Source organism: Sphingobium sp. TomTYG46, assembly GCF_055396345.1.
Window position 1 is genome coordinate 773,044 of the sequence record NZ_AP027324.1, and the last position, 57,416, is coordinate 830,459.

49 protein-coding genes and 1 tRNA gene (2 of these 50 only partly in view) are annotated in these 57,416 nt (G+C 60.6%); 24 read left to right on the forward strand and 26 right to left on the reverse strand.

Features of this window, described 5'->3' with window-relative positions; genetic code table 11:
- The 5 genes from ACZ5YV_RS04035 to ACZ5YV_RS04055 all read right to left on the reverse strand — a co-directional run.
- Positions 1-1,178: the 5' portion of an alpha-D-glucose phosphate-specific phosphoglucomutase gene (locus tag ACZ5YV_RS04035; RefSeq protein ID WP_464788686.1), read on the reverse strand. The gene continues 451 nt to the left of window position 1, outside the view; only the first 1,178 of its 1,629 coding nucleotides appear in the window; the start codon lies at positions 1,176-1,178; the stop codon falls past the left edge of the window.
- A gap of 134 nt (positions 1,179-1,312) precedes the next feature.
- Positions 1,313-1,882 carry an aminoacyl-tRNA hydrolase gene (pth, locus tag ACZ5YV_RS04040; protein WP_464788687.1) on the reverse strand — a complete coding sequence of 190 codons (570 nt, stop codon included), beginning with the start codon at positions 1,880-1,882 and terminating at the stop codon, positions 1,313-1,315.
- 146 nt (positions 1,883-2,028) lie between these two features.
- Positions 2,029-2,643, reverse strand: coding sequence for a 50S ribosomal protein L25/general stress protein Ctc (locus ACZ5YV_RS04045; RefSeq protein WP_464788688.1), 615 nt, complete (start codon positions 2,641-2,643; stop codon positions 2,029-2,031).
- A gap of 111 nt (positions 2,644-2,754) precedes the next feature.
- Complete coding sequence (locus ACZ5YV_RS04050; RefSeq protein WP_464789139.1) at positions 2,755-3,594, reverse strand: TraB/GumN family protein; 840 nt, start codon at positions 3,592-3,594, stop codon at positions 2,755-2,757.
- Between the two features lie 35 nt (positions 3,595-3,629).
- Entirely contained in the window at positions 3,630-4,544 is a 915-nt protein-coding gene (locus tag ACZ5YV_RS04055) for a TraB/GumN family protein (RefSeq protein WP_464789140.1), read from the reverse strand.
- Between the two features lie 163 nt (positions 4,545-4,707).
- Between ACZ5YV_RS04055 and ACZ5YV_RS04060 the strand changes: the two genes are divergently transcribed.
- From ACZ5YV_RS04060 to ppdK, 3 genes are all read left to right on the forward strand, one after another.
- Positions 4,708-5,580 (forward strand): glycine--tRNA ligase subunit alpha, encoded by an 873-nt coding sequence (locus ACZ5YV_RS04060; RefSeq protein ID WP_464788689.1) that lies wholly within the window; start codon positions 4,708-4,710, stop codon positions 5,578-5,580.
- A gap of 115 nt (positions 5,581-5,695) precedes the next feature.
- Positions 5,696-8,029, forward strand: a complete 2,334-nt coding sequence (gene glyS / locus ACZ5YV_RS04065; RefSeq protein ID WP_464788690.1) for a glycine--tRNA ligase subunit beta — start codon at positions 5,696-5,698, stop codon at positions 8,027-8,029.
- A gap of 148 nt (positions 8,030-8,177) precedes the next feature.
- Positions 8,178-10,877 (forward strand): pyruvate, phosphate dikinase, encoded by a 2,700-nt coding sequence (ppdK, locus tag ACZ5YV_RS04070; RefSeq protein WP_464788691.1) that lies wholly within the window; start codon positions 8,178-8,180, stop codon positions 10,875-10,877.
- A 45-nt stretch (positions 10,878-10,922) separates the two neighbouring features.
- Here ppdK and ACZ5YV_RS04075 read toward each other — a convergent pair whose 3' ends face one another.
- Complete coding sequence (locus ACZ5YV_RS04075) at positions 10,923-11,369, reverse strand: hypothetical protein (RefSeq protein ID WP_464788692.1); 447 nt, start codon at positions 11,367-11,369, stop codon at positions 10,923-10,925.
- Between the two features lie 141 nt (positions 11,370-11,510).
- On the opposite strand from ACZ5YV_RS04075, the gene ACZ5YV_RS04080 reads away from it, so the two are divergent.
- Positions 11,511-11,587: transfer RNA gene (locus ACZ5YV_RS04080), tRNA-Arg, on the forward strand.
- Between the two features lie 138 nt (positions 11,588-11,725).
- Here ACZ5YV_RS04080 and ACZ5YV_RS04085 read toward each other — a convergent pair.
- The 6 genes from ACZ5YV_RS04085 to ACZ5YV_RS04110 all read right to left on the reverse strand — a co-directional run bounded on the left by ACZ5YV_RS04085 (position 11,726) and on the right by ACZ5YV_RS04110 (position 17,564).
- Complete coding sequence (locus ACZ5YV_RS04085; protein ID WP_464788693.1) at positions 11,726-13,180, reverse strand: cobyric acid synthase; 1,455 nt, start codon at positions 13,178-13,180, stop codon at positions 11,726-11,728.
- Positions 13,181-13,241: 61 nt separating this feature from the next.
- Positions 13,242-13,463, reverse strand: a complete 222-nt coding sequence (locus ACZ5YV_RS04090; RefSeq protein ID WP_449472509.1) for a hypothetical protein — start codon at positions 13,461-13,463, stop codon at positions 13,242-13,244.
- A 25-nt stretch (positions 13,464-13,488) separates the two neighbouring features.
- Positions 13,489-14,748 carry an N-succinylarginine dihydrolase gene (locus ACZ5YV_RS04095; RefSeq protein WP_464788694.1) on the reverse strand — a complete coding sequence of 420 codons (1,260 nt, stop codon included), beginning with the start codon at positions 14,746-14,748 and terminating at the stop codon, positions 13,489-13,491.
- On the reverse strand, positions 14,745-15,761 hold the full coding sequence (locus ACZ5YV_RS04100; RefSeq protein WP_464788695.1) for an arginine N-succinyltransferase: 1,017 nt from the start codon (positions 15,759-15,761) through the stop codon (positions 14,745-14,747). Before ACZ5YV_RS04100 ends, ACZ5YV_RS04095 begins: the two co-directional genes overlap by 4 nt.
- Positions 15,758-16,981, reverse strand: a complete 1,224-nt coding sequence (locus tag ACZ5YV_RS04105; RefSeq protein WP_464788696.1) for a hydrolase — start codon at positions 16,979-16,981, stop codon at positions 15,758-15,760. The genes ACZ5YV_RS04100 and ACZ5YV_RS04105 overlap by 4 nt, the downstream gene beginning before the upstream one ends.
- A 97-nt stretch (positions 16,982-17,078) precedes the next feature.
- Entirely contained in the window at positions 17,079-17,564 is a 486-nt protein-coding gene (locus tag ACZ5YV_RS04110; RefSeq protein ID WP_464788697.1) for an RNA pyrophosphohydrolase, read from the reverse strand.
- A gap of 180 nt (positions 17,565-17,744) precedes the next feature.
- On the opposite strand from ACZ5YV_RS04110, the gene ACZ5YV_RS04115 reads away from it, so the two are divergent.
- Both ACZ5YV_RS04115 and ACZ5YV_RS04120 read left to right on the forward strand, forming a co-directional pair.
- Positions 17,745-19,121, forward strand: a complete 1,377-nt coding sequence (locus tag ACZ5YV_RS04115; RefSeq protein ID WP_464788698.1) for a cryptochrome/photolyase family protein — start codon at positions 17,745-17,747, stop codon at positions 19,119-19,121.
- Between the two features lie 36 nt (positions 19,122-19,157).
- The gene (locus ACZ5YV_RS04120) at positions 19,158-20,423 is read left to right on the forward strand and encodes a class I SAM-dependent methyltransferase (protein WP_464788699.1); all 1,266 of its coding nucleotides are present in this window, start codon (positions 19,158-19,160) and stop codon (positions 20,421-20,423) included.
- A 2-nt stretch (positions 20,424-20,425) separates the two neighbouring features.
- Here ACZ5YV_RS04120 and ACZ5YV_RS04125 read toward each other — a convergent pair whose 3' ends face one another.
- Positions 20,426-21,136 (reverse strand): SDR family NAD(P)-dependent oxidoreductase, encoded by a 711-nt coding sequence (locus tag ACZ5YV_RS04125; RefSeq protein ID WP_464788700.1) that lies wholly within the window; start codon positions 21,134-21,136, stop codon positions 20,426-20,428.
- Positions 21,137-21,232: 96 nt separating this feature from the next.
- A complete protein-coding gene (gene purF / locus ACZ5YV_RS04130; protein ID WP_464788701.1) occupies positions 21,233-22,711 on the reverse strand; it encodes an amidophosphoribosyltransferase in 1,479 nt (492 codons plus the stop codon).
- Positions 22,712-22,892: 181 nt separating this feature from the next.
- On the opposite strand from purF, the gene ccmC reads away from it, so the two are divergent.
- The 7 genes from ccmC (at position 22,893) to ACZ5YV_RS04165 (ending at position 29,806) form a co-directional block, all read left to right on the forward strand.
- Complete coding sequence (gene ccmC / locus ACZ5YV_RS04135) at positions 22,893-23,615, forward strand: heme ABC transporter permease CcmC (protein ID WP_464788702.1); 723 nt, start codon at positions 22,893-22,895, stop codon at positions 23,613-23,615.
- Positions 23,616-23,747: 132 nt separating this feature from the next.
- A complete protein-coding gene (ccmE, locus tag ACZ5YV_RS04140) occupies positions 23,748-24,194 on the forward strand; it encodes a cytochrome c maturation protein CcmE (protein ID WP_464788703.1) in 447 nt (148 codons plus the stop codon).
- 46 nt (positions 24,195-24,240) lie between these two features.
- Positions 24,241-26,172, forward strand: a complete 1,932-nt coding sequence (locus ACZ5YV_RS04145; RefSeq protein WP_464788704.1) for a heme lyase CcmF/NrfE family subunit — start codon at positions 24,241-24,243, stop codon at positions 26,170-26,172.
- Positions 26,169-26,696 carry a DsbE family thiol:disulfide interchange protein gene (locus tag ACZ5YV_RS04150; RefSeq protein ID WP_464788705.1) on the forward strand — a complete coding sequence of 176 codons (528 nt, stop codon included), beginning with the start codon at positions 26,169-26,171 and terminating at the stop codon, positions 26,694-26,696. The genes ACZ5YV_RS04145 and ACZ5YV_RS04150 overlap by 4 nt, the downstream gene beginning before the upstream one ends.
- On the forward strand, positions 26,693-27,103 hold the full coding sequence (locus tag ACZ5YV_RS04155; protein WP_464788706.1) for a cytochrome c-type biogenesis protein: 411 nt from the start codon (positions 26,693-26,695) through the stop codon (positions 27,101-27,103). Before ACZ5YV_RS04150 ends, ACZ5YV_RS04155 begins: the two co-directional genes overlap by 4 nt.
- Positions 27,100-27,744 (forward strand): tetratricopeptide repeat protein, encoded by a 645-nt coding sequence (locus ACZ5YV_RS04160; RefSeq protein WP_464788707.1) that lies wholly within the window; start codon positions 27,100-27,102, stop codon positions 27,742-27,744. The genes ACZ5YV_RS04155 and ACZ5YV_RS04160 overlap by 4 nt, the downstream gene beginning before the upstream one ends.
- Before the next feature lie 133 nt (positions 27,745-27,877).
- A complete protein-coding gene (locus ACZ5YV_RS04165; protein WP_464788708.1) occupies positions 27,878-29,806 on the forward strand; it encodes a potassium transporter Kup in 1,929 nt (642 codons plus the stop codon).
- Between the two features lie 60 nt (positions 29,807-29,866).
- Here the strand turns inward: ACZ5YV_RS04165 and ACZ5YV_RS04170 are convergent, their stop codons facing one another.
- On the reverse strand, positions 29,867-30,331 hold the full coding sequence (locus tag ACZ5YV_RS04170) for an Hsp20 family protein (protein ID WP_196226014.1): 465 nt from the start codon (positions 30,329-30,331) through the stop codon (positions 29,867-29,869).
- A gap of 459 nt (positions 30,332-30,790) precedes the next feature.
- Here ACZ5YV_RS04170 and ACZ5YV_RS04175 point away from each other — a divergent pair, with 459 nt between their 5' ends.
- Positions 30,791-32,041, forward strand: coding sequence for a lipoprotein-releasing ABC transporter permease subunit (locus tag ACZ5YV_RS04175; RefSeq protein WP_464788709.1), 1,251 nt, complete (start codon positions 30,791-30,793; stop codon positions 32,039-32,041).
- Entirely contained in the window at positions 32,034-32,723 is a 690-nt protein-coding gene (locus ACZ5YV_RS04180; protein WP_464788710.1) for an ABC transporter ATP-binding protein, read from the forward strand. The genes ACZ5YV_RS04175 and ACZ5YV_RS04180 overlap by 8 nt, the downstream gene beginning before the upstream one ends.
- On the opposite strand, the gene ACZ5YV_RS04185 is transcribed toward ACZ5YV_RS04180, so the two are convergent.
- The gene (locus ACZ5YV_RS04185; RefSeq protein WP_464788711.1) at positions 32,709-34,517 is read right to left on the reverse strand and encodes a diguanylate cyclase; all 1,809 of its coding nucleotides are present in this window, start codon (positions 34,515-34,517) and stop codon (positions 32,709-32,711) included. The genes ACZ5YV_RS04180 and ACZ5YV_RS04185 overlap by 15 nt on opposite strands.
- A gap of 169 nt (positions 34,518-34,686) precedes the next feature.
- Between ACZ5YV_RS04185 and dnaE the strand changes: the two genes are divergently transcribed.
- The gene (dnaE, locus tag ACZ5YV_RS04190; protein WP_464788712.1) at positions 34,687-38,229 is read left to right on the forward strand and encodes a DNA polymerase III subunit alpha; all 3,543 of its coding nucleotides are present in this window, start codon (positions 34,687-34,689) and stop codon (positions 38,227-38,229) included.
- On the opposite strand, the gene ACZ5YV_RS04195 is transcribed toward dnaE, so the two are convergent.
- The 4 genes from ACZ5YV_RS04195 to ACZ5YV_RS04210 are packed head-to-tail and all read right to left on the reverse strand — an operon-like array spanning position 38,230 to position 42,364.
- A complete protein-coding gene (locus tag ACZ5YV_RS04195) occupies positions 38,230-39,297 on the reverse strand; it encodes a PA0069 family radical SAM protein (RefSeq protein WP_464788713.1) in 1,068 nt (355 codons plus the stop codon).
- A gap of 45 nt (positions 39,298-39,342) precedes the next feature.
- The gene (gene moaB / locus ACZ5YV_RS04200) at positions 39,343-39,870 is read right to left on the reverse strand and encodes a molybdenum cofactor biosynthesis protein B (protein WP_464788714.1); all 528 of its coding nucleotides are present in this window, start codon (positions 39,868-39,870) and stop codon (positions 39,343-39,345) included.
- The gene (locus tag ACZ5YV_RS04205; protein WP_464788715.1) at positions 39,870-41,657 is read right to left on the reverse strand and encodes a lytic transglycosylase domain-containing protein; all 1,788 of its coding nucleotides are present in this window, start codon (positions 41,655-41,657) and stop codon (positions 39,870-39,872) included. Before ACZ5YV_RS04205 ends, moaB begins: the two co-directional genes overlap by 1 nt.
- Positions 41,654-42,364: a uracil-DNA glycosylase family protein gene (locus tag ACZ5YV_RS04210; RefSeq protein WP_464788716.1), complete on the reverse strand. Its 711-nt coding sequence runs from the start codon at positions 42,362-42,364 to the stop codon at positions 41,654-41,656. Before ACZ5YV_RS04210 ends, ACZ5YV_RS04205 begins: the two co-directional genes overlap by 4 nt.
- Positions 42,365-42,502: 138 nt before the next feature.
- On the opposite strand from ACZ5YV_RS04210, the gene ACZ5YV_RS04215 reads away from it, so the two are divergent.
- The 8 genes from ACZ5YV_RS04215 (at position 42,503) to ACZ5YV_RS04250 (ending at position 52,101) form a co-directional block, all read left to right on the forward strand.
- Positions 42,503-44,155 (forward strand): electron transfer flavoprotein-ubiquinone oxidoreductase, encoded by a 1,653-nt coding sequence (locus ACZ5YV_RS04215; RefSeq protein ID WP_464788717.1) that lies wholly within the window; start codon positions 42,503-42,505, stop codon positions 44,153-44,155.
- 28 nt (positions 44,156-44,183) lie between these two features.
- Positions 44,184-45,803, forward strand: coding sequence for a tetratricopeptide repeat protein (locus ACZ5YV_RS04220; protein ID WP_464788718.1), 1,620 nt, complete (start codon positions 44,184-44,186; stop codon positions 45,801-45,803).
- 7 nt (positions 45,804-45,810) lie between these two features.
- Entirely contained in the window at positions 45,811-46,659 is an 849-nt protein-coding gene (locus tag ACZ5YV_RS04225; RefSeq protein ID WP_464789141.1) for a 4-(cytidine 5'-diphospho)-2-C-methyl-D-erythritol kinase, read from the forward strand.
- Positions 46,656-47,372 carry an N-formylglutamate amidohydrolase gene (locus ACZ5YV_RS04230; RefSeq protein WP_464788719.1) on the forward strand — a complete coding sequence of 239 codons (717 nt, stop codon included), beginning with the start codon at positions 46,656-46,658 and terminating at the stop codon, positions 47,370-47,372. Before ACZ5YV_RS04225 ends, ACZ5YV_RS04230 begins: the two co-directional genes overlap by 4 nt.
- Before the next feature lie 44 nt (positions 47,373-47,416).
- The gene (ilvD, locus tag ACZ5YV_RS04235) at positions 47,417-49,138 is read left to right on the forward strand and encodes a dihydroxy-acid dehydratase (protein WP_464788720.1); all 1,722 of its coding nucleotides are present in this window, start codon (positions 47,417-47,419) and stop codon (positions 49,136-49,138) included.
- A gap of 106 nt (positions 49,139-49,244) precedes the next feature.
- Positions 49,245-49,502, forward strand: coding sequence for a hypothetical protein (locus ACZ5YV_RS04240; protein WP_464788721.1), 258 nt, complete (start codon positions 49,245-49,247; stop codon positions 49,500-49,502).
- Positions 49,499-50,890, forward strand: a complete 1,392-nt coding sequence (locus tag ACZ5YV_RS04245; RefSeq protein ID WP_464788722.1) for an NAD(P)H-hydrate dehydratase — start codon at positions 49,499-49,501, stop codon at positions 50,888-50,890. The genes ACZ5YV_RS04240 and ACZ5YV_RS04245 overlap by 4 nt, the downstream gene beginning before the upstream one ends.
- Positions 50,887-52,101, forward strand: a complete 1,215-nt coding sequence (locus tag ACZ5YV_RS04250) for a class I SAM-dependent RNA methyltransferase (RefSeq protein WP_464788723.1) — start codon at positions 50,887-50,889, stop codon at positions 52,099-52,101. Before ACZ5YV_RS04245 ends, ACZ5YV_RS04250 begins: the two co-directional genes overlap by 4 nt.
- A gap of 67 nt (positions 52,102-52,168) precedes the next feature.
- Here the strand turns inward: ACZ5YV_RS04250 and ACZ5YV_RS04255 are convergent, their stop codons facing one another.
- The 6 genes from ACZ5YV_RS04255 to ACZ5YV_RS04280 all read right to left on the reverse strand — a co-directional run.
- On the reverse strand, positions 52,169-53,359 hold the full coding sequence (locus tag ACZ5YV_RS04255) for a type III PLP-dependent enzyme (protein ID WP_464788724.1): 1,191 nt from the start codon (positions 53,357-53,359) through the stop codon (positions 52,169-52,171).
- A gap of 148 nt (positions 53,360-53,507) precedes the next feature.
- Entirely contained in the window at positions 53,508-54,680 is a 1,173-nt protein-coding gene (locus ACZ5YV_RS04260) for a carboxynorspermidine decarboxylase (protein ID WP_464788725.1), read from the reverse strand.
- Between the two features lie 102 nt (positions 54,681-54,782).
- On the reverse strand, positions 54,783-55,988 hold the full coding sequence (locus tag ACZ5YV_RS04265) for a saccharopine dehydrogenase family protein (RefSeq protein WP_464788726.1): 1,206 nt from the start codon (positions 55,986-55,988) through the stop codon (positions 54,783-54,785).
- Between the two features lie 196 nt (positions 55,989-56,184).
- Positions 56,185-56,532: a GFA family protein gene (locus ACZ5YV_RS04270; RefSeq protein WP_464788727.1), complete on the reverse strand. Its 348-nt coding sequence runs from the start codon at positions 56,530-56,532 to the stop codon at positions 56,185-56,187.
- Between the two features lie 68 nt (positions 56,533-56,600).
- Positions 56,601-57,263 carry a hypothetical protein gene (locus ACZ5YV_RS04275; protein WP_464788728.1) on the reverse strand — a complete coding sequence of 221 codons (663 nt, stop codon included), beginning with the start codon at positions 57,261-57,263 and terminating at the stop codon, positions 56,601-56,603.
- A gap of 65 nt (positions 57,264-57,328) precedes the next feature.
- On the reverse strand, positions 57,329-57,416 hold the 3' portion of the coding sequence (locus ACZ5YV_RS04280; protein ID WP_464788729.1) for a cisplatin damage response ATP-dependent DNA ligase. It continues 1,496 nt past the right edge of the window; only the last 88 of its 1,584 coding nucleotides appear in the window; its start codon lies off the right edge, out of view; its stop codon occupies positions 57,329-57,331.

The window sequence follows — 57,416 nt, forward strand, 5'->3', positions numbered from 1 at the left end:
TGCCTGCGGGCCGCCAGGATGTTGAGCCACAGCAGTACGGCCCAAATGCCGTCCTTCTCACGGACGTGATCAGAGCCGGTTCCCGCGCTTTCCTCGCCGCAGATCGTCGCCATGCCCGCGTCGAGCAGGTTGCCGAAGAATTTCCATCCGGTCGGCGTCTCGTAAAGCGGAATGCCCAGCTTTTCCGCGACCCGATCCGCAGCGCCGCTGGTGGGCATCGACCGCGCGATGCCCTTGAGGCCCTTCGCATAGCCGGGCGCGAGATGCGCGTTGGCCGCCAGTACCGCGAGCGAGTCCGATGGCGTCACATAGCAATTGCGGCCGATGATCAGGTTGCGATCGCCATCGCCGTCCGACGCAGCGCCGAAATCGGGCGCGCTTTCGCCCATCATCCGGTCGTACAATTCCTTTGCGTGGACGAGGTTTGGGTCGGGATGATGATGACCAAAGTCGGGCAGGGGAATGCCGTTGCGCACGGTTCCCGATGGCGCCCCCAAACGCCGCTCGAAAATCTCTGTGGCATATGGGCCGGTGACCGCGCTCATCGCGTCGAAGGAGAGGGTGAAGCCTAGGGCGATCATCTCCCGGATGGCTGAAAAGTCGAACAATTGCTCCATCAGTTCGGCATAAGCGGCAACGGGATCGACCACCTCGACCGTCATTCCGTCAAGCTGGATCGTGCCGATGGTGTCGATGTCGATGTCGTCCGCACCGACGATGCGATAGCTGTCGATCTTGAGCGTGCGGGCGTGGATAGCGTTCGTCACTTTCTCCGGCGCGGGGCCTCCATTGCTCACATTATATTTGATACCGAAATCCTCGTCCGGGCCTCCGGGATTATGGCTGGCCGACAGAACCAGACCGCCGAACGCGCCTGACGATCGGATCAGATGCGATGCCGCAGGGGTCGACAATATGCCGCCTTGACCGACCAGCACCCGGCCAAATCCATTTGCCGCGGCCATCTTGAGCACGATCTGGATGACTTCGCGGTTGAGATACCGGCCGTCGCCGCCGACTACCAAGGTCTGTCCTACAAATCCGGTCAGGCTGTCGAACACCGACTGCACGAAGTTGGCGGCATAATGCGGCTGTTGAAAGACGCGCACCTTTTTGCGCAGGCCGGATGTGCCCGGCTTCTGGTCATCGAAAGGCTTAGTCGAGACGGTCAGTATCACCTGTATCCCTTTGGGAAGTGGAGCAGGCGTCTTCTATGGCCCGGCAATGCTGCACTGCGCAATCCATTCCCCTGATTTCACCGCACGGACAGGGCGGCGGAACGGACTTTCACCTATTAGCGCGTGCCTACGGATCAGTCCGCCAGTCGAAGCGCAACCTCATTCATGAAGCGCGCGTCGTCGCCCTTGGCCAGCCATTCGGCTTCCGCGCCGATCGCGCCAAGCATGTCGGCGAGCGCATCCATCTCACTCTTGTGATAATTGCCAAGCACATAGCCATGCACCCGGTCCTTGTGCCCCGGATGCCCAATTCCAATACGCACCCGCCGGAAGTCCGGGCCAATATGCGCATCCGTCGATCGCAGGCCATTATGGCCCGCGTTGCCGCCGCCGCGCTTCACCTTTACCTTCAGCGGTGCAAGGTCCAGTTCGTCATGAAAGACCGTCACGTCCTCCGGCGCCAGCTTGTAGAAACGCATCGCGTCCCCGACTGACCGGCCGCTTTCGTTCATGAAGGTGGCGGGCTTCAGAAGGATGATCTTCTCAGGTCCAATGCGGCCTTCCTGCACCCACCCCTGGAACTGCTTTTTGGGCGGGGAGAAGCGGTGCATGTCGGCGATGACGTCGGCCGCCATGAAGCCGACATTATGCCGGTGCATCGCATATTGGGTGCCCGGATTGCCCAGCCCGACCCAGATCTGCATCCCACGTCTCCAAACAAAGCGAACCCCCGTTCGCCTGAACCTGCCGAAGGACCTCTCTTCCTATTCCAAGAAAAGAGGCGGGCCTTGACAAGCTCAGCCCGAACGGGGGTGAGCAAACCGGTAATCGGTAAGCCTGGGTGAAAGGCTTATTCGCCTTCCGCCGGAGTTTCGTTGTCGCCCTCGGCGCTCTTCATGGCAGAAGGAGCAACGATGGTCGCGACGGTGAAGTCGGTCTCATCATGCGCAGCCTTCGCGCCCTTGGGCAGCTTCACCGAGCCGATGTGGATCGATTCGCCCACGTCGAGACCCGTCAGGTCAACAACGACGTCGTCGGGGATTTCGGCCGCATCGACGATCAGTTCGATCTCATGCGCGACGATGTTGAGCACGCCGCCCTTCTTCAGGCCGGGCGATGCATCTTCATTGTCGAAGCGAACCGGCACGTTGACGTGGACGGTGGCATGTTCCGAAACGCGCAGGAAGTCGGCGTGCAGCGGGCGATCGCTCACGGGATGGAAGGCGACGTCCTTGGGCAGGGTACGAACCTGCTTGCCGCCAACCTCGACCATGACGACCGAGTTGAAGAAGTGGCCGGTGCCGAGCAGCTTGTTGAGGAGCTTTTCCTCGACGTGGATCGACTGCGGTTCTTCATTGTTACCATAGATGACGGCGGGTACGCGGCCCTCACGGCGGAGAGCGCGGGAGGCTCCCTTGCCTGCCCGATCGCGTGCCTCTGCCGACAGCGTAAGCTGCTCGCTCATTGCGTGTCTCCAAAAGCTGATATGTCAAAACTTCCCGTAACGCCTCCAGGGATGACCATCACGGGAAGGCGGCCCTGTAGCAGAAAGGCGGGCAAAGGCAAGGGCGCGGCGCTATTGCACCCGCGTCACCTTGTAGCCGCGCGCCTGAAGCAAGCCGACAAGATTGTCCCGCCCGGTAAGATGCCCCGTGCCCACCGCGATGAAGGGGCGCCCCTTCAACTTCGTGATAGCCGCGCTCCAGTACCGATTGCGGGCAATCAACACCGCCTTTTCGACCACCGGGTCGGGCTGTTCTCCACCCTGATCCTCCCGCGCAATCGCGGCCATGTCACCCTTCAGCCAGGCATGAAGAATGCGCTCATACAGCGCCTTCATCCCCTTGGCCTCCGCCACAGTTTGGGTCAGCAGCTGCCGCTGGGAGGCCTCGGGCAAGGTGTCAAAGGCGCCGAACTGTCGCGCGACTGTCTCCAGTCCGCCAATTGGCTTGCCCGCTTCCTGAAACGCGGCGATCAGGACCGGCTCGACACCCGCGTTGGCGCTCAGGTGCAGCGATTGCTGCGCCGCCGCTGAAAGCAGCATTGCGGCTGCCCAGCTTTCATATCCGGACAGAAGCTGCATATTGGCGCCTCCCTCGCCAGCAATCCGCCGAAGCTCATCCCGCTTGTCCGCAGGCACACGGACTTCGAGCGTGGGGAGGTCGGGGCTGCGGCCCATCTTCTCGAACAGCGCCCTCGTTCGTATCTGGTCCTGAATTTCCGCGGATTCGAGCACCAACTGATCCGAAGCGTCCATCGCCTGCTGGATATTCTCTGTTCGCCAGCCGACCCCGTTGGGCAGCACATGGATCGTCCCGAACAGCCATCCATCGACCCCATGCCCCTGCACTCGCCACAGGGCAGGCCCGCCGCCTTTCGGAGGAGAAACCGGCTCCGGCCCGCACGCCGCGATCATCAGCAGCGCGCACACGCCCAGCCATCGCAGCAAGCTCACTCGGCGACCCTGGCCGATGCGACGTTCATTTCCCTCAACTGCTCCTGCACGCTGCCCTTGCCTGCCAGATGCCCCGCGCCAACGGCGATGAACACCGTTCCGGGTCGCGCCAGCCCGTCCTTGATCCACTTGGCCCAATTCATATTCCGCTGAATCAGCAATATCTGAGCCAGTTCCGGCGTCGCATCGAGCGATTCGTTCATTTCAGCGGCCAGCTTGTCCGGATCGCCCTCCTGCCAGTGCGCGATCAGGCTGGAGAACTCCTTGTCCATGTCCGGCAGGCCCTCCACGGTGGCGTTCAGGAACTTCACCTGGCTGTCCATCGGTAGTCCGGCGAAATAACCCAGTTGCTGCTCCACCGTCTCCAGCGCGCCTATCTTCTTGCCTGCAGCCTTCGCCGCCGCCGTCAGTGTCTTCTCCGCGCCAAGGTCCGCTTGATATCCCAGTTTTTCCAGTGGCTTCACCGCCAGCGCCATGCCAGCCATCCAGGGATTGAACGGCTCGAACATCTGCCATGGCAAGCCGTTCGCCGCCATCGCCGCCTGATATTTGCCCCGCATGTCGGCATTCAGACGATGCGAAAGCTTCACCCCGTCACGCGCCAGCGCCGTATGCGCCATGGTCGCCGCCATCGCCTGTGGATCTTCCGGCTCCACAATCTCCAGCACCAGCTCGTCTGACGCGTCGAATGCCTGCCTGATCCTGCCTTTGAACCATTCGGTCCCGGGTTTCAGCACATGGACCGTGCCGAACAGGTAGATGGTGGTATCCTCATCCTTCACCTGCCACAGGGCGGGCGTCACATAAGCGGTCTTCGCCGCTGGCGGCCGAGCGGCGGCCTGTTGTTCCTGAGTGCAGCCACTTAGCAGCAGCAAGCCTGCAACCATCAAGCGCGAAAGCGACCATTTCATACCGGCTATCGATCCATTGCGAAGAGTTTCGCCATATCCATGCGGGGCAGGCGGCGTTTGGGCAAGCGGATTAACCGCCTTCAAGCCCGCTTTTCCTTGACCCAAAAGCCCTCCTGCGCCAAGGCGCGCGCGATCAAACCGTCATTTTCGCAAGGGACCGTCCGTGGCGACAGGCAAGCCGCTCTCCTTTCAGGACCTGATCCTGACCCTGCACGCTTATTGGGGCCGCCAAGGCTGCGTCATCCTGCAACCCTATGACATGGAAGTCGGCGCGGGCACGTTCCACCCTGCCACCACCTTGCGCAGCCTTGGCCCGGATGCCTGGAATGCCGCCTATGTGCAGCCCAGCCGCCGCCCGACCGACGGCCGCTATGGCGAAAACCCCAACCGGCTTCAGCATTATTACCAATATCAGGTGATCATGAAGCCATCCCCGGCGAACCTTCAGGAGCTGTATCTGGGGTCACTGGTCGAAATCGGCATCGACCCGCTGATCCACGACATCCGCTTCGTCGAGGATGACTGGGAAAGCCCAACGCTCGGCGCTTGGGGCCTTGGCTGGGAAGTTTGGTGCGACGGCATGGAAGTCACCCAGTTCACTTACTTCCAGCAGATGGGCGGCTTCGATTGCAAGCCGGTCGCTGGCGAGCTGACTTACGGCCTCGAACGCCTCGCCATGTATATCCAGGGCGTCGATAGCGTCTACGACCTGAAGTTCAACGACGCGGGCGTCACCTATGGCGACGTCTTCCTCGCCAATGAGCAGCAGATGTCGAAATGGAATTTCGAGATCGCCGACACGGATAAGCTGTTCCGCTGGTTCAAGGATGCCGAAGCCGAGTGCAAGGCCTCGCTAGAGGCAGGCGTGCCGCTCGCCGCCTATGATCAGGCGATCAAGGCAAGCCATGTCTTCAACCTGCTCCAGGCGCGCGGCGTCATCTCCGTCCAGGAACGCGCCAGCTACATCGGCCGCGTCCGCGAGCTTGCGAAAGGCTCCTGCGAAAAGTGGATGGAAGTAAACGGGTGGGCCGCGTGATAGCGCGAAGGGCAGTAACCCGTGCTCCTGCGAAGGCAGGAGCCCAGAGCCCCACGCGCCGCGCCTTAAACCTTGGGCTCCTGCCTTCGCAGGAGCACGCTGAAAGAATCCTCGCATGACCGATTTCCTCCTCGAACTCCGCTGCGAAGAAATCCCAGCCCGGATGCAGCTCAAGGCATCCGAAGACCTGGCCCGCCTCTTCACCGAGGAACTGGGCAAGGCTGGACTGAAGCCTGAGAACATCGACAGCTTCGTCACGCCCCGCCGTCTGGCCCTGATCGCCCGCAACCTGCCGCTGCAAACCGCCGCCGTCAGCGAGGAGTTCAAAGGCCCGCGCACCAGCGCCCCGGCGCAGGCGCTGGAAGGCTTCCTCCGCAAGACCGGCCTGACACAGGACCAGCTTGAAGACCGCGACGGCGTCTGGTTCGCCACCGTCAACAAGCCCGGCCGAGCCACCGCTGAAGTGCTGGGGCAAGCCGTCCCCGCCGTCATCCGCGCCTTCCCCTGGCCCAAGTCCATGCGCTGGGGTACAGCCTCACAGACGACCGAAAGCCTCCGCTGGGTCCGCCCGTTGCAGGGCATCATCGCCATCCTCGGTGAAGATCTTGTCGATATCGAGATCGAAGGTACGCGGTCTGGCTACGCCACGCTTGGCCACCGCTTTCACCATCCCGGCGAAATCACCATCGGCGGCCCGCACGACTATGTCGAAAAACTGCGCGCCTGCCATGTGATCGTCAGCCATCAGGAACGCCAGTCGATCATCGAGGCAAAGGCCAACGAAGCCGCCGCCGCGAAGGGCTATACCGTGATCGAGGACAAGGGCCTCATCGCAGAGAATGCCGGGCTGACAGAATGGCCGGTGCCGCTACTAGGTGATTTCGACCCGGCTTTTCTTGAGGTTCCGCCTGAGGTCATCCAGCTAACTCTCCGAATAAACCAGAAATATTTCGTTCTGCGTGACAGTGCGGGCAAGCTCGCGCCTGCCTTCATCTGCACCGCCAATATCGAGGCGAAGGACGGCGGCGAAGCAATCATTGCAGGCAACCGCAAGGTCCTCGTCGCGCGCCTCTCCGACGCCCGCTTCTTCTGGGAACAGGACCGCAAGACGAAGCTTGAGGACCACGCAAAGAAGCTGGAACGTATCACCTTCCACGAAAAGCTAGGTACAGTCGCCGACAAGGTAGACCGCGTCGCCAAGCTAGCCCGCTGGCTGGTAGAACAAGGCATCGTCAATTCTTCTCCCCTCCCGCAAGCGGGAGGGGTCGGGGGTGGGCAGGCGCCAACGGTTGCTCAATTGGCCGACATGGCCGAACAGGCTGCCCGCCTTGCCAAAGCCGACCTCGTCACGGAGATGGTCGGCGAGTTCCCCGAACTCCAAGGCATCATGGGTGGCTATTATGCTCGCGCCGAAGGTCTGGACGACGCCGTCGCCGACGCCATCCGCGACCATTACAAGCCGGTCGGGCAGGGTGATGACGTGCCGACCGCGCCGGTGACGGTGGCGGTTTCGCTGGCGGATAAGCTGGATACTCTCGCTTGTTTTTTTGGTATTGGCGAGCCACCCACTGGGTCGAAAGATCCCTTCGCTCTGAGGCGCGCGGCTCTAGCATCGTTGCAGCTACTAGAGGCTTGTGGCCTTAGACTGAATTTGCTGCCGGTATTTAATCTTACAGTTAGAGAGACATCTCGGTCGTTTGGTAATGCATTGGCGCGACGCTTCGGTGGGGGTGTTAAAGCGGTGATGGACGGCGCGTTAGGTGAAGACCAAGCGCAACCGCTGTTGAAGATGATCTTTGAGGACGAACGTATTCTCCCCGGCGAGCAGAACGAAGAGTTTATGGTTGTGGTGCGAACTCTCGCAGCCGCGCCAGTTTCACTTCTTTCATTTTTCGCCGACCGCCTCAAGGTCCAGCAAAAGGAAGCGGGCGTCCGTCACGACCTGATTGACGCCGTGTTCGCGCTCGGTGGCGAGGACGATCTCGTCCGCCTGCTGGCCCGCGTGAAAGCGCTCCAATCCTTCATCGCCACAGATGACGGCACCAACCTTCTCGCCGGATACAAGCGCGCCGCCAACATCCTGAAGAAGGAAGAACCCACTCGCTCCGTCATGCCAGCGGAAGCTGGCATCTCAGGCGGTTCGAGCGAAGCTGAGACCCCAGCTTCCGCTGGGGTGACACCATTGACCTACACCCCCGAATCCGCAGAAGCCGAGCTGATCGCCGCTCTCGATGCCGCCGAACCGCGTGCAAGCGCCGCCGTGCAGGCCGAGGATTTCGAAGGTGCCATGGGCGCGCTCGCCAGCCTGCGCGCGCCGATCGACGCCTTCTTCGACAAGGTGACTGTGAATGACAGCGACCCGGACAAGCGCCTCGCGCGCCTGGCGCTGCTCACGCGCGTGCGGGACGCGGTTCACGCCGTCGCTGATTTCTCGAAAATTGCAGGTTAATTTGTAAGAACCGACCATGAAGCGGCCGGAAGGATAGAGAAGAACAAAGGATCATCGTAAAAGCGGGTGCGTTCATCGCCCCGCCTGTTGTAGGAAAGTTGCTGCAACGCACAAATACACGGCAATCAGTGCAGGGAGAGCCGGGACTATGTTGACAATGGAAGAGGCCAGCATGAGCACGACCGCGACGCGTTATGTCTATCGTTTCGGCGGCGGCGTCGATGATGGTGGCAAGGGTGACAAGAATCTTCTCGGCGGCAAGGGCGCCAATCTGGACGGCATGGCCGCCATCGGCCTGCCTGTGCCGCCGGGCTTCACCATCACGACCGAGATGTGCACCCGCTATTATGAGGATGGTGGCGTATTCCCGGATAGCCTGAAGGCGGAAGTCGGGAACGGCATCGCCCATATCGAGGGTGTGACGGGCAAGAAATTCGGCGACGCGGCCGACCCGCTGCTCGTCTCCGTCCGTTCAGGTGCGCGCATTTCCATGCCGGGCATGATGGACACGGTCCTCAACCTCGGCCTCAATGACGAAACCGTCGTTGGCCTCGCCACTGCGAGCGGCGACGAGCGTTTCGCCTGGGACAGCTATCGCCGCTTCATCCAGATGTATTCGGACGTGGTGCTGGAACTCGACCATGGCGCATTCGAGGAAGCCCTCGAAATCGCCAAGGAAGATCAGGGCTACACGCTCGATACGCAAATGACCGCCGACGACTGGAAGGCGCTCGTGGCCGAATATAAGGCTCTCGTTTCAAAGCTCTGGAACAAACCTTTCCCGCAGGACGTAAACGACCAGCTCTGGGGCGCGATCAGCGCCGTGTTCGGCAGCTGGCAGGCCGACCGCGCCAAGGTCTATCGCCGCCTGAACTCGATCCCGCACGATTGGGGCACCGCCGTCAACGTGCAGGCAATGGTGTTCGGCAATATGGGCGACACGTCCGCGACCGGCGTGGCCTTCACCCGCGACCCGGCGACCGGCGAGAACGCCTATTATGGCGAGTACCTCATCAACGCGCAGGGCGAGGACGTGGTGGCGGGCATCCGCACGCCCCAGTACCTGACCAAGCAGGCGCGCGAGCGGGCAGGGGCCAAGCCGCTGTCGATGGAAGAGGCGATGCCGGAAACCTATGCCGAACTGGCGCGGGTGTTCCAGATCCTCGAAACCCATTATCGCGACATGCAGGACATCGAGTTCACGGTGCAGCAGGGCAAGCTTTGGATGCTCCAGACCCGCTCGGGCAAGCGCACCGCGAAGGCCGCACTCAAGATCGCCGTCGATATTGCGACCGAGGGCCTGATCACCGAGCAGGAGGCCGTCGCCCGCGTCGATCCCGCCGCGCTCGACCAGCTTCTGCACCCGACGCTAGACCCCAAGGCGCCCCGCGATGTGCTGACCAAGGGCCTGCCTGCCTCGCCGGGCGCAGCTTCGGGCGCGATCGTGTTCGATGCCGACACCGCCGAACGCCGCAACGAACTGGGCGATTCCGTCATCCTCGTCCGCGTCGAAACCAGCCCTGAAGACATCCACGGCATGCACGCTGCCAAGGGCATCCTGACCGCGCGCGGTGGCATGACGTCACACGCCGCCGTGGTCGCGCGCGGCATGGGCCGCCCCTGCGTTTCCGGTGCAGGCAGCCTGTCGATCGACAACGCCGCCAAGACTCTGCGCATCGACGGCCGCACCCTCAAGGAAGGCGACATCCTCACCATTGACGGCTCGACCGGCGAGGTGATGGCGGGCGAAGTCCCGACCGTGCAGCCCGAACTGGCGGGCGACTTCGGCGTGCTGATGGCCTGGGCCGACAAGGTCCGTCGCTTGCGTGTCCGCGCCAACGCCGAAACCCCGCAGGACTGCCAGGTCGCGCGTGAGTTCGGCGCGGAAGGCGTGGGCCTGTGCCGTACCGAACATATGTTCTTCGACGCTGCCCGCATCACCGCCGTTCGCGAGATGATCCTCGCCGACAGCGAAAAGGGCCGCCGCGTCGCCCTCGACAAGCTGCTCCCGGAGCAGCGCGACGACTTCGCGCAAATCTTCATGGTCATGGCGGGCCTGCCCGTCACCATCCGCCTGCTCGACCCGCCGCTCCACGAATTCCTGCCGCACGGCGAAGCGGAGTTCGAGGAAGTGGCCAAGGCCGCAGGCGTCGGCGTGGACGCACTCAAGCGCCGCGCCGCCGAACTGCACGAATTCAACCCGATGCTCGGCCATCGCGGTTGCCGTCTGGGCGTCACTTACCCCGAAATCTACGAGATGCAGGCCCGCGCCATCTTCGAGGCGGCGCTGCTGGTGAAGCAGCGCAGCGGCGAGGCGCCGATCCCCGAAGTCATGATCCCGCTCGTCGCGACGAAGAAGGAGCTGGAACTGATGAAGGCGATCGTCGATCGCGTCGCCAGCGAAGTGTTCGCGGAGCAGGGCGCATCGGTCGAATATCTCGTCGGCACCATGATCGAACTGCCGCGCGCTGCGCTGAAGGCAGGCGAGATTGCCGAGGTGGGCGAATTCTTCTCCTTCGGCACCAACGATCTCACCCAAACCACCATCGGCATCAGCCGCGACGACGCTGGCCGCTTCCTGACGCAATATGTGGACAAGGGCATCTTCGCCCGCGACCCGTTCGTCAGCATTGATGTGGAGGGCGTAGGACAGCTTATCGAGCTAGCCGCCGAACGCGGCCGCGCGACCCGTCCGGGGATCAAACTTGGCATCTGCGGCGAACATGGCGGTGACCCGGCCTCGATCGCCTTCTGCGAGGTTACCGGCCTCGATTATGTCTCGGCATCGCCCTACCGCGTGCCGATCGCTCGCCTGGCCGCCGCTCAGGCCGCATTGGCAAAGAAGTAAGGCGCCAGCCCCTCCCGCGACAGTGGGAGGGGCGCCCGGGTCTTATTACACCTCCAGGTAGCGCCGCTCATGCTCACGCATCTTGCCCGCTTCGAGCAACCGCGCCTGCAAGCGCCATTCCTCCCGTTCGATGGTCCCCGGCTCGCGCCCCAGCCTTGATTCCAGCCCGGCCTGCTCCTCACGATCAATCGATCCGAGCTGCGCATAGCTGTGATAGCCCGCAGCCTCTAACTCAGCAGCGTCGTTTGCCGAAATTCCCCTGATCCGCGTCAGGTCATTTCGTTCGCCGGGAATATCTCCAGCCTCCGCTCTACGGTCGGAAGCCACCGCTGCTAGCCGCGCATCACGCTCCTTGATCGTTTCGCGATGAGCCAGCCGCTCATCGCGCCACAGCCTCTTATATTTTCCACGGCCGCTGATCATCAGGCCGATCACCAATCCAATAAACAGCGCGATAACGAGCAGCGAAATCTCGTTCAAAGTGAAAGCCATGCTTCGCCTCCTTACCCCTGTTCGCAACGAGCCAGCGCTACAAAAAGTTGCGCTGACGAAACTGCCCGGCGGACGCCGTAAAAAAACTGAAAAAAGGGGGTTGCCCAATCTCGCGCCCCCCTCTATCTGCCGCTCCACAACGCGCCCGTAGCTCAGCTGGATAGAGCATCAGACTACGAATCTGAGGGTCGGACGTTCGAATCGTTCCGGGCGCACCATTTTCTTTTCACGGAAAATCAGTGACTTATAAGGCGCCCCTGTGAGAGCGTTTTAGCTGTACCTGTTTGCGTGATTCAGATCATGCAGGACGTTGCAGACCCTGCTATCCATCGCTAATCAAGCGCGATCGCGACCCTTCAGCCGCAGTTGGCCATCCTGATCATCGCATCGATATCAACATGTCGTTCCAGTTGTTCTGCAATGTCGTCCAGCGCCCGATCGACCGATGCGGTATAATCCACGCCTTCAGAATGAACGCCGATCGAGGCCATTAATCCGGCGCGGGCGCCTGTGCGGGCAAACAGGCCATGGACATAGGTGCCCGATACAAGGCCATCGACGCTGATCGCGCCATCTACCCGCCCATCGTCCAATCGAGCGAAGGGACGCGCGCAGTCCGGCCCATCGGTTGAGCCCAGATGCATTTCATACCCCTGGAAATTCTGTGCCCAGGCCGTGCCCGTCACTCTCTCCAACGATTTTGTCGGAGTCAGTCGCGTTTCGATGTCGAGCAGACCCAGCCCCTCGATGCTGCCGGGTTCACCCTCAATTCCATCCGGATCAGAGATGCGCTTGCCAAGCATCTGATAACCACCGCAAATTCCTAATATGGGCTTGCCCTGACGATAATGCGAAAGGATGTCGATGTCCCAACCTTCTGCTCGCATGGCGTGCAGGTCTGCGATCGTCGCCTTGGAACCAGGCAGGATGATCAGGCTGGATTCGGCTGGAATGGGCTGGCCGGGCGGGACCATCACAAGCGCCACGTCGGGTTCCAGCTTGAACGGGTCAAGATCGTCGAAATTCGCGATGCGAGGCAGGATAGGGCAGGCGATGACGATGCGCTTGCCAATCCGGCCGCTCGCTCCTTCCAGCACGACCGCATCCTCGCTGGGCAGCCGGGCGGTAGCGGTAAGCCATGGCACCACGCCAAAGCCGCGCCATCCCGATAATTGCTCGATCTGTCGATAACCGTCTTCGAACAAGGCCGGGTCGCCCCGGAACTTGTTGATCAGGAACCCCCGTACCATCGCCGCATCCGCCGGATCGATGACAGACTTCGTGCCTGCGATCGCTGCAATCACGCCACCCCGGTCTATGTCGCCGACCAGTATGACCGGCACGTTGGCGGCGCGCGCGAACCCCATGTTCGCAATGTCCCCGGCCCGCAGGTTGATTTCCGCTGGAGAGCCAGCCCCCTCGACCACGACGATATCGCATTGCTGCCGCAGCCGGTCGTAGCTTGCCAACACCGCGCCCAATAGTTCGGCACGAGCCGTCCGGAAGTTACCAGCGTTCAGCGCGCCGCGAACCTTCCCATGGACTACCAACTGCGATGTACGATCCGCCTGGGGCTTCAGCAGCACGGGGTTCATGTCGCTGTGCGGCTCTACGCCAGCGGCCAGAGCCTGTAGAGCCTGCGCCCTGCCAATCTCTCCGCCATCGGTGGTGACGGCTGCGTTGTTGGACATATTCTGCGGCTTGAACGGGCGCACGCTGTAACCCCGGCGCACCAGCGCCCGGCACAATCCGGCGACGAGTACCGACTTTCCGACGTCGGATCCTGTTCCCTGAAGCATGATCGCGGCCATGAAGCCGCTCCTGCATGGCTGTCCGTTGCCGGTCAACCGCCGCTTTGCGGAAGGCAATTATTCAGAAGATCAGGCGCCGCCGCATCTCGACGGCGTCGATGATCATTCCGCCTGCCATGAACACCGATCCTGTGCATGCCAGGGCAAGCAATTGTCCGCCGAAACCGGGATATTGCTGAAGATAGACGATCCCGCGTTCGGTGGCGCCCAGCGCAAGCGCATAGATGACCAGAAATGCCTCGAACTTCGTCTTGATCGTGAAGAGGCGCTTGATCCGTTCCATCGTCCCACTCGAGCTGTGACTTGCTCTAGGGAATTAAGTCGCTCGAAAGCTGCAAATGGTCAACAAGCATTAACCATGATTGTTCGATCTGGGCGATCAATCGGGTGTCGGCCAGATCAGCAGGCATGATCCGCTCGGGCCAGTAGCGGTCAACTATGCTCGCGATTTCATCTAACCTGGCCTCGTTCGCCAAAAAGCGAGGATCGACATTGGCGGGATCAGCGACGACCCTCAACCTCAGACAGGCCGGGCCGCCCCCATTCGCCATGGATTGTCGCACATTCACGGTGATCAACTCGCGAATGGGGCCGTTGCCCGCAACCAGCTTTTCCAGCCAGCTCCAGACACTCGCAACCCCCTTTGCCTCGGCAGGCAGGATCAGCGCCATGCCGCCATCCGGCAGCGTCACCAGTTGCGCGTTGAACAGATAGCTTTGGATGGCATCGGCAAGGCTGACGGCCGCCGCTGGCACCTCGATGATCTGGATGGCGGGCAACATCGCGCGCAGTTGATCGTAGAAGCGCGCCTTGTCTGCGAAGGCCTGCTCATGGGTGAAAAGCACGGTCTCGTTGGCGACGGCCACGACGTCATTGTGGAAGGCGCCAGCTGCTATCGCCTCCTCGGACTGCACGACGAATAATGTGCGTGCCGGATCAAGGCCATGGAGCCGCGCTATGGCTTTGCTAGCCTCCACATGCTGCCGGGCGGGGTAGGGGCCGCCGGATTGGCCATAGACGAATATCTCGATGCCCCGATCCGCATGGCTGTCACACAGTCGCATGTGATTGGCCGCGCCTTCATCGCCATAGGGCGCGGGGATAGGGGGATGAATCGCAAAGGCATCCTTGTCGGAAAAGGCGATTTGCAACTGGGCCAGCGTTTGTTGCCACTCATGGCTTCGGTGCGGCATGGTCACGAGGTTGGCGATAGTCAGGTGCGTGCGTCCGTCGGCCGTATCGGGGCCGGGCGACACGGTCGCCGCGTTCGCCGCCCACATGGATGACGCGGACATCGCCGCCGCCCGGATATGGGGCTCAGCCTCGCCGATATTTGTGCCCAACGCGTTTAGCCAGCGGCCGTCCGGCCGCCACTGTGGCAGGAATATGCCCTGTACCAGTCCCAGGCGCAGGTTCGCGCGCATCTTGTCGATGCCTTCCAGCGCTGCGGCTCGCGGGTATGACGCCGTTCCCGCGCTTCCTGCCGATGCCAGGTTTCCCGGGCTAAGCCCCGCATAATTGTGGCTCGGCCCGATCAAGCCGTCGAAGTTGATTTCCCTGACCGTCATGCGCGGGGGACCGTGGTGAACTGCTGCCCGGGTTCCAGCCCCAGCCGCTCGGCGCTTTGCCGGTCAAGCGACAGGCTATCGCCATCCTCCTTGACCATTGCATATGTGCAACGAAAATCCGCGCGTTCGCCGGTGGCGACCAGCTGTCTTTCTCCTCCGCTGTCGTAAACGGCGGACAGGATCACATCCTGTGCATGGGATATGGTTTGCAGTGCGTCTATCTGTCCCACCATCGTCGGGCCGCCGTCGAATATGTCGATATAGCCCGGGTTCGTGAAACCCTCAGTCTCCAGCATCCGCATGGCAGCGCGGCCATTGGGATGGGGCAGGCCGATCACCGCCTTTGCGCTGTCGCTCAGCATGGCGGTGTAGATAGGCGTCTTGGGCATCAGGTCCGCGATGAACTGATTGCCATGGATCGCATTGAATTCATCCGCTTCCTGAAAGGTCATGCCGAAGAAGCGCCCCGCCAGCCCGTCCCAGAAGGGTGATCCCCCGGCCTCATCGATCACGCCGCGCAGTTCGGCGATCACCCGGTCGCCAAAGCGTTCGCGATGATTCCGGATATAAAGATAGCGGCTGCGGGCGAGGAGCAGGCCCAGGCCCTCGGCACGTTCTCGCGGATGCAGGAAGAGGCCGCCGACCTCCGTGGAACCTTCGAGGTCCGTGACGAGCGACAGCATCTCCGCCCTGAATGTGCGGGACAATTCCCGGCTGTGCTGGGTCAGGACGCCCAGACGATAGGAATAGAAGGGCCAGCTTTGCCCCACCTTGCTGAAAATCTGGCACGTGCCTCGAACTTGTCCCGTGGTGCAGTTTTCAAGCACCATCAGGATAAGCTCATCCTCCACCCCCCCGATCTCCCGAGCGAGCGCCGTCTCAGTCCGGATCAGCTTCTGCTCCAGCGCCCTCCGGTCAGCGGGCAGGTTGGTAAATCCGCCCCCCGTTATTTTCGCTAATTCATACAGGGTTTGCAGATCATCCGCCCGCGCAGTCCGCATGACAAAGCTCAAGCCATCTTCTCCTGTAGAAATTTGCCCTGTGCAATGCGCAGCAAGGTGAGCGCGGAAAGTTGCGCTCGTTCGGCAAGGCTTTCGACGATCAAATATTCCTCGTCGCTATGAATGGCACCGCCCCGAACGCCCATCGTGTCCACCACAGGCACGCCGCACGCCGCAATGTTGTTGCCATCACAAACGCCTCCTGTGTCCCGCCAGTTGACGGCCAAGCCCAACTCGGCGCCACATTGCCTGACCAACTGGAAGAGGGCAGTGGCTTTTTCGTCGAGAGGTTTAGGCGGACGGCCGAAGCCTCCGTGAACTTTCAAGCTCACATCATGATCGCGAGCAACCTCGCGCACCGAATGACTGATGAGCCGCTTCGCGCTCTCCTCAGCCTCCGCAGTCCCAGGCCGGATATTCACGCGCAGGATCGCACGGTCGGGCACGACATTATTGGGAGAGCCGCCATCTATCCGCGCGGGATTGCACGTAAAGTCGGCGCCGCTCCCCGTTTTAAGTTTGAGGGCGAGATCGGCCGCCGCGAGCAAGGCGTTGCGGCCCTCTTCCGGATTGCGCCCGGCGTGGGCGCTCCGGCCACTGACTATGAAGGAGAAATTCCCGCTGCCCGGCCGCGCACCCGCGAGCGTGCCATCGGGAAGCGCCGGTTCATAGGTCAGCGCTGCAACTTTTCCCTTCGCGGCCATCATGAGAAGGTCTGCCGAAGAAGGGCTGCCAACTTCCTCATCGCTGTTTATGACGACGTCATAACCGATCCGGGCGGCAGCCGGAGACCCCTCGAACGCTTCGAGCGCCGATAGCATGACCGCCAGCCCGCCTTTCATGTCGGCTACGCCGGGACCGTTCAGACTGCCGGGATCGATCCATCGAAGCGATTGGAACCCATGATCCGCCGGAAAGACCGTGTCCATATGTCCGGTCAGGAGGAGCCTGATCGCAGCGTCGGGACGCACGGAAAGCAGCAGATGCTGTCCATGTTCGACCAGTTGAACGCGCCCTTCGGAATCAACGACATCGACTTTCGTGCCTTCGATCAGGCGAATATCGCCGGGCAGCGTGGAGAATGCATCTGCCAGCATCGAAGCAGTCATCGCCAAACCGGGCAGGTTTCGCGATCCGCTATTAATAGCCGCCCATTTCTGCACCTGATCCAGCATCGGGGCGGCTGCGGCGCGATCCAGTAGTTCGCGGTCTGACGACGAAAGGCCGTTCATGCGCTGGAGCTTATCAGACGAAGTTGATCGCCTCCAGCCTTGCGATTCCGCTATTTATCCCCGATCGCGCTAGTGGGCTGGAAGGATAGCGATCCCGTCAGATCAGGGCCTTGAATTCCTGCAAAATGTCCCGGTACAGCTTCCGCTTGAACGGAACGATCACGTCAGGAAGGGCTTCCGGCTCAATCCATTTCCACTCTGAGAATTCGGCATCCTCAGTAGCGATGTTGATATCCTCGTCGCTGCCGAGAAAACGCGCGAGGAACCATATCTGGCGCTGACCGCGATATTTGCCGCCCCATAACTTTCCGATCAGTTCAGGTGGCAAGTCGTAAAAATGTTCGTCCCGCGCCTTGGCGATGATCTCTACATGATGCTGCCCAATGCCGGTTTCCTCGCCCAGTTCGCGCAGGGCAGCAGTCCTTTCCTCCTCCCCGTGATCGATTCCACCCTGAGGCATTTGCCAAGCTTCCACTTGGCTATCGATCCGCTGGCCGACAAAGACCTTGCCATCCATGCTGACGAGCATCACGCCGACGCAGGGCCGATACGCGAGTTCCGAATCATTTGGCGCCGATGCCATGATGTCCCCTGATCATTGTCCTGGCCGCAAGCCATTGGCCCGCTTTGTGCAGTGCAATGATAAAGGGCGAAGCAGCGGCCGTCCATGCGCTAAAACGCAGAGCACCATATCCGGACAGCTTTTCGAGCCGAAATGGGAGAGGGGATTGGAAGCTCGGCCTTGCAATGGCAAAGCTGGCAAATGCCCAATCCCGTGATCCTTTGGTTCCGCCAAGACCTCCGCCTATCTGACCAAGCAGCATTGGCGGCGGCAGTGAAGGAAGGGCCGGTGATCCCGGTCTATATCCTGGACGATACATCCCCAAAGCAATGGAAGATGGGCAGCGCGCAGCGATGGTGGCTTCATCACAGCCTGAAATCGCTGGACGACAGCCTTCGTCGCAAAGGGGCTCGCCTCATCCTGCGCAAAGGGGGGAGCGCCGAGCAGCTGGAGAGGCTCGCCCGCGAAACCGGTGCCAAGCGGGTGCATGCTCTCGCTCATTATGAGCCATGGTGGCGGAATGCCGAAAAGGCAGCAGCGAAGCAGATCGATCTTCAGCTTCACGACGGCATGCTGTTGTTGCCGCCAGGGAGTGTCCGCACGTCGGGCGGCAATCTTTATCAAATATACACGCCGTTCGCCCGGGCAACGATGCTTCACATGCCACCGGCCGGACCCGTCGCGACCCCGTCGAGGATCGACGCGCCAGCAAAATGGCCCGCAAGTGATTCGCTCGACGATTGGGAGCTATGCCCTCGTCGTCCCGACTGGGCAGCAGCTTTTGCCGAGGACTGGTCGCCTGGTGAAGCCGGCGCGCGCCACCGCGTCGCCTCCTTTCTCGACGAGGCGGATGAATATGATGTGGCGCGCAACCTTCCATCCATGGAAGGAACTTCGCGGCTTTCTCCTCATCTGCATTTCGGGGAAGTCTCTCCTGCCTATGTCTGGCATCGGGTGAGCGAGGCGGTGGCAGATGCGACCACCTTTCTCAAGGAACTGATCTGGCGGGACTATGCGCATACGCAGATTTGGGCGTTGCCAGCCTATGGGTCAAAAAACGCCCGCTCCGACTTCGACCGGTTTGCTTGGCGCAGCTTGCGCGAAGCAGGCGATGATTTTGCCGCTTGGAAAACGGGACGTACGGGCTACCCGATAGTGGATGCTGGTATGCGCCAGCTTTGGGCGACCGGATGGATGCACAACCGGGTTCGCATGATCGCGGCCAGCTTCCTCATCAAACATCTTCTGATAGATTGGCGACACGGGGCGCAATGGTTCTGGGACACATTGGTGGACGCGGATTACGCCAACAACAGCGTGAATTGGCAATGGGTGGCGGGCAGTGGCGTTGACGCAAACCTGTTTTCCCGAATCATGGCACCGCTCACCCAGTCTCCAAAATTCGAAGCGGGTGATTATATCAGACAATGGGTGCCCGAATTGGCTCATCTCGATGACACGGCGGTTCACGATCCTGAAGCCTATGATGCACGACCGGCCTCATATCCTCCCAAACGCGTTGGTCATCGCGAGGCACGCGAACGCGCGCTTGCGACCTACCGACAAAGCAGGGCTTAAGAACGGACGCATAGACAAGGGAACAGGGGTGAAGGGATGAACGCGATCAATCCCAGGCATGGCGGACGAGCGTCGACCGTGCAGCGCCCGGCCGGGGAACATAGGCACGGATGGGGGGCGCGCTTGGTCACCCCTCACTTTCACCGCTTGCTGGACCGCATCGATTCGGGCCTTTTGAAAGGAAGGCTTGAAGCCACGCTGCCGGATGGAACCGTTAGAATATTGGGGGGGCGTGGAACGGGGCCGGTCTGCGAAGTCCGGCTGGTCCGCTGGCGCGCTCTGTTGCGGCTGGTCGTCGGGGGATCGGCTGGATGGTATCGGGCATGGGCTGCTGGTGAATGGAGTAGTCCGGACCCGGTCTCTTTGTTCGAGTTGTTCATGGCGAACGCCGCGACACTGGGGAATGTGGCTCGTCCAAACGGCCCGGCTCGATGGATTGGCCGGTTCGGGCATTGGGTGCGTCGCAACGACCGGAAGGGGTCGCGTCGTAACATCGCCTATCATTATGATCTGGGGAACGACTTCTACCGCCTATGGTTGGACCGGGACATGCATTATTCCAGTGCGTTGTTCCGTGATCCCGATGACCGGATCGAGAGCCTTGAACGAGCGCAGCAGCGCAAGGTGGACGCCATCCTCGACCGGCTCGACCTCAAGGAAGGTAGCGCACTGCTCGAGATAGGCTGCGGGTGGGGAGGCTTGGCTGAGCAGGCGCTGCAACGCTGCGCTATCCACTATGACGGACTGACCCTATCGACCGAGCAGGCCGAATATGCGCGAGAGCGGCTTGGTGCTGGCGCCAACATCCTGCTGACGGATTATCGGGACGCTCAAGGACAGTATGACGCGATCGCAAGCGTCGAAATGGTCGAAGCGGTGGGCCAAGAATATTGGCCTGCTTATGTCGCTGCCATAGAGAGGCTGCTGAAGCCCGGCGGGAAGGCGGCAATCCAATATATCCTCATCGACGACGCCATATTTGAAAAATATGCGCGGGGCGCCGATTTTATCCAGACTTACATTTTCCCCGGCGGAATGCTGCTGTCCGAAAGCCGCTTCAGGGCTTTGGTGGATGCCAACGGGCTGGAATGGAGGGAGGTCCGCCATTTCGGCGTCCACTATGCGGAAACTCTTCGGCGCTGGCGGGAAAGGTTCGACCGAGCCGTCGACCGCGGTCTTTTACCTGCCAGCTTTGATCAGCATTTCGTCGCGCTCTGGCGCTATTATCTGATGTATTGTGAAGGCGGCTTTCGCGGCGGTACGATCGATGTCGCTCAGGTAACGCTGGTCAAGCCGGGCTGAGATCAATCCAAACGTTGGTGATAGCCGTTCGGCCGATCCGAACGGACGAGATCAGCTATGGCTTGGCCCACGACCTCGGGGTCTTTCACCGTCGCGGGATCTTCTCCCGGATAAGCTCTGGCGCGCATCGCCGTCCGCGTTGCGCCCGGGTCAACGACATGGGTGCGTATGGCCGAGATATTTTTCACTTCCTCGCCATAAGTGCTTACGAGCGTTTCCAGCGCTGCCTTCGACGCGCCATAGGCACCCCAATAAGCGCGCGGCGCGGTAGCGACCGATGATGTGATAGCGATGACGCGCGCGTCGGAACTTGCGCGGAGCATTCTGTCGAAAGCCGCGATCAAAGCCTGCGGTGCTGCTATGTTCAGCGTCAGCAGCCGAGCGAATTCCTTCACGTCGATTGCGGGCACTGCAGCCAGGCTGCCTAAGGTCGCCGCGTTCAGAACCAGAATATCCAGCGCGTCCCACCGGCCTGAAACTGCCTGAGCAAGTCGACCGATGCTTTCGCCATCGACCAGATCGAGCGGAGCAATCGTGGCGCTGCCTCCGGCGCTGTGGATATACTCCTCCACCTCTTCAAGACCACCAGCAGTTCGGGCCGTCAGAATGACGTGAGCGCCAGCAGCGCCAAGCGCCTTGGCAGTCGCAGCGCCGATGCCACGGCTAGCGCCAGTCACCAGGGCAAGCTTACCGGAAAGAGGAAGAGTGGACATGAAGCATCCTGTTCGCCCTCACGGATGGAGAGCCGGTTTAGTGGGAAAGGTAGTGGCTGCCCAAACCCGGGCAGCCATCCAGAAATGACCTATCGATCAGACGACCCGTTCAGCCAGCAGCTCAAGCTGGTTTTGCACCACGGCGTCGTCCTGATCGGTGAGCGTGGTCGGATAGTCGCCCGTAAAGCAGGCATCGCAATATTGAGGACGGATGTCCGCTCGTTTCGTTTCGCCCAGCGCCTTGTAGAGGCCGTCGATCGAAATGAAGGAAAGGCTGTCGGCATGGATGAAATCCTGCATGCCGCCAATGTCCAGGCGATGCGCCAGCAACTTCGTGCGTTCCGGCGTATCGACGCCGTAGAAGCAGCTATGTTTTGTCGGCGGGCTGGCAATGCGCATATGCACTTCCTTGGCGCCTGCCTCCCGCATCATCTGCACGATTTTGAGGCTGGTCGTTCCCCGCACGATCGAATCATCGATAAGAACGACGCGCTTCCCGGCGATTAGTGCGCGATTGGCGTTATGCTTGAGCTTGACGCCAAGGTGGCGGACCTTGTCGCCTGGCTGGATGAAGGTCCGTCCGATATAGTGGGAACGGATGATGCCCAGTTCAAAGGGAAGCCCTGACTGCTGGGCATAGCCGATGGCTGCAGGCACGCCACTGTCGGGAACGGGAATGACCAGATCGGCATCGACAGGATTTTCGATTGCCAGTTGAGCGCCGATCGCCTTGCGAACCGAATAGACGCTCGAACCATCCACGATCGAATCGGGTCGGCTGAAATAGACATGTTCGAAAATGCAGGGGCGCGGATGCACATCGCCGAAGGGGCGATGGCTGCGCATCTCCCCATCATGAGTAACGATGACTAGCTCACCCGGATCGATGGAGCGAATATGGTCGGCGCCTACTACGTCAAAGGCGACGGTTTCCGACGCGAAAATGGTGGCGTCGCCCAGCTTGCCCATGACCAGCGGCCGGATGCCGAGCGGGTCGCGGCACGCGATCATGCCTTCAGGCGTAGTCACGATCAGCGAATAGGCACCCTCTATCTGTTTGAGCGCATCGATGAACTTGTCGAGTAGAGTACGGTAGGTCGAAGTCGCGACCAGATGGATGATCACTTCCGTGTCGGAGGTCGACTGAAAGATTGACCCGCGACGAATTAGCTCTCGGCGGAGCTTCATCGCATTGGAGATATTGCCGTTATGCGCGATGGCGAAGCCGCCGGAGTTCAGCTCGGCATAGAGAGGCTGTACGTTGCGGAGGGATGTTTCACCCGTGGTCGAATAACGGACGTGACCGGATGCCGTGTGGCCTGGCAGGCCGCGAATCACTTCGTCGCGGTCGAAATTGCCCGCCACATGCCCCATGGCGCGGTGGGTATGGAAGTCGTGACCGTCCCAGCTGGTGATGCCGGCGGCCTCCTGTCCACGGTGTTGAAGCGCATGAAGGCCAAGCGCGACGATCGCCGAAGCGGTCTCGGCTTGAATGACGCCGAAAATGCCGCATTCTTCACGCAGCTTGTCGTCGTCGAACGGGTTTGTCGTAAACATGGGTGCGAGCGGATCCATAGCCGATGCTGTGCGCCTCAAATGGCTGCTGCGCGCGCATATAGGGGTTCGAACCTGATTTGTCGCCTGTCTGAAACAAAAAAGGCTGTTTGGGCCGCCGTGGCAGCGACATTATGTACTATGTGCAACAGAAAAGGGCCACTGGCTTTGCGCGTTCGGCGCAGCTAAAGAGCCTTTCCAAATGCATCGCTTCGCCAATCCTGCCCGTTTCCTGAAGATCGCTCGGCCGCTGACCACCCGGCTGTTCTGGCCAGGTTTGGTTTTGCTTCTGGTGGGTGCGGGCTGCGGGCTGTTCGTCACCCCGGCTGACTATCTCCAGGGTGAGACGGTTCGCATACTCTATATTCACGTGCCCGCGGCATGGCTCGGAATGGCCGGATGGACAGGAATTGCGGTTTCGGCGCTGATGCAGCTGGTCTGGCGACATCCGCTCGCTGCTGTTGCGGGACGCGCGATTGCGGTCCCAGGCGCACTATTTACGGCCATTTGCCTCGTGACAGGGTCCATTTGGGGGCGTCCCACCTGGGGGACATGGTGGGAGTGGGACGGGCGGATGACGTCCATGCTCGTGCTCCTTTTCCTTTATCTTGGATATATCGCGCTGGCGAATGCCAATGCGCGTCAGGAACAGGGCGGCGTTAGCGCGGCTACAGCCATTTTTGGCTTGGTCGGGGCGGTCAATATCCCGATCATAAACCGCTCCGTCGTGTGGTGGAATAGTCTCCATCAGGGACCCAGCATCACGATGCGCGGATCGAGTATCGACACGTCGATTCTCTGGCCGCTGGGGCTTACCCTTATCGGTTTTTCCCTTTTGTTCGGGGCGATCGTGTTGATGCGGATGCGCACGATATTGGCGCGCAATAAGGTGGAAGCGCGCATGCAGCGGCTGGCGCGGGGATAATGGTATGAACCAATGGGCTTTCGTCGTCGGCGCTTATGCGCTGACCTTTTCGGGCACCTTGGCCCTCTGCCTTGCATGCTGGCGGGCCATGCGTGATGCAGAGTTGGCTGCACAGAGATTGTCAGACCGGCCATGAAAGCGAAGCATCAGCGCCTCATTCTAGCGATCGTCGCATTGTTCGCCTTGATCGGTGCAGGTTTGCTCGCGGCATCGGCATTGCGCGACGAAGCCGCCTATTTCTACGCACCCGCCGACGTTCGCGCCAAAGGGGTCGAACCGGGCAGGCCCATTCGTCTGGGCGGCATGGTGGTGAAAGGCAGTCTCAAGCGAGCCGCCGACGGCGTCACCATGTATTTCAACGTGACCGACGGAAAAGCGACCATTCCTGCTGTTTTCAAGGGGATCGCTCCAGATCTGTTCAAGGAAGGATCGGGCGTGGTCGCGGAAGGATCGTTCGACGGCACGGGCACTTTCATCGCCACCAACCTGCTGGCCAAGCATGACGAACGGTACATGCCTCGGGAACTCGAAGGCATTCAGTATAATGAGACGACCCACGAGATGAAGGCAGGTCAGTGAACGCTGTTAGGGTGGCCATAGGGCGGGAACGAGCGGAGAAGGCGGCATGATCGCCGAAGCGGGTCTGGCCGCGCTATGGCTTGCGGCGGCGCTGGCGTTTCTACAACTGAGCCTGGTGGCTTTCGGGCTGGCGGGAAAAAAGAGCGAATTGCTCCAGGCTGTCCGACCGGTCGCCGTCGCCCAAGGCTCTCTCACCGCCATCGCCTTTGTGGCGCTGATAACGCTCTTTATGCGATCAGACATGTCGGTGCTATTGGTCGCCACCAACAGCCATTCCATGAAGCCGTGGCTTTACAAGTTCGCGGGAACTTGGGGCAACCACGAAGGCTCCATGCTGCTCTGGGTGACGGTCATGGGCGTTGCTGGGTCTGCCGTTGCCCTGTTTGAACGGGCGCTACGGCGGGACACGCATATGGCGACGCTGGGCGGTCAGGCGGCTATTAGCCTGGGATTTTATGCATTCCTGCTTTTCGCATCCAACCCCTTCGCGCGGGTCACTCCTCCCGCAGCGGATGGTCAAGGACTCAATCCTTTGTTGCAGGACCCCGGCCTCGCGTTCCACCCGCCGACCCTTTATCTTGGATATGTCGGCCTCTCCGTGGCCTTCTCCTTTGCCATTGGTGCGCTGCTGACGCGGCGGGTTGATGCAGATTTCGCCCGGGCAATGCGTCCTTGGGTGCTGGCAGCCTGGATACTGCTGACGCTCGGAATCACGGCTGGCAGCTACTGGGCCTATTATGAGCTGGGCTGGGGAGGCTGGTGGTTCTGGGATCCTGTGGAAAACGCTTCGTTGATGCCTTGGCTCGCGGCCACGGCCTTGCTGCACAGCGTAACGGTACTCGCTACGCGCGATGCGTTGCGGGCCTGGACAGTGATGCTGGCCGTCATCGCGTTTTCTATGTCGATGGTTGGGACCTTCCTGGTCCGCTCGGGCATATTGACGAGCGTCCACGCCTTCGCCGTTGATCCGGAACGAGGCAGCTTCATCCTGATCCTCCTGGGCCTTTATATCGGAGGCGCGCTGGCGTTGTTCGGATGGCGGGTAGGGGCTGTTCGCGAGGGCGCGCCGTTCGAGCTTGTCAGTCGCGAAACCATGCTGGTGATCAACAACCTGCTGCTGACGGTGATACTCGGCCTCGTGCTGATCGGCACCCTCTATCCGCTGCTGACCGAGGCGTTCGGCCATAAGGTGTCGGTCGGTGCTCCCTATTTCGATAGGATAGCTGGTCCGATTGCGCTCATCCTGATGATCGTCATGGTGGCGGGACCATTGACCCGCTGGCGCCGGGATAAGCTGGCAGAGGTTGCCGGGCGCATGATGATTCCGGCCGTCATCGCCTTGATCGCTCTTGCCGTCATGGCGATGTTCGCCTGGGGACGGATTGGCGTGCTCCCGTTCCTTGGGCTGGTCATCGCCTTGGCCGTTGCAGGGGGCAGCCTCGCCCCGTTGTGGAAGCGCAACTTGCGCCGTACGCCTCTGTTCACCTGGGGGATGGTCATCGCTCACCTCGGATGCGCTGTCAGCCTTGCGGGCATGGCTTGCAATTCTGCGTTTACCGTTGAAAAGCTGGCGGCCGTCCGCCCCGGCGACGTCGTCGAAGCTGCCGATTGGAAACTCCGCCTCGTGCAGATTTCGCCGATCGCCGGAGACAATTGGACAGCGTTACAAGCTGACATGGAGGCGAGCCGGGGGAATGGGGCACCGGTTGCCCTGCATCCACAATCTCGTTTCTTCCCCTCTCCCCCCACGACCACCACTGAAGCGGCCCTGCTGACCCGGTGGAACGGGCAGCTTTATGTGGTGCTGGGCCAAGAAGCGACCGAGGGACGTTGGCAACTGCGGGTCTGGTGGAAACCTTTTGTCACGCTGATCTGGTTTGGCGGCGGGCTGATTGCCCTTGGTGGCGCTTTGGCACTGGTAGGGCGCGAGCGCCGGGGATGGCTTCTTAAATGGCGGAGCAGGACGCTTGCGACATGAAGAAGCTCTTGATCTGGCTACCCCTTATCTTCTTTGCGGGATTTTTCATCCTGTTTGCGAGTGGCTTGCTGAAACCGGACGACCGGGTCATCACCTCCAAGCTCGTCGGTAAAGCATTGCCCGAATTCACCTTGCCAGCAGCGGCCAGCGATCGCCCCGCCTTGGCCAGCGCGGAACTGGCAATGGGCAAACCCCGGCTGTTGAACATCTTCGCCAGTTGGTGCGTGCCGTGCGCTGCGGAAGCTCCGCAGCTTATGGCGCTGAAGCAAGCAGGTGTGGAAATTGACGGGGTCGCGATCCGTGACGCCCGGTCTGATGTCGACCGCTTTCTTCAGCGCTATGGCAATCCATACAGCCGTATCGGCCTGGATGCGCGCAGCAGCGTGCAGATCGCGATTGGCTCCTCCGGCGTGCCAGAAAGCTTCATCATCGATGGAAAGGGGCGCATCGCCTACCAGCATGTCGGTGACATACGGGCGGATGACATCCCGATGATTCTCCAGCGTTTGGAGGCTGCGCGATGACACGGCTGCTGACATTGCTTGCGTTGCTGATGAGTTCGCCGGTGCTAGCGCAGTCGGGGCTTCCTCCGGCTCCCTATGCAGACCGGCAAATCGATGATCCAGCGCTCGAACGGAAGGCGAAGGCGCTGATGGAAACGATTCGCTGCCTCACTTGTCAGAGCCAATCTATTGCAGACAGCAACGCCAGTCTGGCAGGTGATATGCGTTCCCAGATCAGGGAGCGGATCATGGCGGGGGAACAACCCGAGCATATCCGGACCTGGCTCATTGAACGTTATGGCGATTGGGTAAGTTATGAGCCTACCGCGGACCCGGTTCTTTGGCCGCTTTGGGGCGCGCCATTATTGCTGATCGGCCTTGGGCTGTTGCTTGTGCGCGGACGGATCAAGCGGGGAGGGCCGCAATGACAGGATGGGTCATAGCGGCTGCGTTCGCTATTTGCCTGATGGCGCTTCTGGTAGCCGTCGGACGTATTCCGCGCGTTTCATGGGAGCTAACGGCTGCCGCTCTGCTACTTGGCCTTGCCGGTTATGCGTGGCAGGGAAATCCTGGCTTGGCGGGAGCGCCCAGAAGTGCTGCTGCTTCAAACGGCAAGCAGTTTGATGAGCAAGTCGCCCAACTGCGCCGCGGCATGGCGGAGCGCTATGGTCCAGCCGGGCAATGGTTGATGCTCTCAGACGGCCTTGGCAGGCAGGGCAAGACGAAAGAATCGGCGAATGTGCTGCTTGCGGGGATCAAGCAATCGCCGGGCGATCCCAACCTGTGGCTGGGTCTGGGCAACGCGCTTGTGGCACATGCTGGAGGTGTGGTGTCGCCGAGCGCTGACTTTGCTTACCGGCGCGCCATGTCGCTTGACCCACAAGCTCCTGCTCCGCCCTATTTCTACGGTCTGGCTCTCGTTCGAGCGGGCCAGTTGCAGGCCGCACGCGATCTTTGGGCGCCTTTGGCCGTAAGGGCGCCTGAAGGCTCGAAAATCAGGGCGGAACTGGAGCTTAACATTGAGCGTATCGACGCGATGCTGGCTGACAGCGCGCCTGTTGTTCAATGACATGGCTCGTCAATTGCGCTGCTCAGGGAGGCGTGATAGGGCGCGCGCCATCCTTGTGAGTTAAGCGGGATTGTCCCCGTGCGCATGCCTTGGCTTGAGTGTCGTATGATCATGACCGTCTGGCGTTTCCTTCATGGCTGATCAATTGGCGAGCGCCGTCGCGAACGCGCAGGATGACGGGTCTGAAGGACATAGCCACGCGGGCCAGAAGGCGACGGCCAAGCTTGTCGTCGGGGCGATCGGCATCGTGTTCGGCGACATCGGCACCAGCCCGCTCTACGCTTTTCGTGAAACTTTCGCGGGCCATCATCATCTGGCCCTCGATCCCGACCACATTCTTGGCGTCATCAGCCTGATGTTCTGGTCGATGATGTTGGTCGTGACGCTGAAATATGTCTCCATCATCATGCGCGCCGACAATAAGGGCGAGGGTGGCAGCCTAGCGCTGCTCGCACTGATCAACGGACAGACAAAGACTCAGCGATGGTCGCGCGGCATCGTTCTTTTGGGGGTGTTCGCGACCTCGCTTTTCTACGGCGATTCCATGATCACTCCCGCGGTGTCAGTGTTGTCGGCTGTGGAAGGTCTGGCCGTTTACAATTCTGAACTGGCGCCCGCGATTCTACCTGCCGCAGTAATCATATTGGTGGGCCTGTTTTGGATCCAGGGCTTCGGGACTAACCGGGTTGCTGCCCTATTCGGCCCAATCATGCTGATGTATTTCGTCACGATCGCGGCCCTGGGCATCATCAGCATAATCAAGACGCCTGGCATTCTTCTAGCGTTCAATCCCTATTGGGCGTTCATGTTCTTCATGACCGATCCATTGCCGGCTTTCCTCGCCTTGGGCGCGGTCGTCCTCGCGGTGACCGGGGCGGAAGCGCTGTATGCCGATATGGGGCATTTCGGGCGCAGCCCGATCCGCGTGTCCTGGCTTTGCTTCGTCCTCCCGGCGTTGATGATGAACTATATGGGGCAGGGGGCTCTGCTGTTCCGCGAAGGCGCGGCTGCGCTCCACAGCCCCTTCTATCATCTGGCACCCCAATGGGCGCAGTTGCCCCTGATAGGCCTCGCGACTCTGGCAGCGATAATTGCCAGCCAGGCAGTCATTTCCGGCGCATTTTCAGTGACGCAGCAGGCGATCCAACTGGGCTTCATGCCCCGCTTGCGGATTGCGCATACCAGTGCCTCGACCGCGGGGCAGATATATATCCCCCTCATCAATTGGGGATTGATGGTGATGGTCATCCTGCTGGTACTGGTGTTCCAGACATCGTCCAATCTGACTGCCGCCTATGGCATCGCCGTCACCGGAGCGATGTTCATCGATAATCTGCTGCTGACCGTGCTGCTCTACAGGCTGTGGAAGTGGCGCTGGTATTATTCCGCACCCTTGCTTGCGGTATTCTTCATTGTGGACGGCGCATATCTCGCGGCCAATTTTACCAAGGTGCCGGACGGCGGCTGGTTCCCGCTGCTGATCGGTTTCGTCGTATTTACGCTGCTGACCACATGGTCGCGGGGGCGTCGGTTGGTACAGGATCGCTTGCGCGAAGGCGCGATGCCGATCCCTGTGTTCGTGGCCTCAGCGGCCAACAGCGCTGTGCGCGTTCCTGGGACGGCCGTGTTCATGACATCCACGCCAAACGGCGTTCCCCATGCCTTGCTCCACAACCTGAAACACAACAAGGTGTTGCATGAGCGGGTCATCCTGCTGACAGTGAAGATCAAGGACGTTCCAGTCGTTGAGGATGATGGCCGATGCAGGCTGGAGGATCTCGGAAAAGGATTCTTCCGCCTCGTGCTGGAATATGGGTTCATGCAGGAACCGGATGTTCCCGCGGCCCTCAAGAATGTCACCGGATGCGGTCAGGCATTCAGGATGATGGAAACCAGTTTCTTCCTGGCACGCCAAACGCTGTTGCCGTCTGCCAATCCAGGAATGCCGCTGTGGCGAGAAAAAATCTTCGCCTGGATGCTGCGAAACGCAGAAAGCGCGATGGAGTTCTTCCGCCTTCCTACCAACCGCGTGGTCGAACTGGGTAGCCAGGTAGAGATTTGAGATGCAAAAAGGGCGCGACCTTCAGGCCGCGCCCCATGTACATCGGTTGGGCAAAGTCGATCAGGCCGCGTCGCGATCCTTGTTGATATCGACCAGCTGCCCGCCATTCACAGCGATCTTCTTGGGCTTCATCGCTTCGGGGATTTCGCGAACGAGTTCGATCGTCAGCAGCCCGTCTGCAAGATCGGCCTTTTCCACCCGCACGAAGTCGGCCAGCTCGAAACGCCGCTCAAAGCTGCGATTGGCGATGCCGACATGCAGGAATTTGGAGCGATCAGAGTTCGGGCTATCTTCCTTGCGTCCGACAACCTGCAACAGATTTTGCTGAGCAGTGATGTCTATTTCGTCAGGTCGAAAGCCGGCAACCGCCAAAGTGACCCGATAGCGGTCCTCCGAAAGACGCTCGATATTGAAAGGGGGATAATTGTCGCCCTGCTGCAACCGGGCATTGTTTTCGATCAGATCAAAAAGTCGGTCGAAACCCACAGTGGAGCGGCGATAGGGGGTAAGGTCAAAACCACGCATGTCATAGTCTCCATCAGAGCAAAATGATCATACCGGACCCATGCTGGCGTCCGGCGATACGATGCGCGGCCCCATCAGGCGGCCGTGCGTCGTTGATATGGTTGAACGAAATCGGGTTTCAAGGGGCCTGTTTCGGCCGGAATCAAAAGTGCCCGGATCGTGTTTCCACGATCCGGGCACTAATGGACGATTGCTCGTCTCCCCCTTGGTCTGCCTCAACCACTTCTCAGCCCCCTAAGCTTGAAGCGGGAAGCAGTATCCCTGAACCACGGCCATTAACCTGTGCTTCGATGACTTTGCTATGGCTCCGAAGGCCCGCTGTCACGGGCTATTTCCGTACGGGAAGATTTTAGCTTCAGGCCTGTGGCTGAGGTGCAACAATCTGCGATGCTTGCCGTTAGTGGAGACCCTGCTAGACGGGCAGTAATTAACATCACGCAAAGGGCCGTTCGCGCCACCATGATCTTGTCACGCTACGAACGCATGATTGCCAAGCGCTATCTGCTGCCTGGGAAGGGAGAGGGATTCATTTTCCTCGTCGCCGGGATAAGCCTCGCCGCCGTGATGTTGGGGGTGGCTGCGCTCATCATCGTGATGAGTGTGATGAATGGGTTCCGTGCTGAGTTGTTCGACAAAATTGTGGGACTGAATGGCCATGCGGTGGTGCAGGGCTATGGCGGACGGTTGCCTGATTGGCGATCCATATTGAAAGAAGCAAAGGCGACGCCCGGGGTTACCAGTGCAACGCCGCTTATCGAACAGCCGCTGCTGGGCAGCTTTCAGGGACGGGTTGAAGCGGTCCTCGTCCGCGGCATGACCGTCAAGGACATCCGGAACAATGCGACACTGAAGGCGAAGGTGCTGGCGGGGAGCATGGATAACCTCACCGCCAACGCAGGCAAGGTCGGCATAGGATCGCGACTGGCGGAAAATCTGGGCCTTCAGCTTGGCGACAGCATCACCATAATCAATCCCGCAGGGCGCTCGACGCCGTTCGGCACTGTGCCGCGCCAGATTTCTTATCAGGTGGCGGCGATCTTTGAGGTGGGTGTCTACGACTACGACAAGGCGTTCGTCGTGATGCCTGTGGAAGATGCGCAGACTCTATTGTTGCTCGGCGACGTGGTCGGCATGATCGAGATCGAGACTGTGGACGCTGATCGGGTGGGAACAATCCTGCAACCGCTGGCTGGAAAGGTTGCGGGTCGGGCTGTCGTGACCGATTGGCGTCAGATGAACGCCTCCCTTTTTGAAGCGTTGGCCGTTGAACGGGTCGCGATGTTCGTGGTGCTTTCGATCATCGTGCTGGTCGCGGTTTTCAACATCCTTTCCTCGCTGATCATGCTGGTGCGAGCGAAAACGCGTGATATCGCGATCCTGCGAACAATGGGTGCAAGCCGGGTTGGACTCGTCAAGATATTCATGACCGTGGGCGTGACTATCGGATCATTGGGCATGGTGGCCGGGATGGTGTTGGGCTTCACCTTCCTCTTTTTCCGGCAGAGTGTTGTGAACGCGATCCAGTTCCTGACCGGGCAGAATTTGTGGGATCCCTCGATCCGTTTTCTGACCGAACTGCCGGCTAAGCCAGATCCCATCGAAATCACGATCATCTGCCTGATGGCGTTGATTTTCAGTTTTCTTGCTACGCTTTATCCGGCCTTCAAGGCTGCCAATACCGATCCCGTTCAGGTGCTGCGCTATGAATGACATATTGAAGGTTGCGGGCCTGAAGCGCAGCTTCACTCAAGGAGGCGTGACGATCGAGGTCCTGCGCGGCGTCGACCTGAACGTCGGAGAGGGAGAGATCGTGGCGCTACTCGGGCCGTCAGGGTCCGGCAAATCGACCCTGTTACAGGCGGTCGGTCTGTTGGAAGGGGGGTTCGACGGGTCCATCCGCATCGACGGTGAGGAAGCTGCGCGTCTCGATAATGACGGGAGGACGCGCTTGCGCAGGGATGCATTGGGCTTCGTCTATCAATTCCACCATCTGCTGCCGGATTTCAACGCGGCCGAAAATGTCATCCTCCCCCAGGTTATCCGCGACAAGGAATTCAATGCGGCACGTGCACGTGCTGAGTCGCTCCTGACATCCTTGGGCCTTGGTCATCGTCTGGATCATCGGCCGAGCCAACTTTCCGGCGGTGAGCAGCAACGCGTGGCGGTGGCGCGGGCACTCGCCAACCGTCCTGCCTTGATCCTGGCCGATGAACCCACGGGGAATCTGGATGAACGGACAGCCGATATCGTGCTAGCCGAGTTTCTTCGCCTTGTGCGAGAGGAAGGATCGGCCGCTCTGGTCGCGACTCATAATGAAAGGCTCGCGGAAAAGATGGATCGCGTCGTCCGTCTTCATGAAGGGTTGCTGGAAGAAGCCTCAGGCCTGAACTGAGGCATCTTCACGGACAGTGGCGACCACGATCTGGTCTCGTCCTTGCGCCTTTGCGCGAAGGAGCGCGGCGTCGGCAGTTTGGACGAGCTGCGCAGCTTTGCCATGATCGGGATAGGCGGCGAGACCGAATGAAGCCGTGATGGGGCCAAGCTCTTGATGGCCATGCTGCACGCGCAGATTTTGAATCCTCGCTTGGACTTGCCGCGCACGATCGATCGCCTGATCCAGCGAAAATCCGGGCATCAACAGCACGAACTCTTCGCCACCCAAGCGGAAGGCGAAACCGTCTTCACGGAGCGAGTCGTCGAGCACACCGCCCACAGCCCGCAACACAGCGTCTCCGGCATCATGGCCATGTGCGTCGTTGAAGCGTTTGAAATGATCGATGTCGATCATGAGGCACGCCAGAGGAGAGCGATCACGCGTGCTGACCGCCACTGCGTCTTCAAGTGCGGCGTCGAACCGCCGCCTGTTGGCGAGCCCGGTCAGCGCATCGACCATTGCCATTTCGCGCAGCGCATCGCGCAGGCGGAGATTTGCCAGCGCCAGCCCGATATTTTCGGCCAGCATCTCCAGATATTTCTCGGTCCTCTCGATCTGATCGGCTGCCAGGCCACCGGGCTCTTCGAAATAAAGGAGACCAATGGTCTCACCCTGCGCAGCCAGCGGGATGCAGATGGTCGAAGCCGTACATTGCCCGCCCAGATGTTCGCAAGGAATGTCGATGATGTTCCCCGAAGGCCGGTGCATCTGGCCGCGACGCAATCCCCAGCAGCTTGAAGGAGGAAACTCCTCGTTCGACCATAGTGGTGACAACCAGTCGCAGGCCTGGCGTATCGCATTCCGGCGTGCGTCGTGGATATACAGCCTGCCCGCGAAGTCGGGGGCGATCTCCGGAGCGAACCGTCGCACGACGTCGATGAGATCGGAACTGTTGTCACAACCCTGAAGGCGCTGCGTCATGCGGGACAGAAGGTCTTGCATTATCCGCTCGGCGTCGCGTTCCTTTTCCAGCCGTTGCCGCTCCAAGCCATTTTCGCGGAAGATCCGGATCGCCTGAGCCATATCCCCGATTTCATCGACATGCGAAAATTCCGGCGGGATTGCTGCAAAATCCTGTGCGGCCAATCGGGTCACTACATCGCTCAGGCGAACGACCGGGTGCAGGATGCGCTGTTTGAGAATGAAATAGAGAACACAGAGAAAAAGGAGCGCCGTGGCGCCGAGCATGATTTCCGACATGCTCCGCCATTGCCGCGCAGTCGTCGTGGCACGTGCGATCGTCGCTTCGGTACGTTGATCGAGCATGTACTGGAATTTGCCGATCTGGGCGCCGATGCGGTCGAGTTCGCGGCCATATTCGTCGCCGAACAATATCGTCCGGGCAGTGTCGGGGTTGCCAGCCTTCACGGCGCGTAAGGCCGCTTCCTGCTCATCGGAGAGAGCGTCGGTCCAATGGAGGGCGTCGCGAAGAGCACGAAGTTCGGCCTCCGTCGCACCCACGTCACGCAACCTGCTGATACGCTTTTCCACCGAGCTCATCGCCGCTTTCTCGCGCCGATAGGCAATGACGTGAGTGGGATCGCCGGTAATCGAGAATGCCCGCGCCTGCTCCGTCTGTCGGTAGCTGTCTTCGAGCAACGCGGCCGTAAGCTGATCAAAGACCGCCCGCTGCTCGACTGCGGTGCGTTCCGCCTTTTCAGCGCCTGATGCCATGAGCATCGTCGTGCCGGAAGCGAGCGTCAGGAGTACGGTGGCGCCATAAGCCCAGTTGGTGATCGTGGATAAACGCATATGCGTGCAATTATGTGTGAGAAGTTGGAGAATGCTTAATCATGGGGCGAGCGGCCCGGAGATAGCGCCACATCGGTGCAGCTTGGGAGCCGACCGACGCCGCAGCTTATCCACAGCATTTCTCAAGAAGGACTGGCGCCCGAGGCGGTAGCGGCGCTATCAATGCAGAATGCCTCACGCCGGTTTTGTACCTCTTCGCATCTTTTCCTCTTTCACCATGCTGGAAGGCGCGATCGAGCCGAAGAAGATCGCTAAGCAAGCGCGAACGCTCGGCTTTCCGGCAGCAGCGATCACTGATCGCAATGGCCTTTATGGGTCGATGGCTTTTTCAGATGCCTGCAAGGGCGAGGGCGTTCAGCCGATAATCGGAGCCATGCTGGGCATATTGCGGCCCGGGCGCCCCGCCAATGCCGTTGCCGTGCATGATTGGCTGGCGCTTTATGCCCAGGATGAAGCGGGATACGATAATCTTTGCGCGCTGGTTTCGATGGCGCACCTAGACCGTCCGGTCGAAGAAGTCCCCCACGTTACCTTGGATGCGCTGGTTGGTAGGACGGAAGGGCTTATCGCTCTGACCGCTGGGGCGGAGGGTGCGCTTGCGCGATTGTTCGCGGAGGACCAGCCCGACGCCGCCTTTGCCTATGCCGACCGGCTTCAGACCCTCTTTCAGGATCGGCTGTATGTCGAAATTTGCCGGAGGCTTGATCCCATAGAAGGCAGGGCGGAAGCTGAATTGCTCGAACTTGCCTATTCGCGTGATCTGCCGTTGATCGCGACCAATCCGACCTGCTTTGCCGAGCCTCACTTTCACGAGGCTCATGACGTAATGCTCTGCATCGCCGACGGGGCCTATGTCGAGACTCCCGACCGGCGGACGAGTTCGCCCGACGCGTGGATGAAGCCCGCCGCAGAAATGAAGCGGCTGTTCGAGGATTTGCCGGAGGCGCTAGCCAACACGCTTTTAGTCGCCCAACGTTGCGCGGTCGCTGCGCCAAAGCGCAAGCCTATCCTGCCGAGCCTCGCTGGCGACATCGAAGGCGAAGCGCGGATGTTGCGCGAGCAGGCAACAGAAGGACTGGAGTGGCGGCTGGAAAAGGCGGGGATCGAGGGAGATGAGGCCCGCCAGCCCTATTTCGACCGGCTGACGTTCGAAACTGATATCATTATTCAGATGGGTTTTCCCGGCTACTTCCTGATCGTTGCCGACTTCATCAAATGGGCGAAGGAGCAGGATATTCCTGTGGGTCCGGGCCGTGGCTCGGGCGCAGGCTCAGTGGTCGCCTGGGCGCTCACCATCACGGATCTTGATCCGCTGCAACTCGGGCTGCTGTTCGAACGCTTCCTCAATCCCGAGCGCGTTTCGATGCCGGACTTCGACATCGACTTCTGCGAAACGCGGCGCGGTGAAGTGATCCGCTATGTTCAGCAGAAATATGGTTCCGACCATGTCGCGCAGATCATCACCTTCGGTAAGCTGAAGGCGCGCGCGGTGCTGAAGGATACCGGACGCGTTCTGCAGATGAGTTATGGGCATGTGGACCGGCTTGCCAAGCTGGTGCCCAATCATCCGACAGACCCCTGGACGCTGGAACGGTCCTTGAACGGCGTGGCAGAGTTCAAGGCCGAATATGACAATGACAATCAAGTCAAACGGCTGATCGACTATGCGATGAAGCTGGAGGGCTTCCCCCGGCATAGTTCGACTCATGCAGCGGGCGTCGTCATTGGCGACCGGCCGCTGTCACAGCTTGTACCGCTCTATCGCGATCCGCGGTCGGACATGCCGGTGACTCAGTTCGACATGAAATATGTCGAAGGCGCGGGATTGGTGAAGTTCGATTTCCTGGGTCTCAAAACGCTGTCTGTTCTGCAAAAGGCGGTCCAGTTGCTGGCTGGGCGGGGCGTCGAGATCGATTTGAGCATCCTCAGTTGGGACGATCCGGCCGTTTATGACCTCCTTCAGCGGGGCGACACGGTCGGCGTGTTCCAGCTGGAATCGGAGGGCATGCGCAAGACACTGGCCGCCGTTCGGCCCACCAATTTCGGCGACATAATTGCGCTCGTTTCGCTCTATCGGCCCGGTCCGATGGATAATATTCCTATGTTCGGGCGCCGTAAAAACGGCCAGGAAGATATTGAATATCCTCATATTCTCCTGAAGCCTATCCTCGAAGAGACATACGGCATCTTCGTCTATCAGGAACAGGTGATGCAGGCCGCCCAGATTCTGGCGGGCTATTCCCTGGGGGACGCTGACCTTCTTCGTCGTGCCATGGGCAAGAAGATCAAAGCGGAGATGGATGCTCAGCGAGCGCGATTCGTTGAAGGTTGCGCCGGGAGCGACATTCCGGCCGCCAAAGCCAATGAGCTGTTCGATTTGATCGACAAGTTCGCGGGCTATGGCTTCAACAAGTCCCACGCCGCCGCCTATGCGCTGCTTGCCTATCAGACGGCGTGGTTGAAAGCGCATTACCCGGCGGAATTCTATGCCGCCTCGATGGCTTTCGATATCCATCTCACGGATAAGCTGACCATCTTTGTCGATGACATGCGACGCATGGGCCTTAGCTGCCTTGCGCCCGACATCAATTGCAGTCTTGCCGACTTCTCCGTTGAACCGATCCAGCATGAGGGTGAGGATGCGCGCCTTGGTTTCGCGGTGCGCTATGCCCTGGGGGGGCTGAAGGGCGTCGGTGAAAAGGCGATGGAGCAGCTGGTTGCCGAGCGGGATGCGGGCGGGTCATTCAAGTCCCTTGATGACTTTGCAGACCGGATAGAGCCGCGATTGCTGAACCGCCGCCAGCTTGAAAGCCTCGCGGCGTCAGGCGCGTTCGACGAAATCCATCCCGACCGGGCTGGAGTGCATGCAGCGGCAGATACGATCCTGAGCGTTGCCGCCAGTGCTGCTGAAGCGCGGGAAAGCGGGCAGGGCGGCTTGTTTGGCGACGTCGAGACGCCGCATGCAGATGTCCGAATTCCGCCCCATCAGACCTGGTCCACTACGGACAGGATGGCGCAGGAAAAAGAAGCCTTTGGCTTCTACTTTTCGGCGCACCCTGTTGATCGTTATCGTCATCTGGCTGAGGCGCGTGGGGCGAGAAGCTACGGAGCGATCTGTGCCGAACAGGTGGCGGAGGGCGGGCGCGCCAATGCGGTCATGGCCGCGATGGTGGAAGAGGTGCGCTGGCGCGAAACGCGACGCGGCGCGCGATATGCGGCTGCTACATTCTCCGACAGCAGCGGGCAATTCCAGGCGAGTTGCTTCGATGAAGATGCATGCAAGGCTATCGAGGCTATGGCGCGGGACGGTGATTGCGCCCTGTTGATGGTAGAGCTGGATCGCATGCCGGGCGAGGAAACACCTCGCGTGACGATCAGAGGCGTGGAGCAATTCAATCAACTCGCCAGCGCATCGCGGATGGAATTGGTGGTGGATGTGCAGGATGCCGCAGCCGTTGACGTGTTGGCGGAACTGCTGCTGCGAAACAGGGGCGGGCGCAGCGAAGTTTTCCTGCGGACCCCACTGGCGGGCGGCAAGGCTGCGCGGATGTTCGTTGGAGATGATTTCCTGATCGGGGCGGATCAGGTAGACGCGATCGCGCTCATTGCGGGCTTGTCCATCCAAAGCTTCGAACGGATGGAGCCGAAAGCGGATGGGTATCGGGCACGGACTCGGCGCTCCGGCTTCAGGCTGGTTGCGGCAACGGCCTGATCAAAGGAGTTGAAGCTGTGGACCTGCGGGCGGACGGAACAGGTCGGTCCTGAGTGTCAGCCTCTCGCCTGAAAAGCCGACGCGCTTTCGCGCTTTGATGAAACGGGTGCGTATCAGGTCGGCCCAAACCCCTTGGCCGCGCATTCTGGTCCCGAAATCAGGATCATTATCGCGGCCCCCTCTTATTTCACGAATGATTCCCATGACTTTTGCGGCTCTGTCGGGATAGTGTTCCTGAAGCCAGGCGCGGAATAGGGGTGCCACCTCGTAGGGGAGCCGAACCGGGATGAAGGTAGCGTCGCGAGCCCCAGCGGCGGCGACCGTCTCGATTATGGCCTCTATCTCATGGTCCGTGATGGCGGGAATGATGGGAGAGACGCTGGCGACGACCGGCACGCCTGCTTGCGCCAGCTGACGGATAGCCTCCACCCGCCGGAGTGGGTGGGCCACGCGAGGTTCGAGAGTACGCGCGACCTTTGGGTCAAGGGTCGTTACGGAGATCATCACGGCGACGAGCCGGTCGCGCGCCATCTCCTTCAGAAGATCCAGGTCGCGAAGAACCCGGTCGGACTTTGTCGTGATGAAGAGTGGGTGGCGGCATTCAGCTAATATCTCAATAGATTGGCGGGTGATCTTCCAATCCCGTTCGATCGGTTGATAGGGATCGGTGTTGGTCCCCATGGCGATAGGGGAGACTATGTAGGACGGCTTGGACAGTTCGGCGCGGAGCAGGGCGGGCGCATCTGGCTTGGCGAAGAGGCGCGTTTCGAAATCCAGGCCGGGTGACAGATCGTGATAGGCGTGGGTTGGCCGGGCGAAACAGTAAATGCATCCATGCTCACAGCCTCGATAAGCGTTAATCGATTGGCTAAAGGAGAGATCAGGCGACTTGTTGCGGCTGATGATAGTGCGGGGATGTTCGACGGTGACCTGTGTGCGACGGCGCGGTGCGGGGCCATCAATGGCATCAAGCGTATCGAGCCAGTCGCCGTCAGCGATCTGTTCCGCGATATTGAAGCGGTGGCTAGCGACATTCAACGTCGCGCCTCGACCCTTTTCAGCAACCATGCTCCATTAGAACATAATAGGAACATTGTAGCAAGGGCCGGTGGGTCAGCGCTCCATCAGGCGGGGCATCAGTTCGACGAAATTGCAGGGGCGATAACGGCTGTCGAGCTGGGTGGAAAGAATGCCGTCCCAGGCGTCCTTCACCGCGCCGGTAGAACCCGGCAGCGCGAAGATATAAGTTCCGCGCGAAACGCATGCGGTGGCCCGCGACTGTATCGTCGAGGTTCCGATTGTCTGGAAGCTGAGCCATCGGAATAGTTCGCCGAAGCCGGGTATTTCCTTGTCCTGGACCTGGGCGATCGCTTCCGGGGTCACATCGCGGCCCGTGACGCCCGTGCCTCCCGTAGAGATGATGCAATCGATCTGGGGATCGTCAATCCAGCTGTGCAGGCGGGCAACGATGGCGGCTCGATCATCTTTTTCGATATAGCGCGCAGCCAATATGTGACCCGCAGCCTTTATTCGCTCGACCAAGGTATCGCCGGATCGATCGTCTGCAAGGCCTCTGCTGTCGGACACAGTCAGGACCGCAATTCGTACCGGCAGAAATGCCCGGTTCTCATCGATCGGCATTAGTCAGAGCCGCCCGCGATGCTGGGTGCGGACAGGTTGCTGTTCTGGCTCAGCCTGACCATGCGCGCGCCTTTGGCTGTGGGGAAGGTGGGCCACATGCCCTGCGCCATGCCGGTGAGGCAATCAGCGCTGCCCTTCGCCTGAATTTGATACATCCAGTAGTTGCGCATGACGATGTTCACATAAGCGCGGGTTTCATAATAGGGCAGCGACTCCATGAACAGGAGAGGGTCGCCATTGTCCTTGACCTCGCTGTTCCAGCGTTCGACGGGCAGCGGACCTGCATTATAGGCGGCCATGACCTTGGGCAGAAGCCCGCCGGTGGCGCTCATGTTGCGGAGGTTTTCCAGGTAACGCTGGCCATATTCCATGTTGGTCGATGGCACGAACAATTGGGCAGGGGAGGAAAGGCCCATGTCGCTGCCGGTGCCGGGCAGGACCTGCATCAGGCCTCGGGCACCTGCACTGCTGACGACGTCGCTACGGAACCCTGATTCCTGAAGCGTGTGGGCATAGATCAAGGCGGGATCGACGCGCCATCCACCATCCGGACGCCAGTCGGGCGTCGGGAAGCGGGCGAAGCTGCCAGGCTGTTTACCCGCCGGACCATTATGCGCGAGCCAAAGTTGGGTGGCGGGAAGGCTGAGAGCGTTTGCCAGTTTCAGCAGCGCGTCATATTGGGCCGCGCCGCCGATCCGCGCCTGGTGGCGGATGAACTGGTCGGCTTTCGCGATCTGCCCGATGGACGCAAGAGCAATGGCCGCGCGGACATTCGGGCTGTCCTTGAGCTGCTGCCAATCGGCTGCCCCAAAGTGGGGCGCCACTCTGGCGCCGCCAACGGGCATGCCCAGTGTCTCGCGGGCAAGCAGGCCATAGAAGGTTTCATCGGAACGAGCTGCCGTCTTCAGAAGACTTTCGACCTTTTCGGCCTGACCGCAGACCATGTAGGCGCGGGAAGCCCAATAGGCTCCCGCTGCCCGCATGTCGGCATTTCCAGCGAGAGCCGCAACATTGGCGAACGCAGGCGCGGCTGCTGCGCAATCATGCTGTCGCCAAGATGCGAGGCCCAGCGTCCAATGCGCTTGCACCGTCCAGTCGCTGCCCGAACGGGTTTCGAGCGCTCGGTTGGCCATGCGGCGTGCGTCGGCGTCGTTATTCTCGATATAATAGGACCAGGCGACACGCTGGCGCACTTCCGTCACGCCTTCAGGGGTGAGGCCGATTTCCCCGGACGCCAGCAGCGTTTCCGCTCCGACAGGATCATCATTCTTGATGAAAGGCGTGATCTGGCCAACCAGCGCCTGGGCCAGTAGGTCGGTCTTCGTCGTGGCGACATATTCGCGGCGGGGTGCGGAACCCAGCCATACCATCTTCTGGATTTGCGGGAGGGTTGGAAGGATCGTAGCTCCCCGCTTTTGCGCCAGCCGCGAAAGTTGATCCGCGTTGGGAAGCCAAGCTGCCTTGTTCACCAGGTCGAGCACATCGAACAGCTCGACGCGTGGAGAGTCCTTCGCCACATAGAGGTCGGAGAGGGCAACGAAACGCATCGGATCCTGCGGATCCAAAGCCAGGATCATGGCTTTTGCGTCAGCCCAACTCTGACCCGCCAGTGCGGCGTAAATAGCCGAGTAACGCCCCTTGTCTGCGTCATTGATGGACAAGGCGGAGTTGAAGTCGGATCTGAACTTCGCGGTCGATGGCGCGTCATCCGCTTTTGCGGGCATGGTAGCGGCGGCACTCATGGCGGCCAGAGCCAGACAGGAAGATCGGGTGAGCGCGCGAATCACTGATGCATATCCTCGACCAGGCGTTGCAATGTGCGCCAACATTCCGCTTTCGCCGCGGGCTGCCCGAGCAGCAGCCGCGGGTGGAAAGTGGCTAAAGCAGGCACAATGCCGCCATCATGGTTAAAAAAGTGTAAACTTTCCATCCCTTGCTTGTCTTGGACGGGAAGGAATGTGCGGATCGTCCTGTCGCCCATAAGCAGGAGCTTGCCGGGAGCTGCGAGGGAAACATGGGTCCGCATGCGATCGGCCGCAGCATTCAGATCCGCCGCCTCCACCATGCCGCCGGGTGGCCGCGCGCAAAAGAGGGAAGCGATGTAGACCGTCTCACGCGACAAGCCGATGGTGGAGAGCATGGCATCGAACAAGCGTCCGGCGCGGTCGGCAAGCAATGTGCCTGCGTCTATGTCGGCCGGATCGGGCATGTCCGTGATTATCATCAGCGGAGATCCGGCTTGTCCCTGTGGCAATATGGGCGTTCCGGCCCAGCGGCGCTCGGGTTGTCCGGCATCCTCAGCGAGCCAGGTCATGAAATCCTGAAGCGATCCGGGTTTCTTCACCGTGGCGGGAGAGGAGGTGGACGAGGGCGGGGTGGCAGCTGGAGTTGGGCGCAGCCAATTGACCGGCGTTTCCGTCGTCGCGCCATCAACGCCCGCCATGTCCCACCATGCCAGATAGGCGCTGGCAGCATTGGCCAAGTCTTCCGTCATTCCCCGCATCGTTCTTCTAGGGCCAGAGGTTGACGCCGGGGTCAAGAATCTTCATCGGCAACCAGTGGTAAATCGTTTGAGTAATGCGGCGGTCGGACAGGAAAGGGAAACTATCCGGCCCGTCTCGATGGAGGGATTATGAGCGAACGGGAATCGATGCCCTATGACATCGTCATCGTCGGCGGGGGACCGGCGGGGCTGTCCGCGGCGATCAGGCTGAAGCAGTTGGCCAATGAAGCCGGTCAGGAACTGGCGGTGTGCGTTCTGGAAAAAGGGTCCGAGATCGGCGCCCATATTCTGTCGGGCGCTGTGATCGATCCCAAGGCGCTCGACGAACTGCTGCCGGACTGGCGCGACATGGGCTGCTCGCTTGCCGAGGTTCCTGTGCGCGATAACCAGCACTGGTTCCTGACCAAGCGCGGCAAATTGCCTGTACCACATATCGCCACGCCGCGCTGGATGCACAACAAGGGGACCTATACGGGGTCGTTGGGCAATCTGTGCCGCTGGCTTGCCGAGCAGGCTGAGAGACTGGGTGTCGAAATATTCCCTGGCTTTGCCGCCGCCGAAATTCTCTACAATGAAGATGGTAGCGTAAAAGGCGTTGCCACCGGCGACATGGGCATCGACCGGGAAGGCAATCGCAAGGGCGATTATCAGCCGGGGCTGGAACTGCATGCCAAATATACCTTCTTTGCTGAAGGCGCGCGCGGCCACCTGACCAAGATCCTCAAGCGCCAGTTCGAGCTGGACAAGGATTGTGAACCGCAGGTCTATGGCCTGGGCATGAAGGAATTGTGGGATATCGATCCCGCCAAGCACAAGCCGGGCCTGGTCATCCACACGCAGGCTTGGCCGCTGACTGACGCCTACGGCGGCGGCTTCCTTTATCATCAGGCCAACGGGCAGGTTGCGATCGGCTTCGTGGTCGGCCTCGGATACCGCAACCCCTACCTCTATCCCTTCGAGGAGTTCCAGCGCTGGAAACAGCATCCGGCAATCCGCCAGTATCTGGAGGGCGGGCGCCGCGTGTCCTACGGCGCGCGCGTGATCAATGAAGGTGGCTGGCAGTCGGTGCCGAAACTGGTGTTCCCCGGCGGTGCGCTGATTGGTTGCTCGGCAGGCTTCGTCAACGTACCGCGGATCAAGGGTACGCATACGGCGATGAAGTCCGGCATGCTGGCGGCCGAGGCGGCGTTTGAGGCGATTCAGAACGAACGCTCGCGCGATGTTCTGCACGACTATGATGATCGCCTGCGGTCGAGCTGGATCGCCGACGAACTGAAGCTGGTCAAGAATGCCGAGCCGCTGCTGGCCAAGTTCGGCAATACGATCGGGACGCTGCTGGCGGGCATCGACATGTGGATGCGCACGCTGAAGATCGGCCTGCCTTTCACGATGAAGCACAAGCCAGACAATGAAAAAATCTGGCCCAAGGAGATCGGGCACAAGATCAATTATCCCAAGCCCGATGGGGTTATCAGCTTTGATCGCCTATCCTCTGTGTTCCTGTCGAACACCAATCATGAGGAGGACCAGCCGGTTCACCTTCAGTTGAAGGACCCGTCCATCCCGATCAATTACAACCTCCCCATGTATGACGAACCGGCGCAGCGCTATTGCCCCGCAGGTGTTTATGAGGTGGTTGGACAGGATGAGGGCAATCCCCGATTCCAGATTAACGCCCAGAACTGCGTCCACTGCAAGACGTGCGACATCAAGGACCCGACGCAGAACATCAACTGGGTCGTGCCCGAAGGCGGCGGGGGGCCGAACTATCCCAACATGTAGGCGCCTGCTCTCTGCGACGTTGCTGCCGATGCTGCTGGCTTCCCCTGCTGGCGCATCGGTGGATCGGTCGAGCGCGCTGCATGCTTATGCACGGGGCAGGTTGGCCGACAGTGATGGAGCGGCACGCATTGCGCTTAACAACTATCGCGATGCGCTGGCCGAGGATTCGGACAGTGTGGAGGTGGCGCGGCGTTCCTACCTGCATGCTTTGATGAGTGGCGACATGGCTCTGGCCATGCGATCGGCAAGGCTGCTCGACGCGAAAGGGCTGATGCCGAGGGACGGGACGCTTCTGTTCCTTGGCGAAGCTTTGGCCCGAAGGGATTGGAAGGCGGCCGGTCGGATCACGGATCGGGTCGCGGCTGAAGGCAATTTCGGGTTTCTGGCACCGATAATCCGCAGCTGGATTGCGGTGGGCGAAGGCCGTGTTGCGCCGCCCGAGATAGATCCGGCGGATCGCTATGCCTCCCTCGCGCGGCGATACATTGACGAGCATATCGCGCTCCAGGCGCTTGGCCGTGGAGACGTTGCGGGCGCTGGGCTGGCGATCAATCGCGCGCTGGGGCTGCGCACGGTCGAACTCGTCGAAATGCGGCTGACCTTCGCGGCCCAGCTCGCGGCTCGGGGCGCAAGAACGGAGGCGATGGCTTTGCTTCCTGATGGGCGGGTCGACTATGCTCTGGCGCGGAAGGATATCGCGCGCAAACGCGGAGTCGGGGAAGCGGGGCGACCACTGACGCCAGCGCAGGGGTTTGCCCGGCTGCTTGCGCGTTTGGCTACCGACATTTCATCGGATGAGAGCACGCGAATGTTGGCGATCAGGCTGGCTCGCATTGCCAGCTTCGCCAATCCCGGCGGCGCTGATAGCAGGCTGGTCCTGGCGCAATTGCTGACCGAAGCTGGGCGCGGGGAACAGGCTGTGTCTGAGTTGAACCGGGTCGCGCCAGAGGGTTGGTTTGGGTCGCTGCGGGAGGCGGCGATGGTCAACGCACTCGCGGTGTCTGATAACAGCACGGCAGCAATATCGCTCGCCCGCTCCCTGGCTAACGCATCGGGTGCGGATGTGGATCATATGGTGAAGCTGGGGCAGTTGCTGGCCCAAGCGAAGGATTTCACCGGGGCTGCTGAAGCCTTCAGGATGGCCGAAGGGCGCTACGGCGCGGACAATGTGCCTTGGGCTCTCTTGCTGATGCAGGGCAGTGCGCTTGAGCAGGCGGGCCGATGGGACGAAGCGCGTGGAGCCCTGGAGCGCGCCGCGAAGATCGCGCCCAATGAACCGGCGGTGCTGAACTATTTGGGCTACGCTCAGGTCGAACGGCGGCAGAATGTTCCGGCTGCGCTTGAACTTCTGAAGAAGGCGAGCGCCCTGAAACCAGACGACCCGTCCATAACTGATTCTCTTGGATGGGCGCATTTCGTGGCCGGAGATGTGGAAACGGCGGTGCCGGTGCTGGAGCGTGCGGCCGAGGGCGCTCCGGCTGATGTTACCATCAACGAGCATTTGGGCGACGCACTATGGGCCGCCGGACGCCGCTATGAAGCGCGCTACGCCTGGCGGGCTGCGGCTGTCTTCGCGGAAGGAGAAGTGGCGGCGCGACTTCATGCGAAGGCGAAAACTGGGATGACGCCAGAATATGCTGCGCCCTGAAGCTGCAATGTTGATGGAAACCGCCTTCGCAAAGGTGAATCTCGCCCTGCACGTGCGAGATCGGCGGCCGGATGGCTATCATGCGCTGGAAAGCCTGTTTGTCTTTGCAAAGGACGGAGACCTCCTAAGCGGAAGTCTAGACCATGGAGAGGAAATCAGCCTTACGCTGGATGGGCCGTTCGGCAAGGCATTGGGCTCTGGCACAGATAATCTTGTCATGAGAGCCGCCCGGGCGTTGCAGGACCATTTGGGTGAAGCGCGCGGCGCGGCGTTGAAGCTGACGAAGAACCTCCCGGTAGCATCGGGCATTGGCGGTGGCTCCGCCGATGCGGCGGCGACGTTGCGATTGCTAAACCGGCTGTGGGACGCACGACTCCCCGACGCTGAATTGGAGCGCATTGGCCTGTCGCTTGGTTCGGACGCGCCGGCCTGCGTCCGCAGCGTTACGCAGATGGTGCGCGGCCGGGGTGAAGTGCTCGAGGCCCTGGATGTGCAAGGCTTGGAGGGGACCGCGATGCTCCTGGTCAATCCAGGTGTCGGTGTTTCCACGGCCGATGTCTTCAGCCGATGGGACCGGCTGGATCGAGGCCCCTTGACTGCCGCTACCCTCGACGATGTGATCGCAAGCGGGCGCAATGACTTGGAACCGGCGGCGATCGCGGTAGCGCCTGTCATTGCCGACGTGCTTTCACTGCTACGGGAGCAAGCGGGCGTCAGGCTGGCTCGGATGTCAGGGTCTGGCGCAACTTGCTATGCGTTGTTCGATGATCCGGGCGAGCGAGCAGTGGCTGCGCGGGCAATATCAGCGATGCAACCCGGCTGGTGGGTAATGGAAACGGAGATCGGCGGAGCGTGAGCGAGGCATTTACACAGGTGGAAGGCGGCCCCCTCGACCTGCTCATCATCGCGGATCATGCGTCGGCTCATGTGCCTGCCGACATCGATCTGGATATCGATCCTGCCCTGCTGAGCAACCACATCGCCATAGACATCGGAGCGGCCGAGGTCAGCCGGTTACTGGCGGAGCAGTTGGGATGCACCGCGATATTGGGTGGTATTTCCAGGCTTGTGATCGACCTTAATCGTGAGGATGACGCGCCGGGCCTGCTGCCTGTCATGAGCGACGGCCATGCCATTCCTGGCAATCGCCATGCAGACCTTTCTGATCGCATGATCCGCTTTCATCATCCCTATCATCATCAGATCGGCCGACTGCTCGACGGAATGACGTCGCCCTTCATCCTCTCAGTGCACAGCTTCACCCCGCAGCTGGCAAGCGACCCTGAGGCAGAACGGCCATGGGACATCGGCGTGCTTTACAATGAAGATGACCGTGCGGCCCGCATCGCCATTCCAATGCTGGAGGAGGCTGGCCTGATGGTCGGCGATCAGCTACCCTATTCGGGGCGGCTGCTGAACGCGACCATGAACCGCCATGCCGAAGCCAATGGCATACCCTATCTTGGCATCGAGATGCGGCAGGATCTGGTGAGCGACGGCAACGGGCAAAGCCGCTTCGCCAGCATAATTGGCCCCATCGTGCTACAATGCCGCAATAGCCTTGCGTGACTCGTCCCTTTTTGGAAAGGAGGCGCGCAAGAAGGGTAGGTTTTATGTCTCATACATTCGACAAGTCGAAACTGCCGAGCCGCCACGTCTCGGTTGGTCCGGAGCGTGCTCCGCATCGTAGCTATTATTATGCGATGGGCCTGACGGAAGAAGAGATTGGCCGCCCCTTCGTAGGCATTGCATCAGCGGGCAACGACAGCGCCCCATGTAACACGACGCTCGATATGCAGGCGGACTTCTGCCGTCAGGGCGTGAATGAAGCTGGCGGTATGCCGCGCCGGTTCAACACCATCACCGTCACGGACGGCATCGCGATGGGCCATCAGGGCATGAAGAGTTCGCTGGCGAGCCGCGAAGTCATCGCGGACTCGGTCGAGCTTTCGGTGCGCGGCCACTGCTATGACGCGCTCGTCACTTTCGCCGGATGCGACAAGTCGTTGCCGGGCATGATGATGGCGATGCTGCGCCTGAATGTGCCGTCTATCTTCGTGTATGGCGGGTCAATCCTGCCGGGCCGTTTTGAAAATCGCGACGTTACCGTCGTCGATGTGTTCGAGGTGGTCGGCAAATATGCAGCGGGCGCCTGTCCGCTGAAGGATGTGATCGCACTCGAAAAGGTCGCTTGCCCCGGACACGGCGCATGCGGCGGGCAATATACCGCAAATACCATGGCCTGCGTGGGCGAGGCGATCGGCCTTTCCCTGCCGAACAGCAACATGGCGCCCGCTCCCTACAAGAGCCGCGAAGAAGTGGCGGTGGCCGCTGGTCGTCAGGTCATGGAGTTGCTAGCGAAGAATATCCGTCCGCGTGATATCTGCAAGCGCGAAGCCTTCGAGAATGCAGCCCGAATCGTCGCTGCGACGGGTGGCTCGACCAACGGAGCGCTGCACTTGCCAGCTATGGCGAACGAGTGCGGCATCGATTTCGACCTGTTCGACGTGGCCGAAATCTTCAAGTCGACGCCTTACATCGCTGACCTCAAGCCCGGCGGCAAATATGTCGCCAAGGATATGTACGATGCTGGCGGCATCTACATGCTGATGAAAACCTTGTTCGACAACGGCTTGCTGCACGGCGATTGCATGACCGTCACCGGCAAGACGATCGCCGAGAATATCGAGGAAGTGACCTGGAATCCTGATCAGAAGGTCATCTTTGACGTCAAGTCACCGATCACGCCGACCGGCGGCGTCGTTGGCCTGAAGGGATCGCTGGCGCCCAATGGAGCGATCGTGAAGGTCGCGGGCATGCACCGCCTCCAGTTCGAAGGGCCTGCTCGCGTTTTCGATTGTGAGGAAGGCGCTTTTGCGGCGGTCGAAGCGCGCGACATCGCCGAAGGATCGGTTATCGTCATCCGCTATGAAGGCCCCAAGGGCGGTCCTGGCATGCGCGAAATGCTGTCTACCACTGCCGCGCTGTACGGCCAGGGCATGGGCGAAAAGGTCGCGCTGATCACCGACGGGCGCTTCTCAGGCGCGACGCGCGGCTTCTGCATTGGCCATGTGGGACCTGAAGCTGCCGAGGGCGGTCCGATAGCACTGGTCGAGAATGGCGACCTCATCGCTATCGACGCCGAAGCAGGCACGATCGACCTTAAGGTTTCCGAGTCCGTGCTGGCTGAGCGACAGAAGAACTGGCAGCCTCGCCAGAATGATTATCAATCAGGCGCGCTCTGGCGCTATGCACAGAATGTGGGACCGGCTTACAAGGGAGCAGTGACGCATCCCGGAGCGAAGACCGAAACCCATGTTTATGCGGATATCTGAACAGATCGCCGGGGCGGGGCTCATGTGTCTCGCTCTGGCAGGCTGTGATCAGGGCGGGGGGGCGCAGAGCCCCTTTGCGAACTCTGCATCGGAAAAGAGGGCTCTTGTGGACTGCGCGATCGGTGCCGACGCCAAATGGGCGCGTAATTGCGTGGTCGAGCAGGACGGAGAACTTCTAACCATCCGCCACCCCGATGGTGGGTTCCGCCGTTTTCATATTTTGGAGGACAGGCGGGGTTTGGCATCGGCTGATGGAGCGGAGCCCGCGAAGATCGCCGCAATTAGCGTCGCTGTTATCGAAGTAAGCGCGGGTGAGGATCATTATCGGCTGCCCGCGACTATAACTCCGGCGGCTGTGCCATGACGGGGGCAGCTATCCTGACCGCCGCCCAGATGCGGCAAGCCGAGCAGGACTTGTTCGCGAGCGGTATCCCTGAATATGAACTCATGGAGCGCGCGGGGGCCGCTGCGGCAGAGGTGATCTGGCGCGCGGGCGGTCGGCGGGACCTTCTGGTGCTGTGCGGTCCAGGCAATAATGGCGGCGATGGCTTTGTCGTTGCCCGTTTGCTGCGGGCGCGGGGTGTGCCCGTCCGTGTCGCGGCATTGGGGGAAAGCCGCACGGATTCGAGCCGCCGTGCTCGATCAGCATGGAATGGGCCGATCGAGCCCCTAAATGACGCGGGTTCTGCAACTCAGGTGGTTGATGCTTTATTCGGCACGGGGCTTTCGCGTGGGCTGGATAAAGTTGTTGCCGAACGGCTGAACAGCCTCACGGAGCGAGCTGGTCTCAGCTACACCATCGACCTGCCGAGCGGGGTCGATACGAACAGTGGTGCGCTGCTGTCCCCGGTGCCGCAATTCGACGTCTGCATTGCGCTGGGGGCGCTCAAGCCTGCTCATGTGCTACATCCTGCTGCCGGTACGTTCAGGCGGCTGATTTGTGCGGACATTGGTGTGGGGGGGGACGGAGCCGTTCATAGGCTTGCTCCGCCTCGCCTGACAGCGCCGGGAGCAACGGATCATAAATATAGCCGGGGACTGGTGGCTATAGTGGGTGGCAGCATGGCGGGGGCAGGGCGGCTTGCTGCCGAGGCTGCGGCTCGTTCCGGCGCAGGCATGGTTCGACATCTGGTCATGGACACAGGTTCCTCCGCTGCGGACGCCATCGTGACGTTGCGGGCTGATGAGCCCGATCAGGTAAAGGCGCAACTTCAGGACGAGAGGTTTGCGGCGGTGCTGGTCGGGCCTGGCTTGGGCCATGATGAGCATGCAGCCGATCGGTTGAAAACGGTGCTGCAATGCGGTCATCCACTGGTGCTCGACGCTGACGCCCTAACATTGTTGGCAACGGGGCAGGTGGGGCCAGTTCCGCCTTCGTCGATCCTGACGCCACATGAGGGGGAGTTCGTGCGGCTGTTTGGTGATCTGCCCGGCAGCAAGATTGATCGAGCGGTTGAAGCGGCGCGACGAACGGCGGCAATAGTGATCCTCAAAGGATCGGACACCATCATCGCGGCACCCGATGGCCGCGTTGCTGTAGCAACCGGCGCGTCATCCTGGCTATCGACAGCCGGGACGGGGGATGTTCTGGCGGGCCTGGCTGCCGGACGGCTGGCGGTAGGGGGAGACCCGTTTCGCGCGGCAAGCGAAGCCGTATGGCTTCATGGCGAGGCAGCGAGACGTGCAGGAGCGGCGTTTGTCGCGGATGATTTGATCACCCGGTTGCCAGCAGCTATCGCCTCCCGCCTGTGACCGACATCGACAATGATCTTGTAATTCGCATCGCCGCAAAGGGCGATGGTGTAACCGCCGATGGGAGGCACGTGCCGCTCGCGGCGCCGGGAGACAGGCTGGCGGCCGATGGCAGTCTTTCAACTGGTCCTCATCATGTTGAAGCGCCCTGTATTCACTTCCCCGCCTGTGGTGGGTGCGAACTGCAGCATGTCGATGAACAAAGCCTCGCTGAGTTCGTCACAGGGCGCGTGATCGGCGCCTTGATGGGGCAGGGTCTGACTCTGGCATCGGGATCATTGCTGCCGCCTCATTTGTCGCCGCCCAGGACACGGCGCCGCACATCCTTACGGGCCGTTCGGGAGGGGCGGCGGATCGCCATCGGTTTTGCTGAATCGGGCAGCCACAAGCTGATCGATCTTGCGATGTGCGAGATATTGGAACCTCGCCTTTTTGCCCTGATCGAGCCGCTGAGAGCGTTGCTACCCCTGATCCTGCCGGATAGGCGGGCCGCGCATGTTCGCATGTCCCTCATCGATCAGGGCGTGGACTTGCTTCTGGAGAATGTTCAGGTTTCCGGCTTGGCAGCGGATGAGGCGTTGCGTGACTTTGCCGCGGGTCACAGTCTGGCGCGATTGACGATCGATGAAGGCGATGGCCAGCAAACGCGCTGGGAGCCTGAGCCGGGTACGATGACATTTGGTGGCGTTGCCGTAGCCTTCCCTCCCTTCGCCTTTCTTCAGGCCACGCCGGATGGGGAAGCTGCTTTGCTGGATGTCGTGAAAGAGGCTCTACCCGCAAGCGGTGCGGTTGCTGACCTCTTTAGCGGGCTTGGTACATTCGCCCTCGGGGTCGGTAAGGAGCGTCCGGTTTACGCGGCCGAGGGTGCGCGCGATCTGGTGCTTTCGCTCAAGCTGGCTGCCAATCGCGCCCAACGGCGCATGGTTGCCGACCATCGCGATCTGTTCAGGCGTCCGCTGGTTCCCGAAGAATTGAACCGTTTTGCAGCGGTTGTGATCGATCCGCCCCGGGCGGGCGCGCGGGAGCAGGTGATGCAGTTGGCGGCCTCAACCGTGCCGGTGATCGCTTATGTTTCGTGCAACCCGGCGAGCTTTGCCCGCGATGCGGCGCATCTTATGGCGAGCGGATATGTTTTGGACAAGGTGAAGCCGGTCGGCCAGTTCCGATGGTCGACCCATGTCGAACTGGCGGCGGTCTTTCGCCGTCCTTAAAGAAAATCCCTCGCCACATATTTGCGGCGAGGGACAGGCACCCTCTCCAAAGGGGAGCTTGAGCTTTTTAGCCCAGCTTGATGACAGTTGCGCGACGGCGTGCCGGAACCGGATCGGCGTAGAGGCTGGCCATCGGCTCGTCTTCCACCTCAATGACAGCTTCTGACGTGAAGCCGTTGAACCCGGTGCGCATCGCCGCGCCATAGGCGCCCAGCATGCCAATTTCGATATAGTCCCCCGCGGCCACATCGTCAGGCAGCATGAACGGACCCACCATGTGATCCATGTCATCGCAAGTCGGGCCGTAGAAGGAGAAGCCGTTTAGATCCGCCTCGCTCTCTTCCTCACGCAGCAAAGCGACTGGGAAACGCCAGCCGATATGCGCCGCGTCGAACAGCGCGCCATACGCGCCGTCGTTGATGTAGAGTTCGGTGCCACGACGACGCTCTACACGCACGATGATGGAGCTGTATTCGGCTGACAACGCGCGGCCAGGTTCGCACCACAGTTCGGCCGAATAGCTGATCGGCAGGCTTTCAAAACCGCGATAGATGGCGTCGAAATAGGCTTCCAGCGCTGGTGGTTCCATGCCCGGATAAACGGACGGGAAGCCGCCGCCGACATCGATGATGTCGACCGTAACCGCTGCATCGACGATCGCCGCGCGGACGCGTTCGATGGCGTCGCTGTAGGCTTGTGGACTCATCGCCTGGCTACCCACATGGAAGCAGATGCCGAGCGCATCGGCAGCCTGACGGGTGGCCATCAGCAGTTCGCGGGTTTCGCCCAGCTCCGCGCCGAACTTGGACGCGAGGCTCAGTTCCGAATGTTCGGACGAGACGCGCAGGCGGACGCACAGTTCAAGATCCGTGGCGTCGTCGGTGGCACGCACAATCTTTTCCAGCTCGTCGATCGTGTCGAGCGAGAAGGTGCGCACGCCATGGACGTGATAAGCCTCCGCAATGGCTTCTTCAGCCTTGACGGGGTGCATGAAGCACAGCTTCGCTTGCGGCAGCGTTTCCGCGACGAGGCGAACCTCGGCGATGGACGCCACGTCATAATGCGTGATCCCGCTGTCCCAAAGCGTCCGGAGCAGATCCGGCGAGGGATTAGCCTTTACAGCGTAGAGCGAGCGCCCCGGAAACTTCTCAGCGAAGAACCGAGCGGCGCGGGCCGCAGCCTGCGGGCGGATCAGCGTTACCGGTGCTGCCGGTTTGAGGGCGGTCGCTACCCCCAGCGCGCTATGGTGCTTGTGCAACTCAAGGGACCTCCAGTGTAGTTCATGGCAATCAAGCTGCCTTGCGGTGGAAGTCCCATGGGGCAGCGGAAGGGCGATATATGCTTAGGGGTCCCCCCTGTAAAGCACGCACGTAAATTTTGTTGCGCGCGCCGCTATGAAATGTGCGTCAGGAGAGACGGGTCTTGAAATCCTCGTAGGAAAACCCGCGGATTTTCTGGAGTTTGTCGGTCTTTGAGTTCCAAAGCCAGATGCTCGGCAGTGGCACGCCGTTGAAAGTGTTGGTCTTCACCATCGAATAATGCGCCTGATCCAAAAAGGCGATGCGGCGTCCCGGAGTCGCGCCGCCGGGGACTCGATAGTCGCCGATGATGTCGCCCGCCAAGCAGGAAGGGCCACCGAGTCGCGTGGCGGGACCTTCCGCCTCTTCATGCAGCATGGCGGGGCGATAGGGCGCCTCTATGACGTCAGGCATATGACAGGTGGCGGAAATGTCGGTGATGGCGACGGGCATGCCATTGTCGATGACGTCCAGGATTTCGCCGATCAGGATACCTGCGTCGAGCGCCATTGCTTCGCCCGGCTCGATATAGAGTTCGAGGCCGGTCTGCGCCTTGATCCGCTGAAGGAAGGCGATCAGATCGTCAATCTGATAGTCGGCGCGGGTGACATGATGGCCGCCGCCGAAATTCAGCCATTTGAGGCCGTCGACATGCGGCATGACGCGGGATTCGATGGCTGCCCATGTGCGCTCGAGGGGCAGGAAATCCTGCTCGCAGAGATTGTGGACATGGAGGCCATCGACGCCTTCGAGATGTTCCGCGCGAAGCTGGTCGATCGGAAAACCCAGGCGGCTGTGGGGCTGCGACGGGTCATATTTGGGCACTTCTCCCTCCGCGTGGAGGGGGTTTATGCGCAGACCGATGTCGAAGTTCACACCGTTCATTCGAGCATCATCGATGACGGGCCTAAGCCGCTCGATCTGTCCGGGGCTGTTGAAGATGACATGGTCGGAGATTTTGAGGATCGCTGCCAGATCGTCCGGTTTGTAGGCGGCGCAGTAGGTCGCGACTTCGCCGCCATACTCCTCGCGACCGAGGCGTGCTTCGTAGATGCCGGAGGCGCAGACGCCGTCGAGATATTCAGCCACCACCGAGCCAAGGGACCACATGGAGAAGGCCTTGAGGGCGCCCAGCACCTTGATGCCTGCGCGGTCGCGGATGTCGGCGAGGATGGCGAGGTTCCGGCGGATCGCGGCCTCATCGACCACGAAGGCGGGTGAGGGGACGCGGTTCAGGTCGAAATGCGCGAAGGCGGCGGGGTCGCCGGCTTTGGTTTCCATCAACGATTCTCCGTCACCCCAGCGAACGCTGTGGTCTCAGGCGAGAGGGCACGGTGTAGCGGCACGAGATCCCAGCGTTCGCTGGGATGACGAGCTTCACATTCAAAAATCCAGCGGCGCGGCCAGTTCCTTCACCTGCCACGGCAGGCCGTGCTGGTTCAGCATGTCCATGAAGGGATCGGGATCGAACTGTTCGATGTTGAACACGCCCTCACCTTTCCATGCGCCGGTCAGCATCATGGCGGCGCCGATCATCGCCGGAACGCCCGTCGTGTAGCTGACCGCCTGATTGCCGGTTTCGGCATAGGCGTCCTCATGGTCGCAGACGTTGAGGACATAGACGGTCTTTTCCACGCCGTCCTTCACGCCGGTCGCGATGTCGCCGATATTGGTCTTGCCCTTGGTCGTGGAGCCGAGGCTCGACGGTTCGGGGAGGACGGCCTTTAGGAACTGGAGCGGGATGATTTCCTGGCCGTTGTAGATGACCGGATCGATGCGGGTCATGCCGACATTCTGGAGCACTTCGAGATGCTTAAGATAAGCGTCGCCGAAGGTCATCCAGAAGCGGATGCGCTTGATTTCTGGATAGTGTTTGGCGAGGCTTTCCAGTTCCTCATGATACATGAGGTACATGTTCTTTTCGCCGACCTGATCGAAGTCGAAGACCTGTTTGTGCTTCAGGGCCGGGCCTTCCACCCACTTGCCGCCTTCCCAATGGCGCGAGGGCGCGGTGACTTCGCGGATGTTGATTTCCGGGTTGAAGTTGGTGGCGAAATGCTGGCCGTGGTCGCCGCCATTGCAGTCGAGAATGTCGAGCGTGTCGATCCGGTCGAGCAGGTGCTTCTTGATGTAGCTGGCGAAAACGCTGGTGACGCCGGGGTCGAAACCCGAGCCGAGCAGCGCCATGATGCCCGCTTCCTTGAAACGCTCCTGATAGGCCCACTGCCAGCTATATTCGAACTTGGGCGTGTCGCGCGGTTCGTAATTGGCGGTGTCGAGATAATCGGTTTTGGTCGCCAGGCAGGCGTCCATGATCGCCAGGTCCTGATAGGGCAGGGCCAGGTTCACGACCAGCTTGGGCTGGACCTTTTCGATGAGGGCGATGGTTTCCGCGACATTGTCGGCATCGACCTGCGCCACGTCGATGGTCACGCCGGTGCGGGCTTTCACCGATTCGGCGACCTTTTCGCAGGAGATGATACGGCGGCTGGCGAGCGTGATATGGCTGAAGATATCAGGATTCATCGCCATCTTGTGAACCGCCACAGACCCGACGCCGCCCGCGCCAATGACCAGAACCTTGCTCAATTCAACTGCTCCATGCGTGAAGCGCGCCCGATGCGCGAAAGCGCCCATATAGGGACTGCGCGTGACAGCGCAAAGTCAGTCTGTGAAAGGTGGGTATGGCGCATCTTCTCTGCGTTCTCGGCGCGAAAAATATTAATGCGCGCAGAGACGCAGAGGGGAAGAGAAGGCCGTATTTTCCCTCCCCAGTGTGGGAAGCCTAGAAACTCGCGCCGTCCACCTTGTTGATCTTGAGTGCGTCGATATCGACTTCCGGCACGCAGCGCAGGTTGATGGCGCGCATGGGGCCGTTGGGGGAGTCGCCTTCCGCGAAGGATTGCGTGCCGCAGACGTTGCAGAAACGGTGCGTGATCTTGTGCTTGTAGAATTGATAGTCGGTGAGCTTGTCCGCGCCGCTGTCGAGCGTGAACTGGTCGGCGGGGACGAAGGTCAGCAGGAAGCCCTTGCGACTGCAATGGGAGCAGTTGCAGGACATCGCCTCGGTGGGCGCGTCGGCGGCTACGGTGTAGGTGACTGCGCCGCAGTGGCAGCTTCCGGTGTAGGGCATGGGGGGGACTCCTTTAATTCTCTGAAGTTTGATGCTGTTGAAGATGATCGAAATCTCCCGCCGCAGCATTATAGCTTGGCGCTAATTCCAATCAGCACACTATCTTCGTCAGGCACATATTCTTCCTGGTGAACAGCCAAGGGAAACCCTGCCGCGGTGAAGGCTGTATGCAATGACTTAAGGTGAAGCGGTTGTTTTTCGCTGTTGCGGATTACGAAGAAGGCGCCGAGTAATCCATATGAAATGGGCGCACTATCACCGGTCAATTTGGAGACTTGATGGCCCGACCGCTCCAAAATTGTTGCTATCTGAGCAGCGAACAGCTTCGCTTCGGGGTTTGTCCAATCAGGATTTACAAAAACCCGTCCTTTGGGTGACTGTTCTAAAATCGCGCCCATTATTGTCGCTTGGGTCTTGCTGATCTGCCGAGGTTTGACAGATTTTTCTAAGCGCAAGCGTTCGATCCGCTCCCTCTCGAGTTCAAGACGCAACTCTTCAGCTTGTCGTTTTGCTTCAGCGGCTCGTGCGTCGGCTTCGCTGATTCTTATATTTGCGTCGGCCGTAGTGAGCTTTGCAACCCTATCGCTTATGACAGTAAGCGCAGCGCCTGCGATGAGAGCGGTGGCGCCGGCAGAGATTGAGATCCAGAAGGCGAACGTCGCAAATATTTCCAACGTCGGCAGCGAACCCCACATTCCGCTTCCTCCAAGCATTTTGATTTTCGTTTGCATGAGTGTGATCTGCCTGATCCCAATGAATGCAGCAACATGGCGCGCATTTGGCCGAACAAAAAGAATTAGCTCGCTAACCTTTTCAACCCCACCACCGTATCCGCTTCCCTCGCAGGCTTGTCGCGCCTGATCCGCGCAATCCGGGGAAAGCGC

What these genes read in the sequence shown, in the direction of transcription:
- purF (WP_464788701.1), bottom strand. Translation starts at nt 22,711, where the DNA reads ATGGATCCGCTCGCACCCATGTTTACGACAAACCCGTTCGACGACGAC.
- ACZ5YV_RS04145 (WP_464788704.1), top strand. Translation starts at nt 24,241, where the DNA reads ATGATCGCCGAAGCGGGTCTGGCCGCGCTATGGCTTGCGGCGGCGCTG.
- ACZ5YV_RS04180 (WP_464788710.1), top strand. Translation starts at nt 32,034, where the DNA reads ATGAATGACATATTGAAGGTTGCGGGCCTGAAGCGCAGCTTCACTCAA.
- ACZ5YV_RS04225 (WP_464789141.1), top strand. Translation starts at nt 45,811, where the DNA reads ATGTTGATGGAAACCGCCTTCGCAAAGGTGAATCTCGCCCTGCACGTG.
- glyS (WP_464788690.1), top strand. Translation starts at nt 5,696, where the DNA reads ATGACCGATTTCCTCCTCGAACTCCGCTGCGAAGAAATCCCAGCCCGG.
- ACZ5YV_RS04120 (WP_464788699.1), top strand. Translation starts at nt 19,158, where the DNA reads ATGAACGCGATCAATCCCAGGCATGGCGGACGAGCGTCGACCGTGCAG.
- ilvD (WP_464788720.1), top strand. Translation starts at nt 47,417, where the DNA reads ATGTCTCATACATTCGACAAGTCGAAACTGCCGAGCCGCCACGTCTCG.
- ACZ5YV_RS04170 (WP_196226014.1), bottom strand. Translation starts at nt 30,331, where the DNA reads ATGCGTGGTTTTGACCTTACCCCCTATCGCCGCTCCACTGTGGGTTTC.
- ACZ5YV_RS04075 (WP_464788692.1), bottom strand. Translation starts at nt 11,369, where the DNA reads ATGGCTTTCACTTTGAACGAGATTTCGCTGCTCGTTATCGCGCTGTTT.
- ACZ5YV_RS04195 (WP_464788713.1), bottom strand. Translation starts at nt 39,297, where the DNA reads ATGGTTGCTGAAAAGGGTCGAGGCGCGACGTTGAATGTCGCTAGCCAC.
- ACZ5YV_RS04115 (WP_464788698.1), top strand. Translation starts at nt 17,745, where the DNA reads ATGCCCAATCCCGTGATCCTTTGGTTCCGCCAAGACCTCCGCCTATCT.
- ACZ5YV_RS04150 (WP_464788705.1), top strand. Translation starts at nt 26,169, where the DNA reads ATGAAGAAGCTCTTGATCTGGCTACCCCTTATCTTCTTTGCGGGATTT.
- ACZ5YV_RS04095 (WP_464788694.1), bottom strand. Translation starts at nt 14,748, where the DNA reads ATGACGGTCAGGGAAATCAACTTCGACGGCTTGATCGGGCCGAGCCAC.
- ACZ5YV_RS04055 (WP_464789140.1), bottom strand. Translation starts at nt 4,544, where the DNA reads ATGAAATGGTCGCTTTCGCGCTTGATGGTTGCAGGCTTGCTGCTGCTA.
- ccmE (WP_464788703.1), top strand. Translation starts at nt 23,748, where the DNA reads ATGAAAGCGAAGCATCAGCGCCTCATTCTAGCGATCGTCGCATTGTTC.
- ACZ5YV_RS04085 (WP_464788693.1), bottom strand. Translation starts at nt 13,180, where the DNA reads ATGGCCGCGATCATGCTTCAGGGAACAGGATCCGACGTCGGAAAGTCG.
- ACZ5YV_RS04260 (WP_464788725.1), bottom strand. Translation starts at nt 54,680, where the DNA reads ATGGAAACCAAAGCCGGCGACCCCGCCGCCTTCGCGCATTTCGACCTG.
- ACZ5YV_RS04185 (WP_464788711.1), bottom strand. Translation starts at nt 34,517, where the DNA reads ATGCGTTTATCCACGATCACCAACTGGGCTTATGGCGCCACCGTACTC.
- dnaE (WP_464788712.1), top strand. Translation starts at nt 34,687, where the DNA reads ATGCCTCACGCCGGTTTTGTACCTCTTCGCATCTTTTCCTCTTTCACC.
- ACZ5YV_RS04155 (WP_464788706.1), top strand. Translation starts at nt 26,693, where the DNA reads ATGACACGGCTGCTGACATTGCTTGCGTTGCTGATGAGTTCGCCGGTG.
- pth (WP_464788687.1), bottom strand. Translation starts at nt 1,882, where the DNA reads ATGCAGATCTGGGTCGGGCTGGGCAATCCGGGCACCCAATATGCGATG.
- ACZ5YV_RS04210 (WP_464788716.1), bottom strand. Translation starts at nt 42,364, where the DNA reads ATGACGGAAGACTTGGCCAATGCTGCCAGCGCCTATCTGGCATGGTGG.
- ACZ5YV_RS04105 (WP_464788696.1), bottom strand. Translation starts at nt 16,981, where the DNA reads ATGAACGGCCTTTCGTCGTCAGACCGCGAACTACTGGATCGCGCCGCA.
- moaB (WP_464788714.1), bottom strand. Translation starts at nt 39,870, where the DNA reads ATGCCGATCGATGAGAACCGGGCATTTCTGCCGGTACGAATTGCGGTC.
- ACZ5YV_RS04125 (WP_464788700.1), bottom strand. Translation starts at nt 21,136, where the DNA reads ATGTCCACTCTTCCTCTTTCCGGTAAGCTTGCCCTGGTGACTGGCGCT.
- ACZ5YV_RS04110 (WP_464788697.1), bottom strand. Translation starts at nt 17,564, where the DNA reads ATGGCATCGGCGCCAAATGATTCGGAACTCGCGTATCGGCCCTGCGTC.
- ACZ5YV_RS04175 (WP_464788709.1), top strand. Translation starts at nt 30,791, where the DNA reads ATGATCTTGTCACGCTACGAACGCATGATTGCCAAGCGCTATCTGCTG.
- ACZ5YV_RS04220 (WP_464788718.1), top strand. Translation starts at nt 44,184, where the DNA reads ATGCTGCTGGCTTCCCCTGCTGGCGCATCGGTGGATCGGTCGAGCGCG.
- ACZ5YV_RS04050 (WP_464789139.1), bottom strand. Translation starts at nt 3,594, where the DNA reads ATGATCGCGGCGTGCGGGCCGGAGCCGGTTTCTCCTCCGAAAGGCGGC.
- ppdK (WP_464788691.1), top strand. Translation starts at nt 8,178, where the DNA reads ATGTTGACAATGGAAGAGGCCAGCATGAGCACGACCGCGACGCGTTAT.
- ACZ5YV_RS04045 (WP_464788688.1), bottom strand. Translation starts at nt 2,643, where the DNA reads ATGAGCGAGCAGCTTACGCTGTCGGCAGAGGCACGCGATCGGGCAGGC.
- ACZ5YV_RS04215 (WP_464788717.1), top strand. Translation starts at nt 42,503, where the DNA reads ATGAGCGAACGGGAATCGATGCCCTATGACATCGTCATCGTCGGCGGG.
- ACZ5YV_RS04090 (WP_449472509.1), bottom strand. Translation starts at nt 13,463, where the DNA reads ATGGAACGGATCAAGCGCCTCTTCACGATCAAGACGAAGTTCGAGGCA.
- ACZ5YV_RS04245 (WP_464788722.1), top strand. Translation starts at nt 49,499, where the DNA reads ATGACGGGGGCAGCTATCCTGACCGCCGCCCAGATGCGGCAAGCCGAG.
- ACZ5YV_RS04165 (WP_464788708.1), top strand. Translation starts at nt 27,878, where the DNA reads ATGGCTGATCAATTGGCGAGCGCCGTCGCGAACGCGCAGGATGACGGG.
- ACZ5YV_RS04270 (WP_464788727.1), bottom strand. Translation starts at nt 56,532, where the DNA reads ATGCCCTACACCGGAAGCTGCCACTGCGGCGCAGTCACCTACACCGTA.
- ccmC (WP_464788702.1), top strand. Translation starts at nt 22,893, where the DNA reads ATGCATCGCTTCGCCAATCCTGCCCGTTTCCTGAAGATCGCTCGGCCG.
- ACZ5YV_RS04160 (WP_464788707.1), top strand. Translation starts at nt 27,100, where the DNA reads ATGACAGGATGGGTCATAGCGGCTGCGTTCGCTATTTGCCTGATGGCG.
- ACZ5YV_RS04275 (WP_464788728.1), bottom strand. Translation starts at nt 57,263, where the DNA reads ATGCAAACGAAAATCAAAATGCTTGGAGGAAGCGGAATGTGGGGTTCG.